The sequence below is a fragment of the Chitinophaga sp. GbtcB8 genome, from assembly GCF_019091455.1.
Taxonomy (GTDB): domain Bacteria; phylum Bacteroidota; class Bacteroidia; order Chitinophagales; family Chitinophagaceae; genus Chitinophaga.
Genome location: NZ_JAGXJN010000026.1, coordinates 1 through 56,734, shown reverse-complemented (window position 1 = coordinate 56,734; position 56,734 = coordinate 1). Strand labels below are relative to the sequence as shown.

The window sequence follows — 56,734 nt, the reverse complement described above, 5'->3', positions numbered from 1 at the left end:
GCCATCCAGCGCATGCCGCATATCCTCAGGGGTTACATCAATAAACCGGATAGTACGGCCCAGTACATTGGAAAGCTGTGCTGCTATCTCCGCATGTGTAATAGCTGCAGGGCCGGTAAGGTTGTATGTTTTGTTGTGATGGTCATTGCTGGTTAGCGCTGCAACAGCAACAGCGGCAATATCCCGTATATCCACCATGCTGATCCTGGCATTGCCAATAGCGGCAAAAAAGGCGTTTTTATGCACAATCGTATCGCGGAAGCCTAATAATCCCTGCATAAATAAATTAGGCCGCAGGAAAGTATACGCCATGCCCGGCCGCTGAATGGCTTCTTCCACCACCGCATGGTAACGCAGGAAACGTACCGGCGAATCTTTGGCAGCTGCAAACTGCGAGAGCTTTACTATATGCTGTACACCGGCTTCCTGTGCCGCCTTTACAAAATTAAGCTGCTGGGTTTCCGCCTGTTCAGAGGAACTGGTGAGCAGGAATGCTTTTTCTATTCCCTGTAAAGCCTGCTGCAGGCTGGCCGGATCGTTCAGATCGCCGGTTATAAGTGTCGCGCCACTTAAAGCGGCTAATGCCTCCGTACCTTTCAATGACCGTACCATGGCCCGGAAAGGCACGCCATGTGCGGATAATTGCTTTGCTAATTCAGATCCAATATTGCCGGTAGCGCCGGTGATCAAAATATTTGCTGACATAAAGTATGTTTTATTATGCCTCAAAATTACCGGTTATGCCCTGCGCAGAATTGTAAGAAAACGAAAACGCACCATGCCATTACAGCATAGTGCGCTCGTATATAACACCTGAAACTTATTTTACGGCCAGCAGCTCTACTGCCTCAATTACTGGTTTTTGCGCCAGCAGCTCCGGCGCTTTTTCCATTAACGCTTTGGCAATAGGGCCGGACAGGTGCGCCTGCCGCCCGTTGTCATCGTTAAACGTATCAAAAACGCCAAAGGTGGATGGGCCTATCTGCAAAGCAAACCATTGAATAGTGCCCGTTTCTTCCTGGGCTAAAGGCAATGCGCTTTTCAGAAAAGCCGCTACTTCCTGTTCCTTACCTGGTTTGGCTTCCAGTCTTACCAATAATGCAAATTTAGTCATGGTACGTTTTTTTATGTGGATGGATCTTTAGCTGTGTCCCTGGGACTTTACCTGGAAAGCCGGTTTCATTTTATCGCCCATGGCCTTTTGCAGCTTCTGCACTTTTGGTACAGATACCGCTTGTATATACGGGCTTTCAGGATGCAGCCGGTAATAACCCTGGTGATAGTTCTCCGCAGGATAAAATACCTTGAAAGGCACCACCTGCGTTACAATGGGATTGGCGTAATGGTGTGATGCATTTACTTTTGCCACCACCTCCATTAATGTTTTGTGCTCTTCCGGGCTGCGGAAAAAAGCTACGGAGCGGTAATCCATCCCTACATCCGGTCCCTGCCGGTTCAGCGTGGTAGGGTCATGCGCATAAAAGAAGGCTTCTGCCAGCGTTGCATAGTCAATTACCGTAGGATCATAATACACCTGCACAGATTCTGCATGGCCGGTTTTATCCGATCCTACCTCTTCATAGGTAGGCCATTTAGTGCTGCCACCGGAATAACCGGATACTACTTTATTCACACCCTTTAATTCAGACAACCCTTCTGATAAGCTCCAGAAACAGCCACCGGCAAAGGTTGCTACCATTTCGCCTTTACGGGGTGATGGCAGGTGCGCAAAATTATCATCCACCCCAGACTGGCCATAAGTACAACCGTATAAAAACAGCAGCACAGTTATATATTGCATCAATCGTTTCATCCGTTTATTTTTTTTCTGCTTTCACAAATTTTAACGCGTAAGAGTTCATGCAGTAACGCTTGCCGGTAGGCGGGGGGCCATCGTCAAATACATGCCCTAAATGCAGTCCGGTGCTGCGTTCCACTACTTCCTCACGTTCCATACCGAAGGAATTATCTTTAACAACCATAATGGCATCCGGATTAATAGGTTTATAAAAGCTGGGCCAGCCGGTGCCGGATTCAAACTTGGTATCGGAGCTGAATAAGGGTTTGCCGGTGGCGGCGCTCACGTAAACGCCTTTCTGGTGATTGTTCCAGTAAGGGTTATTGAACGGCCTTTCAGTACCCCTGTTCACCATAATCTCAAATGCTTCAGGTGTCAGGATCTTTTTCCAGTATTCGGCCGGATGGGCCTCCGGGAAAGTTTTTACATCCGGCGTTTGCTGTCCGCAGGCAGCAGTTACCAGCAACACCAGGAAGGAGCATACTAATTTGAACGTTTTTAATTTCATATGTTACTGTTTTTAAGATAAAGTTGGCAGGGCCTCATAACCCTGAGTAATAATCATATCCCTGTTCCGCCCAATAGTCGGGCGGCCTTTCATTACTAAAGCTGATAGTGCCAATGCGTTTCAGGTTCTTAATACCGTACTTCACGGGAATAATGAGCCGCAGCGGCGCGCCATGTTCCGGCCGCAGGGGCTGCTCATTCATTTCATACGCCAGCAGGGTTTGCGGATGCAGCGCACTGGCCATATCCAGCCCTACATAATATTCTTCGTTAGGGGTGGCCATGCCTACGTACTGCATGCGGGCCTGGTCCTGCAAACCATAATGTGTTATAAAATCCGAAAATTTTACACCTGCCCAATGCTGGATCTGGTCCCAGCCTACCACACATTTAAAGTCAAAGATCAGCTCAGATTTTGGCAGGGCCCGCAACTCATCCAGGCTAAGCTGCAGGGTTTCCTTCGGGCTTTTTATTACTGCCAGCTGCCAGCCCTGCGGGTTAAATCCTTTATCGTCAATGCCAATATCCCCATTCACGCGCACCCGTTTGGCCGCCATGCGTTTGGGATAGGTTTTAACGGGATGGTTATTGCTGAAAATGCGGCGAAAGAACAGTTCTGTTTTATTTAGCGCACGGCGTAAGGGTTTGCTGGCGCCGGCCGTAATACCGGGCGTTTCTTCCGGCGCATTGTACAACCATTTCCAGCTGCCGAACAGCGCCCCGCCCACAACAAAAAAGGTGGTAAAGGAAATAAAGTTGCGCCGGTTGATCTTTTGCTGAACCGTGAGCTCCGGCTTATTCTTTTTATGGTTTGCCTGTTGCATGATCGTCTGTTTTAAGATGATCGAATGATCTTTCCTCCACTTCAAAACCCGACACTACTGAACGGAAATTGTTCCACCCTGCCAGGATCACCTGCACCACATGTATCACAAAAAATAACACGTACCCAATGGTTAATGCAAAGTGCAGGATGCGTGCAAAGTGGTACCCGCCGCATAACCAGCAAAGCCAGTACAGCTGCGCCGGTTTGTAAATAGCCAGCCCGGTGGCTACGGAGCCTATGCCCATAATAATAATGGCCGTATAGGCAATGCGCTGGGCCGCGTTGTACTTGTTTTGCGGCGGAATGGTCTTGCGGATGTGCAGATCGTGCAGCAGCACCAGCCAGGCCTCTTTAAAGGAGTGCCGGTTGGGCAGCAGCTGCCGCCAGGCGCCGGAGAAAATGGTGTACAGCACATACAGGAAACCATTCAGCATAAAGAACCACATCAACAAAAAATGAAAAGCCATGCCCTCTGCCAGGCGATGCGGTACATGCAGCAGCTGGTAAAACCACTCCGGGAAAAAACGGATCAGTGTACGGCCGCCCAGCGTAATGGTATACACATCATTAGCCCAGTATATTAATAACCCGCTCCAGATCATCAGCGCCAGCACCGGGAAGTTGATCCAGTGGGTCCAGCGCATCAGCAAAGCGTGTTTTTCTTTCATGACTTTCATATGCAAATAGTTACGTTATTTTAACGCAGATAGTTCATGTTTTGTTCCTGCCGTCTTTAACATAATTCTAACAGTTTCATCCTTACCTGGTTAGCTTTATACTATTAGACGAACAACTATTGCTATCCTGACAAAATTTTCCTGAAATATTAACAGGTAATTCCAGCGCAGGATTACAGGCGGCTAAAAAAATATTTTTAAAAAGTTGTAAGGTTTGGCAAATGTCAGCGTCTATACAGTAAATGTTCACCAAAAAACAAACATCATGAAACATCCAATCCTGAATGCAACCATTGGTAAAGGCCTGCTGGCCGCTGTAATAGCCGCTTGTTTTACTATACAGGCACAGGCACAGCAACCGCAAAAAGACACCGCTAAAATGTCGCACAGCAAAATGGGCAAAATGCAGGACAGCAAAATGAGCCCTAAGAAAATGGATAAAATGTCTGACGACAAAAAAATGACCAAAATGTCTGATGATAAAAAGATGGATAAAATGTCCGGTGGAAAAATGAAAAAAAAGCCCGCAGGCAAAATGTAAGCCGTCAACCCTAAACTAACAGATCATGAAAAACTTAACCATGCTGTGTTTCATCCTTCTTTGCTGCGTACAGGTCTTTGCGCAAAGCGGGCTTAAAAGCGGAACCAAAGCGCCGGACTTTTCCGGTACCGACAATAACGGCAAAACAGTAGCGCTGGATCAGCTGTTACAAAAAAACAAAGCGGTTGTATTATTCTTTTACCGCGGGCAATGGTGCCCCTATTGCAACAAACACATCCAGGAGCTGCAGGATTCCCTGCACCTGCTTACCGCCAAAGGCGCCTATGTAGTAGGCGTAACACCGGAAACAGCGGGTAATATTGACAAAACCATTGAGAAAACGCATGCGTCTTTTTCCATTATCCAGGATAAAGGTTACCAGATCATGAAAGCATATGATGTAAATTATGTGCTGGACCAAAATACCGTTACCCAATACAAGAACTGGCATGTGGACCTGGAGGAGATCAATGGTAATAAGGACCATGTGCTGCCCGTACCCGCCACGTACATCATAGACAATACCGGTAAGATCACTTTTGTGCAGTTTGATAAAGATTACCGGAAACGGGCTTCTGTAGCGGACCTGCTGCATGCGCTGCCCTAGTTCCTGAAAACATTTACGGCTCAAATAACTGCCTGTTTTGCATACCCGCAAAGCAGGGTAGGGAAAGTATGCCTTACACTTTTACAAGCAACAATCACCTAAAAAACTACCTACGTATGAACACTTTTAAAAAACTACATTTCTGGCCGGCCATTGCGCTGCTGCCCCTTGCTTTTACAGCCTGCAATAAAGACGATGATCATAATCCGCCTGCTGATAAGAAAACAACCATCACGGTGGAGAATGTTTTGAAATCGCAACCCTTGGTGGAATCCGGCACCTTCCAGGGTACGGGCACCCCGCCGGTAATACTCCCCGGCCAGTCTGTATCCATCCAGTTCTCAGCCGCAAAAGGGGAAGCGCTCAGCTTTGCAACCATGTACGGCTGGTCTAACGACCTGTTTTTTGCGCCTGCTAACCCAGGCATTGCAGTATATGATATGAAAGGCATGCCTATTGAAGGCGATGTATCTTCCCAAATAAAGCTCTGGGATAACGGTACCCGCATCAATCAAAAACCCGGCGCCACAGTAAACCATCCCGGCACAGCCGACACTAAGAATATTACAGAAGTAAAAGGCATGGATGCACAGGGCAATACCTACCTGGATGCTTCCAAGCTGGTAAAGGCCACCTTAAAATATAATGGCAATTCCATGTTCACCTTAACACTGCAAAATACCTCCGGCGGCACCGCTAATGAAACACCATTAAGCCCCGGTGTTTGGGCAGTATCCTACATTGTGGGCGGTAACCTGCTGAATGGCGCTCCCCTATATACCAGCGGCCAGCCTACGGCTAATGGCTTAACCAACATTGCAGAAATGGGCGATAATGCAGCATTGTATAATTATATAAAAGGCATTACCGGAATTTTCACACCGCTTTCACCCATACTGGTAGTGGTGTACAACGGTATAGACAACCCCATTTACAAAACCGGTGAAAATGACCGTGGGCAAGGCTTACGGCTGTTAGCCCAGCAAGGTAATGCAGATACGCTGGCTGCTGCGCTAAAAGGCATGAAAGGCGTAAAGGCAGTATATGTATTACCCGCACCCAGCACCAAGGTATTGCTGCCCGTAATTAACGGACAGGCAGGCAGTAAAGTTTCACAGGAGCTTAGCGTGGGTAGTGGCGACCGCGTAGCAATAGCCACTATGTACGGTTTCTCTAACGACTGGTTCTTTGCATCTGCAGGTAATGGGGTAGATGCTATGCAGAAAGGTGATATCTCCACCAGCATACAATTATATGATGATGGCACTGCCGTGGATCAATTTCCCGGCGCCGGTATTACCCAGTTTAACCTGGCCGGAACACCGCTGCAGGAAAGCAAACCCATTGCAGCCATACCTAACCCCAATGCGTTTACCACGCTGCCGGCCATACAGGATATTATTCACGTAACACTTCAGTAGGTAGTAATATAGATACAGTTAACCAACCAGCCGGTGCCTGCCCCTAATGGGCGGGTACCGGTATTTTTATGCATGCTGCCAACCATTGCCTGGCTCTCTTGTTATTACCTGGAAAGAGGCGTAAAATGTCGGATACCCCCCTTTTTATGTCGTGTTCACAACCTGTATCAATAACTGCTTGCATCTATATTTGTACCTGTAAACATTAAACCTACAGCAAAATGAAAAAGATCAACATTATCTTCTGGATCTCCACTGGCTTGCTCGCCTTACTGATGGGAGTAGGCTCCATTTCCAATGTGCTGAAACAACCTGAAGCCGTTGCCCTGTTCCAGCATTTAGGGTACCCCGTGTATTTATTACCCTTTTTAGGTGTAGCTAAGATATTAGGCGTTATTACCATTCTTGTACCGGGTTTCCCGCGGTTAAAGGAATGGGCTTATGCCGGTTTAACTTTTGACCTGGCAGGTGCTATGTACTCCGGCATTTGCGTAGATGGCGCCGGACCGGGTGTGCTGGTGTTCCTGATAGGTTTTGGCCTCATTGCCCTTTCCTACATTTACCATCACAAAAAACAAAAAGCAGCCCTGCTGAAGGTAATGGCATAGTAACCACACAAAAAGTTTACCCGATGTATACTCCTGTATTCAATATGGTAGAAGTGTTTAAGACCAATGTACAGCAGGCCGCGCATGCAGAAAAGCTGGTATCCTTACTACACCGGCATTTCCCCGGCAGTAAAGTAAATTTTGACCTGGAAGATTGTGACCGCATACTGCGCGTGGAAGGAGGATCCTTTGCCGCTGAAAAAATACAAACACTGGTAGCTGCATATGGTTTTACCTGCCATGTGCTGGAATAACTCCGGCTTTCCAGGCACGGTATAATGCCGGCATACAATGCCCGCAGGGGCGGTAACCCGCAGCAATAGCCTCCTGTTCCGTAGCAAAAAAGGTCCGGTTGGCTGCTTTCATTTGTTTGCCGGAAACACAGGAAAGCAGTCTGTAAATACGCAGCTTTTTATTTCCGCCAAACCTGATATTTCCGCTGCGTATCAGCGACCGGACCTTTTTATCACTTAACTGTACATGCGCTATCATACCCATCAGGTTTGCGCATCATGAAATATAATTCCCAGCGTATAGCGCTGCCCGTTATGCAGGGGGCTTACGCCATGTTTCATATTTACCCGGTAATATCCCTTACTGCCTTTTACCGGCCTGAAGTTGGTGGTGAACAGCAGCATATCACCCCGCCGGGGCTGCAGCACATTGGCTTTGGACTGCGCCCTGGGTATTTGCTCCGTAAGCACAAACTCACCGCCCGTATAATCTTCTCCGGGTTCATTCAGAAATAATACGGCCTGCATAGGAAAATATACATCCCCATACAGGTCCTGGTGCAGGGTATTAAAACCGCCTTCGCCATATTTAAGGATAAGGATGGTGGGTTGTGTTTGGCCGTGCTCCTTACAAAGTGCCTGTAAGACGGTATGGGCAGCAGGAAAGGTTTGTGGAATGTTCAGTACTTCCATCCATTTATTGGCAATGGGTACCAGGTACGGATATACGGTTTGGCGGATGGTGGTGATCAGATCGGGCAGGGGATAGCGGAAATATTTATATTCTCCTTTACCAAAGCGGTAACGCTCCATGGTAATAGTTTTGCGGTAGGTGTTATCCGCTTCGTAAGCCTCTATTAAAGTGTCGCATTCTTTTTTGTTCAGCACACCCGGTACCAGGGCGTAACCCTGCTCATGTAAATGGGTGGCAGTCCGGGTCCAGTCTTTTGCCTGCAGGCGCTCAATGATCGTTTGCATATGGTAGTACTTTCCTGTAAAAGTACCCCTGCCTGTTATCTATGAAAACCCGGATCTTGCGGTTATTACCTTGCTACAGAAACCGCAATATAACGGCCGTTAATGTTCATGCCTTCCAGCTCCTGCATAGCCCTGCTGGCTTCCGCTTCCTGCAACATTTCTACAAACCCGTATCCGCAGGAATGGCCGGTAACATTGTTAAAGATCACCTTACAGGAAATAACCCTGCCATAAGTGGAGAAGATCTTTTGCAGCACAGCAGCAGTGGTATGTGACATTAAATTGGAAACACGCAGATTCATAAAAGTGGAAGTTTATAAATGATTTGAATTACTATGGGGTGTTTTGAACAGCTAAAGATCCGATACAAATGAAGAGTTTTATAAATAGGCGATGAAGATACTGAAAATTATGCTAATTACCTCATAATACAGATTAAATATACCATATATCTGCATTTTTCAGGGATATATACACTGTATCGCCGGATTTAGCGGTGGAATGCATGGTTTTAAGGGTAATGTTATCTTTAGGTAAAGCCACTTCCAGCTCATAATAACCGCCGTAAAAGGTAACGGTATCTACTTTCCCTTTAATGGTTTTATCATCATTCCGGGTATTGAGCACAAGGTCCTCCGGGCGTACAAAAAGCAGTTTTCCTTTGGGCGGCGGGCCGGCCAGCCAAGCCTTGGCGGTGGCGCTTTCCAGCAGGTTATACTTACCCAGCAAACCCGCCGCATAGGTATTCAGCGGCTGGTAATATACCTGTTGCGGGGCGCCCCGCTGTATTATTACCCCATCTTTCATGAGCATCACCTCATCTGCCCAGGAAAGTATATCCTGCGGATCATGGGAAATGAGCATGCAGGTAATGTTCATCTGCTCCCCAATATCCCGGATCACGGTTTTCAGCAGGTTCTTATGGATCATGTCCAGGTTGGAGTAGGGCTCATACAGCAGCAGCAGCGGCGGGGCCGTGCCCAGTAAGCGCGCCAGGGCAATACGCTGCTTTTCCCCGCCGGAGAGCTGGTCTGTACGGCGCTGCAGCAAATGCGTAATACGGCAAATATCGTAGATCTCTTTGGCTGCTTCGGGCTCCAGCAGGTTCACCCGTTCCAGCACTTCTGCCACGCTGTAGTTATTCCGCAGCTCAAAATGCTGGGAAAGGTAGGCAATATGCGGGTGCCCGGGCAGCAATACCTCATGCGGCCCCTTTACCCGCTGATCCTCAAACAGCACCAGGCCTTCATCTACCGGCACCAGGCCTGCTATCATTTTCAGCAGGGTGCTTTTACCGGAGCCGGTTTCCCCGGCAATAGCTATTTTATGAAAAGGTTGTAATGTAAAGCTGACATCGTTTACTACCAGCGCACCCTGTTGTTGTTTACGGAGATTTGATACCGTTAAAAAGCTCATAATTACCTTCTTTCATCATACACGCCCACTTCCGCAATACGGGGAGCTTTGTTAAACTGGTCTATTGTAATGCGCACCTTTCCGCCCCATACGCGGTCAAAACGGTGGATCTTCACCCGGCTTTTGTTGTCGCCGGTGAACAGCGGTTTCCAGACACCATTCTGGAAATATTCTGCATGGTATTTAGTAATGGAGGGCCCGGCTTCCGTAATGGTAATGGCATTAAAGGGCTTATCGCGGTCCAGCACCACTTCCCACCAGGGCTGTTTTACCGTGGTATTGGAGGTCCAGGATGTGGTGAAATCATCGTCATTGGCAAAGTCCATAATGTTCATATCATCGCTCCAGCTGGAATTGGCAGGTTGGTGTTTGGCTATATTAGAGGATATAACAGGCGCTTCGCCTTCCGGCAGCTTAGCCACCGGGCCTTCATTTTTCCATTGTTTGCCAATGGCCTGCAAGGCCTGTAAAGCGTTATCATCTATCAGCCCATCCCGGTTAGGCGCTACGTTTAAAATAAAGTTGCACCAGGCATTGTTAAAAGGCACAATGTCGTCATTCACCAGCATCTTCGGATCTTTTACCGGGTCTTTCGGGAAAGTGGTTTTCCAGAACCATGCTTTATTAATAGGCAGGCAGGAAAGGGCCGGCAGGCGGTTGTTTTCCTTGGATATATGCTGGCCTGCGCCCTGCTCATAAGATTTAATGTCGGTATACATCAGCGCTTCTGCCGGGTATTTGGCTGAGTTCAGGTCCATCACCAGGCAATTGGGCTGCAGGGTTTTAATAAGGGTATAGATCTCTTCAAACGGTACTGCATCATACGAGATCCTTGACCAGGGCGCATCCCAGCCGTCTATGATCAAAGCCGTAATTTCCCCGTAGTTGCTAAGCAGCTCTGTAAGCTGCGCCTTGATCATCTCAACCTGCTGGCGGGTAATAAAACCCGGGCGTATCTTATGATGTGTATCAAGGATGGAATAATACAGGAATGTTTTTAACCCCTTTGCACGGAAAGCATTCACATATTCCCGTACCACATCCTTTTTCAAAGGGCTGTGCATTACATTATAATCGGTGGTTTTGGTATCCCAGATGCAAAAGCCGCTATGATGCTTGGTGGTTAAGCAGCCATAGCTCATATTGGCCGATTTTGCGGCGGCGGCCCACTGGTTGCAATCCAGCTTTTTAGGATCAAACAGGGCAGGGGAGGCCTCCGGGTCGGCCCAGTCCTGGTCCATGAACGTAGGAATGTTAAAGTGAATGAACATGCCAAAGCGCAGGTCCACAAATTGTTGCTGTAAATCGTGTAAGGGTGCCCGTGAGGGTGTGGTTGACTGTGCCCTTGCCAGTAGAGATATACAACAGCAAACAAAAATCCCGAAAAGCCTGTTCATTGATAGCGGTTTGAAGTGATGGGGCTAAAATTATATATTTGCCAACAATTTGCAAATAAAACGTCCGCTTATATATGAAAGCCGTTAAACCATCCTATGTTGTATTGCTTGTTTTGCTGAGTTGTTTTTCCTTCTGCTCACCGCTTATTTCCCGTTACAATGAATATGCCTACCAGCAAACCACCGCGCTGAAAGTAGATGTGCTGAAGGCCATGGACCTGGGAACAGACAGCTTTTCCCTGCATAAGGAAACACTTTCCGAACTGCAGACCAAAATTGACAAGGTCTATGAATACGAGGTGCACCGGCCCAATAATAAGATCACCCTGGAAATGTGGAATGCCATGAAAGACCCCGGCAAACACCTGTTGGGCGGTTATTTCAAATACTGGCAGGATCATGCTGTGCTCAGTAAACCCTTTATTGAAGAAGCCAAGATACAGGTAGGCGCAGCCTTTGACAAGATCGCAGAGCTGGAGAGCGGAAAAATTAAGAATGAATAATCAAGGCCATCTGTCCTTGAATAACAGAACTTCCTTCACGCAGTCTTATTCATTCTTAATTAAAACTGCCTCCACGCACAACCTATTAATATTCATTCTTAATTGTTAATTACACAGAGATGAACTTTGACGAAATATTCGATAAACTTATAAAAGACATTACTACACTGGCTAAATCTACTGTTAAGAACTATTCTGAAGCGGCGGTTAAGGATGGGAAGCAGTTCATGCAGGAATCTGAAGAAAAGCTTAAACGCTGGACCCTGCTGCTGGCCAGCAAGCAGCTGACCACCGAAGATTTTGAATGGCTGGTAATGAGCCAGAAAGACCTGGCCCGGATGGAGGCGCTTAAACAAAGTGGCCTGGCCCTGGCCCGTATAGATGCATTCCGCATGAGTATGCTCAACCTCATTATTGATACGGTTTTCAGCATTATTAAAATATAGCAGGAGGGGCAGGAATTTTGGGCGTTTACAACGAGTTAACTTTTTATTTAATTTATTACTGTTAACTTCCTGCAAGTAAAGCCATATACTATGGAATTTATGATCACCCATTACCAGATATCCCCGCTGGTGCATGGCATCCGGAAATGCCGGTTTATTTACGCTCTTGATGATGGCACCATTACGGTGGTATGTGTGAATGGCAGAAGGAAAATGCAGGATTTTCTTGCCAATACCGGTGCTATTGAGCTGGAAGAATCAGTGAGCATCTACGAAAAAGCCAATGAAATAAGGCGTATGCTGGGCAAAAAGCCCGAAGCTGTTCCGCATGAAGCGGAAGATTAACAGCCTCCCTGGCTGTTCTGTTATTGTGAATAGGCTTCAAAAGCCTCCAGGTATTTATCAATATAGGCTTGTTTGGTTTTAACTTTGTACTGCATCACAAACCGCGGATGTTCCAGGGGAACTATTTTCTCAAAAAATTGCTCCTTTTCATTCAGCGCCTGCAGGAATGCGGCATTTTTTCCCGTGCCCATACAATAACACACTTTGGTGCTGATACCGAAACCAAGCTGCTTGCGCAGGCTGCTCACAATAAGATCATGCACCGCATTGGTTAATGCTTTGCTGTCGTAATAGTTATAGTTTACCACCTTATCCTTCCCATTGCCGGCAGTAAACCCCAACGGACATACGGAGCTGATGTAAAAGTCCTGGTAAAACGCCTGCACACCACCATAGGCATGTATCATATCATACACAAAAACAGAGGATGGCTCATGCGTTTTAAACCCTTTAACCGGGATACCACATTCCTCCGCCAAACGTTTAGTATCGCTGAAAGGCACGCCGGTAGCGCCGGAGCCCAGCCTGCCCGGGTTAATGCCCAGGATCAGGCGGCGCGTGTGCGTATCATCGTAGAACTTTTTATAGAACTGCTGCATTACATCCGCAATAGCAGCCTCCCGGAAGGGATTCATGATCTGTATGCCGGGCGGTAAGGCCCCTTTAAATTCCAGTGAGCGGTTAAACTTGATCACATGATCCGCAAAAGTTTGCATCCTATAAAACTAATTAATAATTAAGAATGAACAATTAATAATCATGAGCACCAATACTTCAAATACCGGTTATACCGAAAACTTCATGATCATTCAGAATATTCATTTGTAATCATATAGCACATGAAAAGCAGAACAGAAATACCTCTCTTCATCCTCCTCCACCATCATTAATTATTAATCATTAATTATTAATTTCCCTGTTCAACCAAATCTCCCCACCATGCGAACAGAAAAGCAGCTCCTTAACAGGAGGAATTTCCTCAGGAGCACCGCCACCATTGCCACCGGCCTCAGTATGCTGCCCCTGGGCGGCTGGGCTGCCGGTATCCCCGTATCCAATGTGGAAAATGATATAAACATTATTGGCCCCAAAGCCGGTTATTCCCCCCAGGTAGGTACCCTGGTATCTATGATGGACTGGATGCGTTTTGTAGTACTGATGTCCGTAAATAAAATGCAAACCACCGACCTGGATTATCTGCATGATGCAAAGGCCAATACCATTGGCGCCATGTTATTACACCTGGCCGCCACCGAACGTTTTTACCAGATCCATACCTTTGAAGGTAAAAAATGGGGCGATTGGAGCGAGGCCGATAAAAAACGCTGGGCAATTGCCTCGGAGCTGGGCGAGCCTGCCCGGGAAGCCATTAAAGGCCATGACCTGAACTATTACCTGGATACCCTGAAAGAAGTACGGCAGCATACCCTGGATGAATTTAAAAAACGCGATGATAAATGGCTGCTGACCGTAGATAAAGACTGGCCCTGGGGCCCCACCAATAACTATTGTAAATGGTTTCATGTGTGCGAGCATGAATCTAATCATAACGGGCAAATTAAGTGGATAGCCGGCCGCCTGCCCGGCGCAAAACCTCATGAAGGATGATGGAATCTAATTTAAAATTTTGCATTTCTTAGTAATGCATTAATACTTTTACATTTAAGATTTGAAATTTTACATTTTACATTTCTAAATTTTATCCCTGATGGATGTTGAATTAACGGCAGGCCCGGGCTCCAGAGTACAACACGCCCGTTACGGCCCCGGGGTAATTATCGGCGTAAAGTATGCCCAGTACGTGGTAACCTTCATGAACAGCGGTATAGAAGAAATAGACAAAACCGATCCGCTGTTTGAGGTGCTCTACGCCGAAAACCAGACCACAGAGCTGGAAACCACCTCCGATGTGGAAAAATCACTGTTAAAGATCCTGCGCCTCTGGGGTGGCTTTTCTGAAATAGTGCCCATTGGCGACCGCTGGTCTAAAGGTACCCTGATCCTGCAGCCTGCAGATGCTGCCTTAAAACCCAAGGAAATACCGCTGGAAGCGTTCTTTCACAAGATCGTAATGGTACGCGACCGCCTGCGGGTGCTGGAACAGCAGATCAACAGCCACAAGCTGCTCAGCGATGACGATAAGGTGAACATGCAGCAGTATATTACCCGCATTTACGGCTCCCTCACCACCTTTAACGTATTGTTCCGGGATAAGGAACACTGGTTTACAGGCGAAAAGGGTAGCGGCGAATAAAAGCTGTTAGTGGTTAGCGGCCTTATTCCTTATTAACAACTAGCTACTAACCACTAACAGCTTATTTTTAATTTACATTTCTCCTAAAAAATCACTACTCTTGCCCCTCAGAAGGGGCTATTCCCTTCCGATATTATACGCTAGCAGTGCAACCATATACCTCATTGAACCGCCGCAAAGGGCTGTTACTCGCCTTTGTGTGCTTACTGCCCATGGCCCTGTGGGCACAAACCGCACGCCCGCCAAGGGATTCTGCCGGTAACCAGAACAGGGAACGCCCCGGTTTTGCAGACAGCATTCTCCAGAAAATAGAAAAGGTACAGCAAACCCTCACCCGTATCAACAACGTTACGGAAGATGGTTTTAACACCACCGAAATTGAGCAGGACCTGCCGGACATTCAATCCAACATCCAGATCATTAAGGAAAACCTGTCAGTATACAGCAGTGTGCTCAATATCAAAAACCTGCTCACCTTCCAGGTGCTTATGGGCGATATGCAGCAGCGCCTGGATGGCTGGCGTACTTCCCTGTTTAAGTACAACCGCCAGTTAGTGACCATGCAAATGGAAATGCGTGGTTTTGCCAAAGATGAGGTAATGCAGCAGCTACGTAAGGATAGCCTGCTGCAAAAGCTTTACCTGGATGAAATGGCCGATATTAAAAAGAACTGGAAGCTGGCGCGCCGCTCTGCCAAAGCCAACCAAACGCGTATTGCGCAGCTGCAGGCCAATGTATCCAAAAGTTATTTTGTGCTGATAGAGCTGCAGGATGATGTGCGCGACCGTATCCGCCAGTCCGGCATGCAGTCATTCAGCAAGGAGTATAACTACCTGTGGGAGGTAGCGGATAGTAACAAAACCAGTGTGGAGGTAATGGCCCTGGCGCGTAAGTCATACGCCGGGCAGCGCAAAATGCTGGGGTATTATTTCCGGGCGCACAAGGATAACTGGCTCTGGTTAATATTGATAGCCCTGGTGTATTTCGGCTGGGTGTTTAACGCCTTCCGTAAAATACGCCATGCCGGGCAGCAGCAGGTAATAACAGAAGCGGCATTTAAATATATTAAGCCCATACCTGTGCTGGCCGCGCTGGTAGTAGCGCTAAGCATGGCGCCGTTCTTTGATCTGCGGCCGCCTTCCGCCTACGTGGAAATGATGCAGTTCTTCCTGCTGCTTACGCTCACCATCCTTTTCCTGCGCCGCTGGCCTAAACGCCTGTTCTATTGCTGGGTGGCCATTGTGATCTTTTACCTGCTGTATTCCTTTACCAATGCCATTATTACGCCCAGGCTGTCTACCCGTATTGCTTTGCTGGTACTGAACATAACCTCTGTATTATTCGGGTGGCTGTTCCTGCCCCGCATCCGGGAGGAGCTGCCTATGAAAAAGTTCATCCGCATTGTGTCTTTCATTTACATAGGACTGAACCTGCTGGCAGCTTTCTGTAACCTGTTTGGCCGCATCAGCATGGCCAAAGTGTTTGGAACCGCCTCCATCTACAGCCTTATACAGATCATTGGCCTTGCGGTGTTCATACAAATGATTACCGAAGCGTTTTATGTGCAAATGCTGAGCAGCCGCGTAACAGCCGATACCAAAAGCCTGCTGAACTATGAGCGCATACAGGGTAAGCTTAGCAAGCTGCTTTCTATAGGGGTGGTTATTTGCTGGCTCATTATCTTTACCACCAATCTTAATTTATATGATTTTCTGCTGCAGGGTATTTTGCACCTGCTGAATGAGCCGCATAGGATAGGCAGCACCCGTTTTACCTTTGCAAGTATGGTTATGCTGGTGTTTATCCTGTACGTAGCCAACGTATTGCAGAAATACATTGGTTATTTCTTTGGGGAAACGGAAGATGGTTTCAGCGGGGAAATTACCCGCAGAGGCCCCCGCCTGGTAATGATCCGTTTATGCGTAATAGTATGTGGCTTTTTACTGGCCATTGCCGCCACCGGGCTGCCCATAGATAAGATCACCATTGTGCTGGGCGCCCTGGGTGTAGGTATTGGCCTGGGTTTGCAGGACATTGTGAACAACCTCATCTCCGGTATCATTCTCATTTTTGAACGGCCGCTGCAGCTGGGTGATTACGTGGAAATATCCGACAAAAAAGGACGGGTAAAAGATATTGGCATCCGTGCCAGCCGCCTGCTTACCACCGATGGGGCAGAAGTGGTGGTACCCAACGGGCAGCTGCTGTCCGGCCAGCTCACTAACTGGACGCTTACCAATGATCACATCCGTATTGAGCTGCCGGTTACTATCAGCCCCACGGAAAAGCTGCCTGCCGCGCAGGAAGCCATTCAGCAAACCATCCAGGCACATGCCCAGGTAATGCATAAAATGCCCGTTGATATCCTGTTCACCCACGTAAATGATAAGGAATGCGGGCTGCGCGTATTATGCTGGATCAGCAATATTGCCAATGAACATAAAGTAAAAAGTGAGCTGCTGCTGCAGGTATACCAGGCGTTGAAAGCAGCGGGAGTGGAAGTGGGGTGAGGGAAGCAGAAAGCGCAAAGCTGAAAGCTGAAAGCTTAATGCGTATTGCAGGGCTAAAAATATAAAGCAGAAAGCTGAAAGCAAGGGAACTAATCCGCTCCAATGCTTTCAGCTTTCTGCTTTATCCTTTATGCTTGTACTAATACCGGCCTTTCGCCCAATGCTTTCATTAAACGGAAATGCGATCTTACAGCTTCCATCATAGTAGGAATGCTGTTATAAGGCAGGCCATATTCGTCACATTTAGCTTTTACTATTTTACTGATAGCAGGGTAGTGCACATGGCTGATGCGGGGAAATAAATGGTGTTCTATCTGGTAATTCAGTCCGCCGGCAAACCAGGAAACTACCTTGCTGCCGGGTGCAAAATTAGCCGTAGTTTTTATCTGGTGAATAGCCCACTCGTTCTCAATCACTTTATCTTCATCCGCTACGGTCTCAAATTCAGTTTCCTCTACCACATGCGCCAGCTGGAATACAATAGACAGGGTAAAGCCCATTACAGCATGCATCACTAAAAAGCCTACCAGCCAGGCCTGCGTGCCCACCAATAAAATGGGGATCAGTATATAAAATACCAGGTACAATACTTTGCTGGCCCAGAAAATAATGTGATCATTCAGCTTCATGGGCTGCAGCGGCGTTTTATATACTTTACGGCCCAGGTATTTGATAAAATCTGTGAGGAACACCCACAGGATGGAGGAAAGGCTGTAAATAAGCGGCAGGTAAATATGCTGCACACGGTGCATGGGTACCCAGCGCTGGGTGCTGCACTGGCGGATCACCGGGCTTTTGGCAATATCATCATCCACACCGTCTACATTCGTATAGGTATGGTGTATAATGTTATGTTTCTGTTTCCAGATAAAGGCATTGCTGCCCAATGCATTTAAGGTAAGGCCCAGTACCTCATTTACCCAGGGTTTACGGGAATAGCTGCCGTGGCAGGCATCGTGCATCACGTTAAAACCAATACAAGCCAGCACAAAACCTAATACACCGCTTATTAAGATACCCGCTAAGGCCGGCATCGTCACAAACAGCAGCAACAGGTACATTCCAATAGCGCCGGGGATCAATACAGCCGTTTTAATATACAGGCGCCTGTTACCTGTTTTTTTTATGTTGTTCTCTTTGAAATACACTTCAATGGCTGCTTTCAATGATTGAAAAAAGAAAGCATTCTTGTTATTAAAAGTGATTTTTGCCATGTTGAATTATGGATAATTTTTAGTTCGGACAATCAATAAGGTGTGGCAATTGAAGATTCACTGAGAAGGAAAATATTTAATGTAAACTCAAATCAGCTAAAGTTAAATGCCTATATCTGCAACTAAGATAGTCTTTTCTATGTTAAAAAAATCATAACTATGTTATGAGCATGTTATTTAAAGTGAAGAGGCTGTAATCCAGCAGAATATATTTGGTTTATTCAATGCTTAAGACTAACTTGCACCTTTATTAGTTTTTTAAAATTTACAAATGAACACAAAATTCCAAGGAACTGTAAAGTTCTTTAACGAGACAAAAGGCTTCGGCTTCATTAAACATGATGAATCCAATAAAGAAACTTTTGTACACGTAAATGGTCTCGTACACGAGATCCAAGCCGACGACCGCGTTGAATTTGAGCTGCAGGAAGGCAGAAAAGGTATGAATGCTGTTAATGTTAGACGCATAGACTAAGACTAATCTCTTTTTTTATACCTGTAAAAAAGGTCCTGGTGAACACCGGGACCTTTTTTTTTTGCCTTAAAACCGCAGCCGGTACAGGAAATCCGGGAAAAAACCGATCTGGTACGCCGTACCCACCGCATTTTTAGCCGTATTATACTGCTGCGTCAGCACATTTTCATTGTTCGTAAGGTTTTGCAGATCCAGGTAAAATGTATGGGATAAAAAGAGTAAGTATTGTTTTACCTGGTGGATTAAAAAAAATAAAGCATGCTGTTTAAAACAGTTGCCTTATTTTATGGAAGAATGGGAAACAAAAGGCTCCAGCTTTATCCTCACATACTGCTGCAGTAAAATAGGATACATATTGTACAGGATATTGGTAAGCAGTAAAATTCCCGCCCAGGCATATTGTTTTTGCACCAGCGCATAGATCATGATGCAAATAAAAAAACAAAGCAGCACGTAATGGAAACGTTCAAACATATACGTTTTCCGGTAATGCAGCTGAATGGCCTGTCGCGTATTGCCCACCACCTTATAGTGCGGATATTTTCTGCGGACCAGGTTATTGATAACAGTACCATTCTGCGTAACCTGGTTTATATAATGTACGCCCAGCTTATGGTACACGGCTGTGGTAGTGCCCAGCTGCAATTTATTTAAAACACTCCGGGGAAGGAACAGTGTAATGATGCTGATGGCGCCGGCCACATACAGCCACAGTGGCGCTACTGAACTGTAACAGTAAATATAAATGGGCAGCAGGTTCAATACGGACCAGAAGAGGTTGGCAACCCCGTTGTAAAAGACAACCCTTTGCTTGATCCCGGCAGGCTCCATATAACAGCTGTTGGCTACTATCCAAATATACACAATAGCCTTTGCAAATACCAGCTACTCCATAGCGCCGAAAATATGTTTATTTACCTGGCCAAGCTCATCCTGGTTAATGGTATGGCCCATATTATCATATACTTTAAGGATAACCTGCGCATGTTTATCCTGCAATATGTTTGCAGTAGCGTACACGCGCTCAACAGGCACATGCATATCTGGGTTGCTGCTGCCTATGAAGATGGGGGTGCCATTAAAGTCGCCCTTATAATTTTCAGGATAGATCTTATCGCCGATCAACCCACCGGTAAAAGCAGCTGCGCCGCCATATTTAGTGGCATTACGTGTAATAAATTCCAGCATCAGGCAGGCGCCCTGTGAAAAACCCAGGAAATAGGTTTGCTCCGCTGTAATACCCTGCTGTTGCAGGTCTTCTGTTATTGCTTTTAACACATTTAGCGCAGCTGTTAACCAGGGTTCATTGCGCTCCGGCGCTGCTAAGAATGAGTTGGGGTACCAGCTGTTACCGCTGGCCTGCGGCGCCAGCAGCGCAAAATTTTGCACCGCCAGGTGAGGCGCCAGGCTGAGAATGTCCTCAGCGCTGCCACCCCGTCCATGTATCATCACCAAAGCCTTTTGAGCTTCGTTCACAGGTAATCCTGCGGTTATAATATTTTTTGTGTGCATCTTATTTGTATTGGTCTAAGTGTAAGCTCACCTGCGGCAATTCCTTTGCTATCTGCTCCCGGCTGGGTTCAAACTGGGCAGGCAGCTTCAGGCCTTCGCCCAAATGTTCCATCGGTTCATCTACCGCAAAACCAGGGCCTGCCGTAGCTACTTCAAACAGCACACCGCCCGGCTCCCGGAAGTAAATAGAAGTAAAATAATTGCGGTCCAGCACCGGCGTGGTATTGATCATGCGTTGCACTATCTTCTGGCGTACTGCCAGCTGGGAGGCGCTATCAGGTGTACTGAAGGCAATATGGTGCACGGTACCGTTGCCTGCCAGGCCTTTCAGGCTTTCCGGTGAGCAAAGGATGTCAATATAATTACCCGGTTTATCTGTAGCCGCAAAGCGGAAACGGTTGCCTTTTTCTGCTATCAGCTTATGATCCAGCTGTTCGGTAAGCAAACCTGCGGTACGTTCATAACCGTCTTCCCATATTTCTACATTGTAAAAACCTTTGATGGCATATTCAATAGGTATGGGGCCATAGGTGAATCCCTTACGTTCATCACGGTCATTAAATACCAGCTCCAGGCCTAAACCATCCGGGTCTTCAAAGTAGATCACTACTTCACCGTCAAAACGCTCCTGCGGCTCTTTGTAGCTTACACCAAAACGTTTCAGCCTTTCCAGCCAGAAGCTAAGCGCAGCAGCAGGTACGGAAAAAGTAGTGGTATTCAGCATGCCTTTACCATGGCGGCCATGTACCAGGCTTGCACCATAAGGGAAAAAGGTCATAATGCTGCCGGGGTGGCCGGCTTCATCGCCATAATAAAAATGGTATACATCCGGCGCATCAAAATTCACGGTCTTCTTCACTAAACGAACGCCCAGGATACCGGCATAAAAATCTATATTCTTTTGAGCATCACCTGCTATTGCAGTAACGTGGTGAATGCCTGTAATTAACTGGCTCATATATTTAATTTAAGGGTGGATGTTCTTTTGTTTGGTTTATTTAGCTAATGCAGCTTGTATCTCATTATCCAGCAGGCCGCTGCCACCGCCATAGTGGCGTATTACCGGCACTCCGGGCTGTAGCTGTAACAGTTTGGTGGTTAATGCAGCGCCTTCCTGTTCAGAGATGCCTGCGCAAAGCAGCACCAGGTCAAAAGCTGTTTTTTGAAATGCTGCCAGGGCTTCCTCATCCGTAGTAACGGTGATGCCTGTACGGTTTCCGGGTGTGTTCAGCAACCGGTTTATTACAGCCATGATCTCCGGGTTGCGGCCTATTGCCAGTATGTTTAAAGCTTGCATAACGGTTTAGTTAATTTGCATGGGCACTTCCATGATCAGTAATTCAGCATCAGCGCTGTTGGCGGTAATGGCAATGTTATCCGTACCGGTAATTCCCAGTCCATCGCGTTCCGCTAAGGCTTGCCCGTCTACGGTAAAGCTGCCTTTGATCACAAAAACATACACACCATTGCCCTGTTTTTTCAGGTTGTAAGTGGTTGCAAAACCAGCATCAAAGTGGCCCAGGTGAAACCAGGCATCCTGGTACAGCCAGGTACCGGCATCGTCCGGGTTAGGGGAGATGATCTGCTGTAAGGTATTATGCCGGTCTGCCGGGTTCAGAGTGATCTGGTCGTACCGGGGCGTTACATTCAGCTTGTTGGGAAACAGCCAGATCTGCAGGAACTTAACCGGTTTGGCCGGGTGGCCGTTATACTCGCTGTGGAATACGCCGCTGCCCGTGCTCATGATCTGGATATCGCCCTGGTGAATGGCCTGGGTATGCCCCATGTTATCTTTATGTTCCAGCTGGCCTTCCAGCGGAATGCTGATAATTTCCATGTTATCATGCGGGTGGGAGCCAAAGCCCTTGCCGCCAGCTACCACATCATCATTTAAGACCCGTAAAGCGCCAAAATGAACCCGGTCGGGGTTATAATAACCTGCAAAACTAAAGGTCTGGTGGCTGCTTAACCAGCCGTGGTCCGCATGTCCGCGGGTAGCTGCCGTATGTAAGGTATGTGTTGCCATAATTGTAATTTGATAACACAAATTTCCGAAAGGCAAGGGTTATGACCATTAACCTAGATTAAGAAAGCGGAAAGGAGAAAGGATAAAGCAGAAAGCAGGGAGAGTTACCTAAACAAGAAGGTCAAAAGTAAAAAGCAAGCAAATCGCCTCAATCAGCTTTCAGCTTTCCGCTCTCTCAAATAAACGTTCTTGTTCCGCTCAAGCTTTCCCTGAACTGTTTAGGCGTACAACCTTTCTTCTTTTTAAACAGGCGGTTAAAGTTAGATATATTGTTAAACCCGCACTTATAGGATATTTCAGCCACCGCATGTGTAGTATTCACCAGCAGGCGGCAGGCATGCCCCAGCCGGATCTCATTCAGGCTGTCAATAAACGTATTGCCGGTGCACTTCTTAATGAAACGGCTGAACGAAACCTCCGTCATACTTACCAGCTTTGCCACATCTGTAAGGCTGATGGCTTTGTCGTAATTAATATTCATGTACTCGAAGGCCTTCTCAATGCGCCGGCTGTTATGGTTAAACAAACCCTTATGAAAAGTGGTGTCCGACAACGTGCGCATGTTGCGGGAAATAGACAGGTCGTGCAGGATGGACATCAGCTCCAGCACCGAATCAAATCCCGCTTTCTGGTTCAGCGTCAGCAGGCGGGGAGTGAGCTGTTTGATGGTGTCCGGGGAAAACAGGATGCCGTTAGCCGCCTTTTCAAACATCACCCGCATAAAGCTTAGCTGGTTCTTACGCAGCAGCTTATCATCAAACAGGTCGCGGTGAAACTGGATGGTGATCTCCGTGATTTCCTTGCTGCGGCATTCATGCGTAAACCAGCCATGGTTCAGGTTAGGGCCTACCAGCACCAGCTCCTCTGTTCCGATAGTATCTATATGATCGCCTACTATGCGCTGCGCACCCTTTGCATTTAAGATCAGGTTCAGCTCAAATTCTTCATGATAATGTAAGGGAAAATCAAATTTATGCTTGCTGCGGGCAAAGATCATGAAACAATCGCTCTGGGTAAGCGGGGTAATTTCCCGCAGAATGTTGCTGGTGATGGCTGCGTGATTCATAACAGTGGAGCTTATATACTCAAATATAATGGATAAAATAATACCACCCCATATTCCCCGGGGCAAATTTATCAAGCGCCCTGTTTACAGGCATTCACCATGTATTCACTTTTATCGCCTTTTCAATAACGATACAATCTGATAATAAGAAGATAAAAAAGTACAAATAAGGAGTGTGTATTAAGATTAGTTTTGGATCAAATTCTTTCGTTATGAAACTCTTACAAAAAGTTTCCACCTGCAGCATTGTACTGTTGCTGTATGGGCTATCCCTTGCTGCGCAAAGCAGAACCGTTACCGGCGCTATTACGGACGACAAAAACAACCCGCTTCCCGGTGCCACCATTCGCGTGAAAAACACGCAGGTAGCCACTGTGGCCGATAACAAGGGAAAATACACATTACAATTACCCGAAGGAGCCGGAACGCTGCTGGTAACTTTTACAGGCATGGAACCACAGGAGATCCCTGTTAAACAGCGTAGTACCATTAACGTTAGCCTGTTATATTCCAACACTAATTTAACGGATGTAGTAGTGGTAGGTTACGGCCAGGTAAAAAAGCGTGACCTTACCGGTACTGTAGCATCTATTAAAGGCACAGAGATCACCAAATCTGCCGTTAGCTCTCTGGAACAGGGCCTCCAGGGCCGCATAGCAGGGGTGGCCGTTTCCCAGAACGATGCAGCTCCCGGCGGCGGCATCAGCGTACAGGTGCGTGGCACCAGCACCTTATTAGGCAGCGCAGAGCCCCTGTATGTAATTGATGGTGTGCCTGTAGCCAATGCGCGCGCCTCCATTAACCAGATGGGCGCACAGGAGCCTAACCACAACATCCTTACCAATACCAATGTGCTGTCGTCCATTTCACCGGCCGACATTGAATCCATTGAAGTATTAAAAGATGCCTCTGCCACCGCTATTTACGGCTCCCGCGGCGCCAACGGTGTAGTGCTTATCACCACTAAAAAAGGGAAAGCAGGCAAGGGCCGCATTACTTTTAATACTTCTCAGGGCATTGCCACCGTTACCAAAAAGCTGGAAATGCTGAATGCCTACCAGTATGCTGAGTATGTGAATGAAGCCTATAAGAATGCCGGCTTCTCTGATAACGACCTGCCTTATAGCGGCACTAACGGCAAGCTGTCACCGGATCAGATCAAACAGAATTTTGGCGAAGGCATAAACTGGCAGGATGAAATATACCGCACAGCGCATATCCAGAACTATGAGCTGGGCGTATCCGGCGGTAATGACAAAAACACCTATGCCGTAATGGGCAACTACCTGGTGCAGCAGGGCGTGATCAAAGGCTCCCAGTATAAACGTGGGGGCGTGCGTGTTAACCTCGATAACCAGGTGCTGGACCGCGTTAAAATTTCTACCAACCTGTCGCTTACCCGCTCTACCAATGCACTGGTGCGCACATCCGCTACCACCGCAGGTTTGGAAGGCGGTATTGTAAGGGGTGCGTTAAACTATCAGCCCATTCCGTACTACACCGTTGACAGTAATAACCAGGTGCACGTAATAGATTATAAAAATGACCGCACCGTTTCACAGGACATCTTTAACCGTTTTGGCGCCAACCCGCTGCGGTATACGGATGAAGTGCTGGCCAAACAAACCGTTACCTCCGGTTTTGGCGGTTTTAATGCTTATGTGGATCTTGCCAAAGGCCTGATGTTCCAGACCCGCCTGGGCGCCAACTATTTTGAGCAGCTGAATGAAACCTACTACCCGCGCACTGTATCAGAAGGCCGCGCCACCAATGGTAAGGCCATTGTAAGTAACAGCAGTTATACCAGCATACTCACGGAAAATTTACTGACCTATAAACATGAGATAGACAAACACCGTTTCGACTTCCTGGGCGGTTTTTCCTATGAGCGTAGCATGAGCCGTTACCGCACCTCGGAATCCCGCAACTTCCCGGACGATAAGCTGGCCTATTACCGCCTGCAGGACGGCCTTTCCACTGCGCCTACCACTTCCGGCACGCAGCAATGGCAGCTGGCCTCTTTCATTGGCCGCGCCAACTATAACTTTGCAGATAAATACCTGTTTACCTACACCTTCCGTGCAGACGGCTCTTCCCGTTTGGCAGAAGGTAAAAAATGGGATTACTTCCACTCCGTAGCGCTGGCCTGGCGTATGAGCGAAGAAGCTTTTATTAAAGACATGAATGTGTTCTCTGACCTGAAGCTGCGCCTGAGCTATGGCGAATCCGGCAACCAGGCCATTTCCCCCTATGCCTCCAAGGGCGTGCTTTCCGGCGTAATTGCCAACATGGCCAACCAGGTTATATCCGGTGTAGATGAAACCACGTTGCCCAATAAAGACCTGGGCTGGGAGCATAGCGGGCAATACAACATAGGGTTAGATGCAGCCTTTGCAGACCGCTTTAATTTTACGGTGAACGTATACCAGCGTAATACCCGCGACCTGCTGCAGCAGATCACCTTACCACCCACCAGCGGTTATACCAACCTGGCCATTAACTCAGGCAGTGTACGTAATAAAGGAATTGAGCTGGAATTGGGCAGCGCCATTTTTAATGGCGATTTTAAATGGAATGTAGCCGCCAACTTTTCCATAAACCGCAATAAGATCACAGACCTGGGTAATGTGCAGGAACAGTTTGCAGACAGGCTGGGCGCAGGTTACGGGCTGGATGTAAAACCCTTTATACAAAAAGTGGGCTTGCCCATTGGCGCTGTATATGGTTATGAAACAGATGGTATTTTCCAGAACCAGAAAGAGGTGGATGATTATAAAAGCGTACAATCCGATGCCAAAATTGGGCAAACCCGTTTTAAAGACCGCAACAACGACGGCGCCATTAATGACCTGGACCGCACCGTGATAGGCGATATTAACCCGGACTATACCTGGGGTTTTACCAATAACCTGAGCTTCAAAAATTTTGACCTGAGCATCCTGCTCACCGGTGTGCAGGGCAATGATGTATTGAACAGCAACCTGCTGAACTTTTACACCCTCAGCGGCTCCGGCAACATACCCAAATATGTGTATGACCAGGTTTGGAGAGGGGAGGGCACCAGCAATACCGTGATACAGGCTAACCAGGCCAATACCACGGCCAGCCGCTTCTCCCGCCTGTTCCTGGAAGATGGCTCCTATGTAAGGATCAAGAATGTGCAGCTGGGCTACAACTTCCCGCGCATCAAAGGTATTTCCAGCCTGCGCGTATATCTGAATGCTGTGAACCTGGCCACCTTTACCAAATACAAAGGTTATGATCCGGAAGTAAGCGCCTTTGAAAATGCCAATATGCGTGGGGTAGACCTGGGCAGCTACCCGCAATCCAGAACTATTAGTGTAGGCGTAAACGTAGGCCTGTAAATTATTCCACAGAGAAAAACATGCACACATGAACAAGTTACTCACCATAGCTTTTGCCGCGCTGGCCATAGGGGCCACGGTATCCTGCAAAAAAGCCCTGGAAGAAAAAGTATATGATTTTAAAGACCCGGAAACCTTTTACCAGACAGACCAGGAGCTGCTGCTGGGCGTGAACGGCGTATACAAGAACCTGATGACCTGGAACCTCTGGATCTCGCCCGCCTGGCAATCCGTGCTGGGGGAAGATGATGACCTGCTGCTGGATAACTGGCTGGCAGGCGGTTACAGCGGCAACCAGGCCGGCCAGTGGTACATACAACGCCCCTGGACAGGTTATTACTACGCAGTGCAGCGCGCCAACCTGGTGCTGAAATATGCTAAACAGGTTACCGGCGATGCTGCGCTGATAAGCCGCATACGTGGTGAAGCCCTGTTCCTGCGCGGGTTCTGCTATTTTGAGCTGGTAAAACGGTATGGCGCAGTGCCCCTGCGTTTAGAAGCCTACACGCCCGAACAATCTATGGACCTGGCCCGCAGCCCGGTAGCAGATGTGTACAAACAGGTAGAGACAGATCTGAAAGAAGCAGCGGACCTTTTGCCGCTTACGTATGGCGGTGAAGGTTATAGCGACAACGACCGCGGACGCCCTACCAAACCCGCGGCGCTGGGGTTATTGGCAAAAGCCTATATGCACATGGCCGGCGATGAGCTGAAACAAACCCAGTACTTTGCACAAGCCGCAGCCATGGCCAAAGCGGTAAAAGATCTGGCAGATGCCAACGGCTACCCTGCACTGGAAACATCATACATGAAGCTCTTTGATGAAGCTACCCAATCCCGCAGCAACGAAATACTCTTTGCCATTCCCGCTACACACTCACCCAACCAGGGTGCAGAGCTGCCCGGTTATTTTTCACCTCCCGGTTTTTACAGCGGTGGCGGCAGCGGTGGCTGGGTAAGCCTGCGCACAGATTTTTACAACCAGTTTGAAGCCGGCGATAAACGTGTAGCTTTTGGCAGCGCCCTGTGGACCACCTGGAAAGACCAGGGTAATGCTACCTACTACCAGATCTCCCAGCTGCCGGCAGGCGCAGTGCTGCAAAGCAACGGCACCTGGGGCGGCGAGTATGATGGCGGCGGTGGTTACGGGCAAAATACCTACACGCTCAATGGTGCTACCATCTATGGCTCTCCGCGTTACTACAGCCTTAAGTATACTGATCCTAATGCACAGGCTAAAGATGAAAATGGCAACGACCCGATCATCTTACGGTATGCAGATGTACTGCTGATCTTAGCCGAAGCAGAGAACGAAGTAAGCGGCCCTACCGCCCTCGCCTATACGGCTATTAATGCAGTACGTGCCCGCGCCGGACTGGCCCCGGTATCCGGCCTTTCCAAAGATACCTTCCGGCAAAAAGTGCGCAATGAAAGAAGGTTTGAGCTCTACGGCGAATTTCAGCGCCGCTGGGACCTTACCCGCTGGGGCACCTGGCTGCAAACCATGAACGCCGCCGGCCGCCCGCGCCTGGAATACCAGAAGCTGTACCCCATTGCGCAGGAAGAAATAGCAGGGAACAAGCTGATACCGGTGAATAACCCGGGATATTAGTTAATTACGAATTGGCAATTACGAATGCAGTAGAACAGGGTTATAGTTTAAACGGCTACTATCTTTCGTTCGTAATTCGTAATTTCCAATTCACAATTATTTCCACGTTCACTGTATCTAATGCGTAATTATTCATTACATAATAATTTGCAATTAAAATATCCGCTGCATTCAATTCGTAATTATTCATACCATAATGTCTTTTCAATGGCATTCATGGCCCGCTTTGGGTGGGCCGTAATTGACAATTTGTAATTCATAATCCATGGCTTCCCGTTTCCTCGCACTCTTACTGTTCTCGCTTTTCTTCCATACGCAGTCTTACTCCCAGTCTGACCCTCAGGCTACGCCTGCAGCCAAACAGCTGCACCAGCGCCTGTATAAGCTTATGCAGCGTGGCATTATGTTCGGTCACCAGGATGATCTGGCCTATGGTGTTGGCTGGAAATATGAGTTTGGCCGTTCAGATGTAAGATCTGTCTGCGGGGATGGCCCGGCCGTTTACGGCTGGGACCTGGGCCATCTTGAGCTGGGCCGCAGCCATAACCTGGACAGCGTACCTTTTGATAGCCTGCGGTCTTATATCCGCATGGTATATGAAAGCGGTGGTATTAATACATTAAGCTGGCATGGGAATAATCCTGCTACCGGCGGTTCTGCCTGGGATACCTCGCTGGCCGTTACCGCTATACTGCCAGGCGGCAGCAGCAGCGCTACCTACACCGCCTGGCTGGATAAGCTGGCAGATTTTATGCTGTCGCTGAAAGCCGGCGATGGTACGCTTATACCCGTGATCTTCCGTCCTTTTCATGAGCACACCGGCAGCTGGTTCTGGTGGGGACAGCACCAGTGTACCTCCATGGAGTTCAGAACCTTATGGCAATACACCATAAATTACCTGCAAATTCAAAAGCATGTGCATAACCTGCTGTTTGCCTATTCTGCAGCGGATTTCAATAATGAAAAGGATTACCTGGAACGCTGGCCCGGCGATGATTTTGTGGACATAATAGGCTTTGATCTGTATCAAAGCAGCAGCGCAGCAGATTATCAGCATTTATTACGGGAGCGCTTACACGTTTTACAGGAGGTAGCGGCCGCACACGGCATGATCCCGGCCCTCACGGAAACCGGCCTGGAAAGGATCCCGGAAGCAAGCTGGTGGACGCAAACCCTGTTACCGGTACTGCAAGATTATAAATTATCCTATGTGCTGGTATGGCGCAACGGCCGCCCGGATCATTACTACGCGCCCTATCCCGGCCAGGCCAGCGCCGAAGACTTTAAAAAATTTCACGCAAACGAACATACGCTTTTCCTGGAGGAAGCAAAAAGCATAAAGGATAAAGCAGAAAGCCCGGAACTTAAAGCTGAAAGCATAAAGCCCAAAGCAAAAAGCTAGGGTTCGGCAAACGCCATTCCTTCGCGCCAATCCCTTTTTGCTTTATGCTTTCTGCTTTCCGCTCATAAAAAAACCAAATGAAACTCGCCACTATTGACCTGATCATCATCCTCGTATACCTGCTGGCCACTATAGCCATTGGCGTTATATTGAAAAAGCGCGCCAAAGCCAGCAAGGATGCCTACATGCTGGGCGGCAAATCACTGCCCTGGTACCTGCTGGGCCTCTCCAATGCCTCCGATATGTTCGACATTTCAGGCACCATGTGGATGGTGACCCTGGCCTTTGTATACGGTTTAAAAAGCATCTGGTTCCCCTGGTTATGGCCCTCCTTTAACCAGGTATTTATGATGGTGTACCTCTCTGCCTGGCTGCGCCGCTCTAATGTTACCACCGGCGCAGAGTGGATCAGCACCCGTTTTGGAAAGGGCAGGGGCACCTCGCTGTCACATACTATTGTGGTGATCTTTGCGCTCATCAGCTGCCTGGGATTCCTGGCCTATGGTTTTATTGGCCTGGGCAAATTTGTGGAGATCTTTGTGCCCTGGCAGGTAGTGCAGCCTTATGTACCCTTTACGGTCAGCGCGCAGTACGTACCGCATTTTTATGGAATTGTGTTCACGCTCTTTGCCGTGTTCTATGCCGTAATGGGCGGCATGACCAGCGTAGTATGGGCCGATGTGCTGAAGTACCTGATCATGAGCGTGGCAGCAGTAACCATTGCCATTATTGCTTACCGCAACCTGGCCGGCAGGCAGCTGCCCGTACCGGACGGCTGGCACACACCGTTCTTTAACTGGCGCCTGCAGCTGGACTGGAGCCAACAGATAAGAGAAGTGAATGAAAAAATTAAAAGCGATGGTTTCTCCCTCTTTGGTATCTTCTTTATGATGATGGTGTTCAAAGGTATCCTGGCCAGCCTGGCCGGTCCTGCGCCTAATTACGATATGCAGAAGATCCTTTCCACCCGCTCGCCCAAAGAAGCCTCCATGATGAGCGGCATTGTATCCGTGGTGCTGATACCGGTACGTTATGCCATGATCATTGGTTTTGCCGTGCTGGCCCTGTTGTATTACAACCAGCTGAATTTAAGCACACCCCAGGGCATTGACTTTGAAAAGATCCTGCCTTCCGCTATTTCCAATTTTGTGCCCGTAGGCCTCACCGGCTTGCTGCTGGCGGGTTTGCTGGCAGCCTTTATGGGTACCTTTGCCGGTACGCTGAATGCAGCGCAGGCCTATATCGTAAATGATATTTACCTGAAATACCTGCAGCCCAATGCAGCTAACCGCAGCATCACTGCTATGAACTACCTGTCCGGTATACTGGTAACGCTGGTAAGTATTGTGCTGGGATTGTTTGCACGGGATGTGAACAGCATTCTGCAATGGATCGTATCTGCACTTTATGGCGGTTATGTAGCAGCCAATGTATTAAAGTGGCATTGGTGGCGCTTTAACGGCAGCGGTTTTTTCTGGGGCATGCTGGCCGGTATTGTGCCTGCGCTCATTTTTCCGCAGCTGTTCCCCCATACCCTGGGGCTGTATTATTTTCCGCTTATCTTCCTCATTTCTGTAGCAGGCTGTATCCTGGGTACTTACGCAGCCCCTGCAACGGATATGGATACCCTGAAACATTTTTACCGCACCGTAAAACCCTGGGGGTTCTGGGGCCCGGTACAGGCGCAGGTAATGGCGGATGATCCCGGGTTCAGGCCCAACAAACGTTTTGGTACGGATATGTTCAATGTGCTGCTGGGTATTACCGCGCAGATCTGCCTTACACTATTACCCATTTATGCAGTACTCTCTATGCGGCTTCCATTAGCCGTAACCGTTATTATACTTGTTATTGTATGTATTACGCTTAGAAAAACCTGGTGGAAGCACCTGGATGAGCAAAACATTTAACCGTGAAGCACACCCTTCACTTAATTATTACGTTATGAACTTTTTTTCTGAAAGACTCTCTCAACTTAAAACACAGCATGAGGCCCTGCTGGCCCGGCCAAATGAACCGCTTACACCCGGTAACGGCATCTTCCAGCGTTACCGCTATCCCGTGCTCACCGGCGCCCACGCACCACTGTACTGGCGGTACGATCTGAACCCATCCACCAACCCATTCCTGATGGAACGTTTTGGCATCAACGGCACCTTTAACGCCGGCGCTATTAAATGGAAGGATAAATACCTGATGATGGCCCGTGTGGAAGGAGTGGACCGCAAATCATTTTTTGCTATAGCGGAAAGCGATAATGGCGTGGATAACTTCCGCTTCTGGGAATACCCCGCAGTGATCCCTGAAACAGACGATCCCGATATTAATATCTACGACATACGCCTCACCACCCATGAAGATGGTTATGTTTACGGCCTGTTCTGCACAGAGCGCCGCGATCCCGCAGCACCCGCCTACGACCAGTCTGCAGCATTGGCAAAATGCGGTATAACCCGCACCAAAGACCTGCAAACCTGGGAGCGCCTGCCAGACCTGGAAACACCCTCGCCCCAGCAGCGCAATGTAGTGCTGCACCCTGAATTTGTGCAGGGCCAGTACGCATTCTACACCCGCCCGCAGGATGGTTTTATAAACGCCGGTACCGGCGGTGGCATTGGATTTGGATTGTGTAAGGATATTACCCATGCCGTAATAACAGCAGAAAGCATCCTGGATGGAAAAGCCTACCACACCGTATATGAAGTAAAGAACGGCCTGGGGCCCGCGCCCATTAAAACCAAACAGGGCTGGCTGCACCTGGCGCATGGGGTGCGCAATACTGCGGCAGGACTGCGTTACGTGTTATACATGTTCCTCACAGACCTGCATGATCTGACGCGCATCACCCACAAGCCCACCGGTTATTTCCTGGCGCCGGAAGGGGAGGAGCGCGTAGGCGATGTATCTAACGTAGTATTCTCCAACGGGTGGATTGCTGATGATGACGGAAAAGTATTTATGTATTACGGATCATCCGATACGCGTATGCACGTCGCCGTTACCACCATTGAACAGCTGCTGGATTATGTAGTACATACGCCCGCTGATGGCGGCCGTTCGGCAAAAACCGTACACACCATTCACCAGATCATTAACACCAATAAACAATACCTGGCACATGCAAACGCCGCTTACTCGTTACCGTGAGGAAGTAAAACAGGAGCTGTACAACATTCTGCATTACTGGCAAAAGCATACTGTAGATGAGCAGCAGGGCGGCTTTTACGGCGCCCTCAATAATGCCAACGAAGTACAGCCTAATGCACCTAAAGGTGCAGTGCTGAATAGCCGCATCCTGTGGACCTTCTCAGCCGCCTATGGTTTTGATCAGAACAAAGAATGGTTATCATTGGCCAAACGCGCCTATGATTACCTGCAGCAGCATTTTCGCGATACAGCACATGGCGGCACCTACTGGTCCGTAGCTGCTGACGGTAAACCGCTGGATACCCGCAAACAGGTGTACGGACAGGCCTTCAGCATTTACGCACTCAGTGAATACTACCATCACACAAAAGAGCAGGCAGCATTAGATTGGGCCATTGATATTTACCGCCTGCTGGAACGTTACAGCTTTGACCCGCAGCGTAAAGGATATATAGATGCTTTCTCGCAGGAGTGGCAGCGCATTTCCGATACAAGGCTCAGTAACAAGGATGCCAATGCAGATAAAACCATGAACACCCATCTGCACGTGCTGGAAGCCTACACGAATTTATACCGCGTATGGCCGGATGCCGGCCTGCGCACGCAGCTGTACTATCTTATAAAAGTGTTCATTGATCATATCGTGAATGCACAAACGCATCATCAGATCCTGTTCTTTGATGCGAACTGGCAGCACCCATCCACCGTTTTTTCCTATGGACACGATATAGAAGCTGCCTGGCTGCTGCCGGAAGCAGCAGCTCTTTTAAATGACAGCGAGCTTACCCAGCAGGTAAAAGCCGTAAGCATGGCCCTGGCCAATGCAGCCGCAGAAGGGCTGGATGCCAATGGCGGTTTGAAGAATGAATATGAGCCGGCCACACAGCATACCGATGCGGATAAACACTGGTGGGTGCAGGCAGAGGCCATGGTTGGCTTTTTACAGGCCTATGAGCAAAGCGGGCAGCAGAGCTATCTGCAGCATTCCCTGAACAGCTGGGAGTTTATAAAAAAATACATCCTGGATAAAAAGGAAGGGGAGTGGTATTGGGGCGTAACGGCTAACCTGCAGGTGATGCCCCACCAGGATAAAGCCGGGTTCTGGAAATGCCCGTACCATAACAGCCGCGCATGTATGGAGGTAATGCGGAGAGTGGATGAGCTGAAGGAGTAGTAATGTGGCCTGTTAATTGTTGCAGAACGTAAAACACGTTTATGAGCCTGCTCACTGCAAAAACAGAACTGCTGGAAATCGCTTACCTGGATGAAGGACCTCCTGACGGTCCCGTTGTATTTTTATTACATGGCTGGCCGGACGACGTGCGCGGCTGGCAAAAGGTAGCCCCCATATTACACCAGGCAGGCCTGCGTACCATTACGCCTTACCTGCGCGGTTTTGGCCCCACCCATTTCCTGGCTGCCAGCAGCACCCGCGATGGACGTGGTTTTGCGCTGGCACAGGACGTAATTGACCTGGCAGATGTATTACAGATCAATGAGTTTTACGTAGCCGGCCACGACTGGGGCGGACGTGCCGCTTATTTGCTGGCCGCATTGTTTCCCCAACGGGTAAAAAGCCTGGCCGTAATGGCATTAACCTTTCAGCCGCACGGAGAATTTGCCGTACCACCGTTCCCGCAGGCACGCCAGTTCTGGTATCAATGGTTTATGTGTGTGGATGCCGGCGCCGCAGCAGTGAAAAAGGATCCTATTGGCTTTGCAAAGATCCAGTGGGATACCTGGAGCCCCGCCGGCTGGTATGAGGAGCAGGAGTTCCAGCAAACGGCAGAGAGCTTTAAAAACCCCGACTGGACAGCCATTACACTGAACGGTTACCGCAGCCGCTTTACTAATAAGGAAGCTACAGATCCCCGTTATGATTACCTGCAGCATAAAATGTTATCCATTGAAAAGCTGGATCAGCCTGCGCTGGTAATTATAGGCGCAGCAGATAACTGCGATGATCCTGCAGGTTTTGACAATGTAGAGGAATATTTCTCCAATAGCTTTCACCGTGTAGTGTTGGAAGGAGTAGGCCACTTTCAGCCCCGTGAAGCGCCGGAAGCAGTGGCTGCTGCATTAATAGAGCGGTTTAAGTAAGATCCGTAGGGGCTGTTTTACACTGTAGCCGCATTTATTTCTGCTTCGCTTTTTCCAGGTTCCTTTTTACCAGGAATTTTACCAGCCGGGTGATCAGGGCTAAGGGCATTGGTTTATCCAGCGGAAACTGCACAGATCCTTTTCCCTGTTTATACTTTGACAGCTCATCATCAAAAGCCGCATTCCCCTGTGGTACCGGGTAAAACCCGATATGCTTTTTGAACGCCGCAAAATGCAGCAGGTTACCATGCAGGGTAAATGTAGGCATCGCATACTTTATAGTTTCTTCCGCATCCGGCGCGGCCTTTTGCACCGTAACACGGATCTCTTCAAGCACCTTCTGAACATCAGCCGGGAACGCAGCAATATATGCATCAATGCTTTCCGCCGGCGCGTTTTTCATAGTGTTTGCCATTATCAGTGATTATATCACAAAACTAATCTCCTGCACCAACATAAACAGCACCCGATCACGACATTAAAGGGGGAGATCACGACAAACTACCCCTAAAACAAAATGGACCAATCTAAGATTGATCCATTTCTAATATTTTATGTCACTCTAATTACTTCTTTATCTCACATACACTCTCCAAATTCCACTACCCAATTCGTAATTAATTAAAACCAGCTTGCTCTTTCTTCCTCCGGTGGTTTCACCACTTTTTCCACTTCCGGGGTATCTGCTTCTGCATCTGCAGGTTTCAGCGGATCTGGTTCATGCCTGGCGGAAATGTTCTTGCGTATGGCCCCTTCAATTACGGCGCCTTCCTTTACTTCCAGCACCACGGCATTCACGTCGCCTTTTACATAAGCTTCGTTGCTGACCACCGCTTTGTTGCTGATATAAATATCACCGTAAATCTTACCATAAGTAACCAGGTCAGTGGCATACACATTACCTCTTACGCTGCCTTCCGGGCCAATGACCAGCATACCTTCCGTTTTCACATCGCCTTTTACGTTGCCATCAATACGGCCGGGGATAGTGGCTTCAATAGAGCCCTGTACCACCACCTGCCGTGGCAATAAAAATCGGCCTTTTGAGAAGGCGCTCCATAAACGATCTGTAATTGTAGACATTAGTTAATTGCACTTGCAGTTGCGCTGCCTGATAAATTTACTTTTTCCTCGTCAAAAATAGAAATGATTGATGAAGCATTTCCCAGGTCAACCCCTACGCTTCGCTGCGGTTTATTGTCAGAGATGCGGAGTGAATTATACAGGTAGCCAATGCTCATCAGGTTTTCCGGGGAAGGCGCAACTTCCACAGGTATAAAATCCCGGAATTCCTCTACAAAAGCATCCGTTAATTCACGGTAATGTGCACCACCACCCATCAGGTAAATTTTACTGCACTGCTCAAAATCAAGGTCAGTAAAATACTGACGCATCAAAGGGGATACTACTTCCCGGTAATATTGGGTCAGCACGCCTTTACGTGCCTCTTTCAGGTCAATTCTTTTACGGTTAGTGAAGATGGAGCCTTTCATGAACGCATCATCCAGCTGGTGCTCATTCTTCATATCCAGGTAGTACTTTTGATTCAGCTCGCGGGAAAGGTTGTTAATGGCATATTTAATACCATGGGAGCTGAAGCAGGTACGGTTTATCAAACCATCACCTGTAGCCATACCGCCTTCAATGGTACCAAAACCAAAGCTCACGGCAATGAAATTGTCCAGGTTAGGATCGCCAATGGTTTTCTTTAACCCAATAATGCCCCCCACAATTTCCGGGATGATCTCATACTTCTCCACATCCAGCATGGCTTTTTTTACCGCGCCTTTGGTGTTAAAGGTTTGTGTATCGTATTCTATCAGGAAATGGCGCTTGCTTAAGTACTGCTCTGCCACCTGTTTGTAAATGTTGTAAGTAGAGAAGGGGAAGCCCATTGTAATGGACATAGGCTGCTGCACCTTATCAGCAATGTTTACCATAGCTGCTTTGAACAAAATATCATAATCAACTTCCAGCGGCGCCGCGTTGGTGATACGGCCCGGGTTAATGCCGCCACGTTTAGCAAGATTACCTACCATGTACCAGGTATCATCCTTTTTTACCTTAATACCATTCAGTAGATCGCGTGACGAATTTTCAGTGTTGCCAAAAGCAGTTTCAAAAACACTTGGGAAGCTAATTGTTGACGCTTTCATATTAGATAGTCAGTTATTAAAATCAATAGGAATAGTGTGAGCTTGTACTCTAAGCTGCTACAAGATATAAAATATATTGATTCCTAATAACTTCTAATATAAAAAATATTTAAATTTTAACTCTCCCTTAACCAGCATACATATGCCCGCCTTTTTTACTCCATACTTATAACCCCTGATAGCTTGTTTAAGCAACCCTTTTCACAAACAAAACCTATTCGCCTCATCGCCCAAACCCTTTCTGGCAGCTAATTTCAACAAAAACCATATAACCATCAGGCAAAATCATTCATCCGCTGCATTCAATGCTTAATTATTATTTCTTACACCTCCGTATACCCTTCCTCCAATTCCCCAAGCCTGAACCTGTTCACGACATTGTGCGCATACCTCGTTGGTTCCGGCAGACGGTAACGCCCTGTACACTGGCTGATGATAGCCAGGCTGCTGCGCACATCCAGCTTATAACCAGGGGAGATGAACACGGGCTGCACACCGGTTTTGGTACGTAATACCACGCCTAATACTTCCTCTTTATCCAGCAGCGGCGTATAGGCGCCCTTTTCCAATGCGGGCTCCACATATTTGCCGAATAGCTTTTTCTTGGCGCATCCCAAAGTTGCCTGTCCGCTTACTGTGCCAAAGTGCGCTGCAATGCCCATACGCCGCGGGTGTGCAATCCCATGCCCGTCTGCCACCAGCACATCCGGTTTCAGGGGCAGCTGCTGCCAGGCTTCCAGCAAAGCAGGTACCTCCCGGAAGGCCAGGTAGCCGGGTACGTATGGGAATAACACTTCTTTTTTTACCAGGCTGTAACCTACCGGTTGTAAGGCCGGGAAGCTAAGCAACACAATACCCGCATACACGGTAGTGCTGTATTTATTAAAGGAGATGTCGGCGCCGCCTATGATGTTAATGGGAAAATCGCGTTCCTGTATCAGTAATTGTTCCCGTAACGTTTGCTGCAGGCGGGTGGCTTCCGGTATGGTGAGGGTATCATAATTCAATGGGTCGTGCATATCAGCATATTAAGATGCCTTTTTTGTGCTGGCCCGTTTACGGCTGGTGCTGCTCTTACGGCGGGTAGCCGCTGCTTTTTTACCGGCTGTTTTCCTGGACTTTGCCCGTCCGGATGCTGCTTTTTTGGTAGTAGCCCGTTTACGGGTAGCTGTTTTAGCGGTGCTGCTGCGGGTACCTTTCTTTGCTGCTGCCTTTTTGGTGGTAGCGCGTTTACGCGTAGCCGTTCCTTTTTTAGCTGCCGCCTTTTTACCCTTCGGGGCATCCGGCACTTTCGCGCCTTTTTCCCTGGCTTCAGATAAGCCGATAGCAATGGCCTGTTTGCGGCTGGTTACTTTTTTACCACTACGGCCGCTGCGCAGCGTTCCTTTCTTTTCCCGGTGAAGGGCATCACCAACGGTGTCCTGTGATTTTTTTGAATAACGTGCCATATATCAATGTTTTAGTGAACAGTCCAAAAAAAAGACCAAAACAAAGCTGTTCCTTATCCCTTTAAGATGCCTGACCGGAAAAACCGGGGCGCCATTCGGGTGTTATTGGTATGCTTCCCTCCTAAAAAGGCCCCGTAACCCGTATGCAACCCGTGCGCAACCCGTCCCCCCTACATAAAACCCTACATCATTTTACGGGCTTACAGGTTTGTGTAAACCTTACCTCATATCGCGTAAATCAATTCCCTGGAAATAAAGGGTTAGAAGAGTTTCAGCTGGGGATCGTCCTTATCTTTTTTAGCAGGTGGTTTGGCTTTGCCCATTACGGTACGGCCGCCATACATCCAGGAGGTATTTCTTTCCCGTTCAATTACCTGCTGAAAGTTTTCATTGGGTATAAAGTCCTTTTCCAGCTTTTCAGACAGTACGGATAACTTGCGGATGGCTTCCTGCTTATCCGTTTGCCCCAGCTTTGATTTGTCTACAGCGCTGCGCAGCACCTGGATGGTTTCATCATATACCTTAGTGGGTACCGGGAAGGGATGCCCGTCCTTACCCCCATGGGCAAACGAAAATCTTGCAGGATCCGTAAAGCGGGAGGGGGTACCATATATTACTTCGCTTACCAGCGTAAGGGATTGAATGGTGCGGGGCCCCACACCTTCCAGCAGCAGCAGGGATTCAAAATCATGCAGCCCCCGTTCGTGCGCTACTGCCAGCACGCTGCCCAGGCGTTTAAGGTCTACGTCCATGGCACGTACATCGTGGTGGGAGGGCATTACCAGCTTGCGTATTTCAGGCAGCATACGGTCAGGCCCTTCCTGCACCATTTGCAGCAGGCCTGATTTGGCCGGTGTAGCGCCTTTATCAGTAAGGTTAAGGATCTGCCCCTGGTTTTGCCCGTAAATAAAGGTATGCGGCGTTTCTGTAAAAGAGGGCAGGGTAGCGGAGTGCCAGTGGTAACGCCGGGCCATGCCGCTGGCATCGTTCATCCCTTGCTGTATCACAGCCCATTCTCCTGTATCAGATACTACAAAGGAGTGCAGGTATATCTGGAACCCATCCTGTACAGCAGTATTATCTACCTTGGCGGAGAGCCTGCTGCTGCGCACCAGCAGATCGCCAGGCAGGCCTGTGCGTTCTGCGATCACCTGCAGCTCCGCCGGTGTTTCCCGTGAGTGGCGGCCTTTACCCCCGCAAATGTAAATACCCAGCTCGCCGGACATGGGATTCACGGATTTCTTCAAAGCGCCCATTACGCTGGTAGTGATGCCGGAGGAATGCCAGTCCATACCCATTACACAACCCAGCGCCTGGAACCAGCAGGGATCGCTCAGGCGGCGTAATACTTCACCCTTACCGTATTGCAGCACAATCGCTTCTACAATGGCGCCCCCTAACAGGGCCATTCTGCGGGCCAGCCAGGGTGGCACTTGCCCATAATGTAGCGGAAGATCAGCATAAGACACAGGACAAAATTACGAATTACGAAGTATCAATTACGAATTGCGTTGAGCACATTTAAGATCTCTCCGTTCCAAACCGGTAATCCAACAACAGCCACCAGACCAGTAATTGTATCGCAATCTGTAATATTCCTTACATGCTCCATCCAATTCGTAATTCGTAATTGAGTAATTCGTAATTAGTTCTTTCCCCCCTTGGCACAATTATTTCCCTATTCTCCCGGAATGACGATAATGCTAACTCAAAAAAATTTCCTGTAATGAATATCAGAATTGAAAAACCATCGATCTATAAATTGTGCATAACACTTTGCCTGGCCATGATGATTAGCCTGTTCCTCTTTGCCTGCGGCAGTTCTAAGGAAAGCAGCAGCGGTACGGAAACAGATACTTCCAGTGTAATACAGGATACTTCAGGGGCTATGCGCGACACTTCGACCATGAATCGCGACACAGCTGCCACCATGCCACCGGATACAACGCAACATTAAATTGTGGCGTTTTGATCCCACTTTGTAGCTAATATTTCACGACACGCGGAAAACCATTTTTTATGAGAAAGTTGAATTTGCCCTGCCTTTTGGTAGCAGGTGCCTTTGCCGGGATGTTCTTTATGGCTTCCTGTGGCAACGGACAGAATACCAGCACGGATAGTACCGGCACCATATCTTCTGATAGTAATATGATGATGTCTGACACCAGTTCTGTAAGGGACACCGCTCCCGCAGCCGAACAGCCGCCAGGGGCCATTAACCCGGGCGAAGATTCCTCCCGGTATGGTACCGGAACACAGGATTCTTCCAAGAACCGCCGCAAAAATCAATAACGTCTCTTGTAATTGTGAGATTATATATGAGGTTACAACACCTGCAAAGGGTTGTAACCTTTTTTTTATCCCGGATTTAAAATATATTGCCCCACTGATCCGTCCCAAAGTTACGGTAGCTCAATTACCCGTATCAGCCACTATTGAATTAAAGACCAGATGCAATTATTAGATCTTAGAAAGAACCTTGTTAAAGGTGTTAGTTTAACCTCCTTAAAGAAGACATTACGCCTCTATAAATACGTAAAGCCTTACTGGCCGCAGTTTAGCCTGGGTATGTTATTCCTGTTCATTTCCAGCCTGGCCGGACTGGCTTTTCCCAAGCTGCTGGGCGACCTGGTAGATTCCAGCACCCACGGCCACCTGATGCGCGATATGAACCGCCTGGGATTTATGCTGGTAGGCGTACTGGCCGGGCAGGCCCTGTTCTCTTATTTTCGCATAATACTGTTTGTGAACGTAACGGAAAAAACCCTGGCCACCCTGCGGCAAACCATTTATAACCACCTCATTAAGCTGCCTATGAAGTTTTTTGTGAACCGGCGGGTAGGGGAGCTGGGCAGCCGCATTTCTTCCGATATTTCCATGCTGCAGGAAACCTTTACCACCACCATTGCGGAGTTTATACGGCAGATCATAGTCATTGTTGGCGGTATTGCCCTGCTGCTGCATACATCGGCCAAGCTAACCCTGTTCATGCTGGCTATATTTCCCTTTATTATGCTGGTAGCCTATGTGTTCGGGCGTTTTATACGCCGTTTTTCCAAACAGGTACAGAACCAGGTAGCAGAAGCCAACACCATTGTAGAAGAAACCCTGCAGGGCATCCTGAACGTAAAAGCATTTGCCAACGAGTTCTTTGAAATGAACCGTTACAAACAAAAAACGCTGGAAGCTGCTGCTACCGGCATAAAAAGCGGCAGGTACCGCGGCGCTTTCTCCTCCTTCCTGATCATGGGCATTTTTGGCGCCATGGTAGCGGTGATCTGGAGAGGCGCAATACTCATCTCCACCGGGGAAATGGGGTCAACCGGCGAGCTGTTCTCTTTTATTATATACTCCGGTTTTATAGGCGGTTCTGTAACCGGGCTGGCAGAGGTGTATACCAGCATACAACGCAGCATGGGCGCCACAGAGAACCTGCTGGAAATACTGGACGAGCCGGCAGAACCTATTACCGACAGCAGCCTGATAGCGCCGGAACACCACCTGAGCGGGCAGATCACCTTCAGGGATGTATCTTTCCACTACCCCTCACGCGCTGATATACCGGTGCTGCAGAATGTGTCGTTCTCTGTAGCCGCTGATCAGCAGGTGGCATTGGTAGGCCCCAGCGGAGCCGGTAAAAGCACCATTGTATCCCTATTACTTCGTTTATACGATCCGGTGAGCGGGCTTATAACCTATGATGGGCGCAATAGCCAGGACCTGCCGCTATCTGCCCTGCGCGGGCAAATGGCAGTGGTGCCGCAGGATGTGTTCCTGTTTGGCGGTACCATCCGGGAAAATATTGCCTATGGTAAACCCGGTGCTGATGATGAAGCCATTATTGAAGCGGCCCGTAAAGCCAATGCATGGGAGTTCATCCAGCGTTTTCCCGCCGGGCTGGATACGATAGTAGGAGAGCGTGGCATACAGCTGTCCGGCGGACAACGCCAGCGTATTGCCATTGCACGCGCCGTGCTCAAAGATCCCCGGATCTTAATACTGGATGAGGCTACATCGGCCCTGGATTCTGAATCGGAAAGGCTGGTACAGGACGCCCTGGAAAAGCTGATGGAAGGCCGGGCCTCTATTGTTATTGCACACCGCCTTTCTACCGTTCGCAAAGCAGATAAGATCATTGTGCTGGACAAGGGCCACATTGTAGAAGAAGGTACGCACAAAGAGCTGATAGATGTAGATGGCGGCTTGTATAAGAATTTGAGCGAGATGCAGTTTTCGCACTGACCGCTACAAATACGGCTTCATCTCTTCTTCAATATTTTTCCGCAGGTCCATCAGGCGCTGCGCATAATCATGCATGTGCAGCTCTTCTTCTGTTTTAGGCTCCCATTTGGGTACGGCTACTGTTTTACCATGATCATCCACGGCGGCAAACACCATAATACAGTGCGTAGTTTTAATACGCTCGCTTTTCCGCGGGTTAGAGGCAAATACGTTTATGGCAATGTGCATGCTGCTGTTGCCGGTATAGATCACGGTAGCGGTGATCTCCACCAGGTTGCCAATGCTGATGGGCTGGTAAAAACGGATGCCGCCCACATACACCGTTACACAATACTGCCCGCTCCACTGGGCCGCACAGGTATAGCCAGCCTGGTCAATCCATTTCATTACCGCGCCACCGTGCACTTTGCCGCCAAAGTTTACATCAGAAGGCTCAGCCAGGAACCGGAGGGTAATGGAGTTAGAGATACTGCTATTGGACATGAAGGATCTTAGATTTACGATTTTTAGATTTGATGAGAACGCTCACAAAGACAGGGTCAAAGCTATAATCAAAAATCGTAATTTAAAAATAATAGTCGCGGACTTCGTCCGCGGGTCCATGGTCAATGGTCCATGGGCTGCCTACAACTCCTCCCGCTGCGGCTGCTCACCACCATTCTCTCCGCCTTTCTCGCTTTTCTTCTTAAACAGGTTCATGTCCATTTTACCAAAGCGCCAGGCTACGTTAATGCGGAATTCGCGGGAAGCGCGTTTGCGGTATCTTTCCTGCTCAGAAAAAGCAGTAGTGGTATAATTGAGGTCTCTGTCCGTATTAAAAATATCATTCACAGCCATCGTCACAGAAAGGGCTTTGTTCTTCAGGAACTCCCTTTTCAGCGCCAGATCCACCTGGTATTCTGCAGCAGCTTCCCCCTGTGGTAATATCCGTTTGGATTCATAGTTACCCGTTACCTGCAGCAACAGGCCCAGGGGCAGCTTGGTATTGCTGTTCACCTTCCCGAACCAGGTAAAACCGCTGTTGTTCAGGTTTGTGCCAACATTGTCTGCATCAATTTTAGTTTGTGCCAGGTTCAGGTTGGTGGTAATATCCCAGCCAGGCAGCACCTGGTTACGTACGGTGAACTCTGCGCCGAAAGAGTTGCGGGTAGCGGCATTCACCGGGTAGGAGAGCACCACCTTTTGCATTTGCCCGTTCAGGTTCAGCGTGGTATCTGTATAAAAATCGGTAATAGCATTATTGGTATTCCGGTAGTACGTAGATACCATCACGTTATGTTTCTCTGAAAAAGTTTTCAGGTAAGACAGCTCAAATGAATTGGTAAACTCCGGCCGCAGCGCTGGGTTACCACGGCTGGCGCTTTGTGCGCTATACTCCAGGTTGGGCAGCAGGTCACGGAACCAGGGGCGGCGTATACGGCGGCTGTAGTTGATCTGCAGCTCATGATCGCCCGTGAATTTCTGCGACAGGAAAACGCTGGGGAACAGGCTTACCGGGTAATTGATCTTATAGGCGCTGGCTTTCACACTTTCCATATCGCCTTTATAATAAGACTGCTCTGCACGTAAACCGGCCTGGTACCCAAAATTCTTAATAGTGCCGCTGTAGTTCACATACCCTGCATTGATCTGCTCCGTATAATGATACTGGTTAGATAAGGCGCTGTCCACCACATACTGGCCGGTGGTAAAATCTTTACCCTGGGTAATGATGTTATTATTGAAAGTACGGGCCGTGGTGCGCAAACCGGCTTCCAGCTTGGAAGTAGCCGTAACAGGATCTACATAATCAATCTGCCCGGTAAGATAGGTGGTATTGCCACTGCCGCGGCCATAGCGCATTTCCGGCTCATTGGGCGAGTAAATGGGCGCATCGCTCATATCATAATACTGCAGCGAGTAGTCAGTTCCATCCGTACCATTGGCGCGGTTATAGTTAAAATCTGCTGTCAGCTCATGGCCTTCTTTGGCAAAGTTGTGTTTGTATCCCAGCTGGGTGGTATAGTTGGTAAAACCGTGGTTATTATTATCTATACCCGTACCATAGCGTATCCGCTGCTGTTTTAGATCCAGGTCATACAGCGTTTGATCATTATTATTCTCAAACTTACCATTTACTATAGATTGAGAAATGGTTAGTGTATTACGGTTATCCAGGAACAGATCTACCCCCATACGGCCAAACTGGAAGCGGCGGAACTGGTTCCCATCCTGGTATTGGTCCAGGTAAGTAGTGGTATCAGATGCAATATTTTTTCGGAAAAGATGGGTACGTGTCCAGGCTTTACGGCTGCGTACATTATACGTCGCAAAGAAGTTGAATTTCTCTTGCCGCAGGTTCAGGTCCACACCGCCGTTAGCGCCCCCAAGGGTAGATATGCCTGCAGTCACCTGCCCGTTAATACCGGCTTTGCGGTTCTTTTTCAACACAATGTTCAGTATACCGCTCATGCCTTCTGCATCGTATTTGGCGGAGGGGTTGGTAACCACCTCTATGCGGTCAATAGCATCGGCCGGTATCTGGTCAATGGTAAGGGTAGTAGGGCGGCCATCCACAAAAATGGTAGGGCTGCCGTTACGTACAGATACGTTGCCATCAATATCCACGCTCACAGAGGGTACCTGCTTCAGCACATCGGCGGCAGTGCCACCCACTGTTGAAAGACTTTTATCTACATTAAAAACTTTCTTGTCAATAGCCATGGTATAGGTAGGTTTGCTGCCTACCACTTCCACGCCGGCCAGTGATCTTACATTAGCGCTCAATTTTATATTGCCCGCATCTACCTGGCTGCCGGCCTTCAGGTTAATAACTTTATAAACGGTTGTATAACCAATGAAATTTATCTTCAGCAGGTACCTGCCTGCAGCTATGTTCTCGAAGTTAAAATCGCCATTACCTTTAGAAAGCATACCGGTTACAACGGTAGAATCGGAGGGCCGTAAAAGTGCTACAGAAGCGTATTCCACAGGTTTATTACCCTGCGCATCCACCAGCTTTCCTATAATAGCGCCCTGTGTTGCGCCAGCATGTTGCGCCTGTGTAGTAATATTAGATCCAAGTAGTATGATTACCAACCCCCAAAAGGCAAAAGTCCGCATATAAATTTTTTTCTTCCTCAAGATTTGCTTTAATCTCCGCCCATAAAAGTAATAGGAATCCAGTGCGTTAACCCCGTTTTATGATGAATGGTAACGGTAGGAATTTTCCACATCCAATCGCTTATATCCTGCATCATTTCTCAAACTTCGTACCTTTACCCACACGCCTAACTAATACCCATATGCACCGCGATTACCAACCTGACTGGGATATATATACCTGCGCTATTGAAGATAGCCCGGCCATTATTGGGCTGGACCTTGACCTGCGCCGTTTTGCCCCGCTGAAAGAAAAACCGCATGCTGTATTTATATCAGTATACCTGAACCATCCCCGTTCCGACGGTTTTCCGCAAGGGGATGAATTTGCTACCCTGGGCGAAATAGAAGACAGCCTGGTAGAGCAGCTGGAAGAAAAGCTGAACGCCTATTTTGTGGGCCGCACCATTTCCAATGGCGTGCGCGACTTTTACTTTTATACCGGTAATACCCTGCTGCACGACAAAGCCATTTCCGATGTGATGATTAATTTCCCCAATTACCGCTACGATTTTGGGGTGCAGGAAGACCGGACCTGGGAGCTGTATTTTGATTTTTTACTGCCGGATGTGCAGGAATTTCAACGTATCCAGAACCGTAAAGTGATGCGTATGCTTCAGAAACACGGGGATATTGGGGAGATGGAAAGACCCATTGACCACTGGATCTATTTTAGCCGGGAAGCAGAACGTGACCGGTACTGGTTACATGTAAAAAAAGACGGCTTCCGTATAGAGAAGAACAGCCGCAGCAGTGAAAAAGATTATCCTTTTGTACTACATATTTCCCGCGAAGATAAAACCACTGACCAGCGCATAGACCAGGTAGTAATGTACCTGTGGGAGCTGGCCCGCGAAATGAATGCCCGCTACGACGGCTGGGAAACCGTGATCGTAAAATAACGGCAGTTTACCCCCCTTATCTGCTAGCTGTTTTGGCACGCTTGGAATGATAATTGTATTCGTACCATTATTAACTAAAAACTGTTAGCTTATGTTACGCTGGGCACTTATCTTCTTTATTGTTGCCGTTATCGCAGCAATTTTCGGATTTGGCGGAATAGCAGCCGGTGCTGCATCCATAGCCAAAATACTCTTCTTCATTTTTGTGGTATTATTCCTTGTATCCCTGTTATCAGGATTACTGAGGAGATAAATAAGGGGACCGAAAAAATTAGACGGAACGGACTAAAGGAAAACAGATAGCAAAGGATAACCATCCTTTCATTATTTTCCTTTTTTCCGTTTCTTCTTTTTTTAATACATTACACATAAGTACTGTTACACGCGTTTTAAGCTGTCTGAAAAGATTGGGAAGATTTATTAAAATATATTGGTTAATCTGCTGTTGCTATTTGCTGCAGCCACATATAGTGCAGGGGGGAATGAAGCCGGCTTTTGGAGTTCCACAGGAAGCCGATACCACGCCCCGTCCCCGCCGGAATACGATATTTAAACGTATTGCCCAATACCGCGATTCCATCCGTAATAAAAATTACCGCGATTCACTGGTGCGCCGCATTACCCGGCAAAATGTGCCGGAACCGGCAGGCTCCGACAGTACCCTTATAAAAAGTGAAAAATATTTTAATCCTTACAGCGGTAAGGTAGTGCGCGATATTTATTACCGGCAGGTAAATGTATTTGGCCCCCGCAATATTAACGATACCGCTTTCCGTAGCGGTATGAAGCTGCTGAATTTTGCCAACCGCCTGCACCTTAATACGGCCGAGTGGGTAATCCGGCAATCCCTCTTTTTCCGGGAAAATGATACCATTGATCCGTATACCATGGCAGATAATGAACGTTACCTGCGTAACCGCCCGTTTATACAGGATGCACGGGTGTACATCATTAATACCGGCGCCTCGCCGGATTCTGTGGACCTGCTGGTGGTAACAAAAGACCTTTTTGAATATGGCGCCGACCTGCGGGAAATAACACAAACAGCTTTCCGGGGCGGCATTTCCAATAACAACCTGCTGGGCGCCGGGCAGGGAGTGGATATTACTACCATGTGGCGCAACGACCGCTCCCCGCCCTGGGGCGCAGCCCTCACGTATACCAAGTATAACGTAGCGGGTTCGTTTGTGGATGCTTCTGTAGGTTATACTACCCTCAATGACTATACGCCGGCAGCTATTGATACGGGGGTTTTTGAAGGTGCATATTTCGTTAATCTGAACCGTCCCCTGTACCGCACCAGCGCCAGCCTTATAGGTGGGTTATACCTGTCACGCAGTTATTCCATTAACTACCGTAACCTGCCGGATTCCCTGTACCGCGACTACCGTTACAGCGTAATAGATGCCTGGGTGGGGTACAACTTTATTAACCCGGGAAAGAACGGGCAGGACCCTGGTAAAAAGCCGAATGTGGCCCTGCTTGCACGGCATTACAACCTCTTTTTTCACCGGAATCCTGCACAGGAGATCTTTAAGTTTGACCCGGTGTATAACGACCGCCGTTATTACCTGGGGCAGCTGGCCGTATTCCGGCAGGATTTCTTTAAGGCGCACTATTTCTTTGGATTTGGCAGAACGGAGGATATTCCGCTGGGGTATAACGCATCCGTATCATCCGGGTGGGAAAGCTGGCAAAGCCGCAAGCGTTTTTACACCGCGCTGGAGTTGCATAAATTCTGGGTTACCAAACATGAGGGGCTGTTCAATACCACTTTTTCAGTAGGTTCCTTCTGGCAAAGAGGGTCCTCTGAAGATGCTATTATACACGCCAACATGGAGTATTACAGCAACCTGTTCAACTTCAAATGGGGCAGGCTGCGCCAGTTTGTAACGGTGGATTTCCTGGCCAATCCCAACAACTTTTTCTATAAACCGCTGAGTGTAAACCTGGATGTAGGTATCTGGGGCTATCGTAATTCCAGGATCAATGGTTACCAGCGCCTGAATGTGCGTTCTGAAACCGTGTATTACAGCCCGCTGAAATTGCTGGGCTTTAAGTTTAATTTCTCTACCTATCTGCAGCTGGCGCAGATCACCGAGAAAAATAATGCCATCTTTAAGAACCCGCTGCATAGCGCCGTGGGTGCGGGCGTACGTATCCGTAATGAAAACCTGTCCCTGAACACCTTCCGCCTGGCCGCCTATTATATGCCCGATGCACCGGCGCCGGTAAAATCTTTCTATTATGAGATCACTACCATTGTAGATTTCAGGTTTGATATTTCTGTGCTGCGAGCTCCCAGCTTCTTATCTTTCCGCTAGCTTTCCGCCTTCTGCAACTTAATAATAACCATCTTGGACACCGGCGTATTACTCTTTTCCGCTACACTGCTCAAAGGCACCAGCACATTGGTTTCCGGGAAATAAGTGGCAGTGTTCCTTTCCGGGATATTATAGGCTACTACAATAAAGCGGTGCGCTACCCGGCGCTGCCCGTCATCCTCATTAATAAGGTCCACTACATCACCGGCTTTTAAACCGGCGCGCTGAATATCTTTCTCATTCATGAGGATCACGCGGCGTTCATTGTACACGCCCCGGTAGCGGTCGTCCAGGCCCTAAATGGTGGTATTAAACTGGTCATGGCTGCGGATGGTCATCATCACGTATTCATCTGCCCCTAGCGACAGGGGGCTGATGTTAGCCACGCTAAAATGCGCCTTACCACTGCCCAGGATATTAAAGCGGCCTTCCCGGGCTGTATTGGGCAAATAGAATCCGCCGGGATGGCGTACGCGTTCATTGTAATTATCGAAGCCAGAGATCACCTTTTCAATGTCGTTACGGATATGATCGTAGTGCTGTTCATACACATCCCAGCTCACTTTAGAACGATTTTCCAGCAGGGCTTGGGCCAAACGGCAAATGATCACCGGTTCGCTCAGCAGCTCGTCAGATACCGGTTCCAGGTTCCCTTTGGACATTTGTATTACGCCCATGGAATTTTCACAGGTCACAAATTGCCGTTCCCCGCTGATCATATCTATATCTGTACGGCCCAGGCAGGGCAGTATCAGCGCTTCCTTGCCGTGCACTAAATGGCTGCGGTTCAGTTTCGTAGATACGTGCACGGTAAGCGCGCAATTACGTAGGGCCTGCGCCGTTAGGTTGGTATCCGGTGTGGCAGAAAGGAAGTTGCCCCCCATGGCCATAAATACTTTAGCGCGCCCTTCCAGCATGGCGTGTATGGAGTGTACGGTATCAAACCCATGATGCTGGGGCGGTATAAACCCATACACCTCCTGCAGGCGCTGCAGCAGGGCAGGGGAGGGTTGCTCAAAAATGCCCATGGTACGGTCGCCCTGCACATTGCTATGCCCGCGTACGGGACAGGTACCTGCGCCGGGTTTGCCAATACTGCCTTTCATCAGCAGCAGGTTCACCACCTCCTTAATAGTATCTACCGCATTTTTATGCTGGGTAAGGCCCATGGCCCAGCAGGCCACTATATTCTTTTTCTGCGCCAGCACTTTTGCGGCCGCCTGGATCTGCGCTACCGGTACGCCGCAATCTGCCGCCAGCTCCGCTACGGTATATTGTTGTAAGTTTTGTATGTAATGCTCATAGCCATGGGTATGTTTGGCAATAAAGTGATGGTCCAGCACTGTTTCAGGCTGCTCAGCCTCCGCTTCCAGCAGCAACAGGGCCAGGGCCTTTATTAAAGCCATATCCCCATTAATGCGTACCTGCAGGAAAAGATCGGCCAGGTGGGCTTTAATGCTCAGGAAACCTTTTACCGTTTGCGGGTTCAGGAAGTTCATTAAACCTGCTTCCGGTAAAGGGTTCACGGCTATAATGGTAGCCCCGTTGGCTTTTGCCTTTTGCAAAGCGCTCAGCATACGCGGGTGGTTGGTGCCGGAGTTTTGCCCCAGTATAATGATCACCTCCGCCTTGTAAATATCTTCCAGCGTAACAGAACCTTTGCCAATACCCAGCGATTCACCCAGGGCCACCCCGCTGGATTCATGGCACATATTTGAACTGTCGGGCATGTTGTTGGTGCCATATTCCCGCACCATCAGCTGGTACAGGAAAGCCGCTTCATTGCTGGTACGCCCGGAGGTATAAAAGATGGCTTCGTCCGGCGATGACAATACATTGAGGTGGTTGGCTATTTTCTGAAAGGCTGTTTCCCAGGAAATGGGTTTGTAATGCGTGCCGCCGGAAGGCAGGTACATAGGCTGCGCAATACGGCCTTTTTTCCCGATCTCATAGTCAGAGAGATCGGCCAGGTCGGCCACCGCATTGGCGGCAAAAAAATCAGGCGTTAGCTTTTTGAGCGTAGCTTCTTCTGCAACGGCCTTTGCGCCGTTCTCACAATACTCGGCAATAGAGGAGCGGTCATCGTCAGGATCGGGCCAGGCGCAGCTGGGACAATCAAAACCATCTTTCTGGTTCAGCTTCAGCAGGGCCTTCATGCCCCGCAGCGCACCTGCTTCTTTTAAGATATGCTGTGCGCTGATCATTACCGCCGGTATACCGGCAGCCACGGTTTTAATCTTGCCCAATTTTAACCCGGTAAAATGCGCCGGGGCTTCTGCAGCGGGTATTTTTTCAGAGCTCATGTACTTGTGTTTAGCGGAAAGCATGTTTGAAGCATAAAGCGCAAAGCAGAAAGCATAAAGCTGAATGCAGCGGTTCATTGGAGCGAATGGCTTTTGGTTGCTACCTGCTTTCCTATTTATTTAAGCCGCCGCTGTTGGTTGTTAAAATTAATTTGCAACCACTCAATCCATCCGCGTCAATCCCTTTCTGCTTTATCCTTTCAGCTTTCTGCTCATAAAACAATTCTCTCCGCTCTTGTATAAATATTGCAGCGTTGCTGTCTTAAAAAACCAATTAACGTAATATTCCATTCTTCCGCCATTTTAACAGCCATGCTGGATGGCGCGCCCACAGCGGCAATAATGGGAATGGCAGCCATAGCGGCTTTCTGGATCAATTCAAAACCAGCACGCCCGCTTAACAGCATCAGGCAGCGGGATAATTGAATATCACCGGCCAGCAAAGCAGCGCCTATCAGTTTATCCACGGCATTATGCCGGCCAATATCTTCCTTGATCAATAATAATTCACCCTTTGCATTGAACAAAGCAGCAGCATGTATGCCACCTGTATCTTCAAACAACTTTTGCTGCGCACGTATGCTGTCCGGCAGCTCTAATAAACGTGCAGCCGGAAACGTTAGTGCTGTTCCGTTATTATCGTTTTGTACGTTGGTGAATATGGAATCAATATCTGGTTTGCCGCATACCCCGCAGCCGGAGTTGGAAAAGAAATTGCGCTGCATGGGCTGCAGTACCGGTTGTACATGCGGTTGCAGTGTAACGGTGATAACGGATCCATGGGGCTGCAGGTTAGCAATGTCAGCGGCCGACTGAATAATGCCTTCTGTAAATAAAAAACCGGTGGCCAGATCCTGGTCCTGCCCCGGTGTACGCATGGTAACTGTAATATTCTGCTGCTGCCGTTCATGCTCCGGACCATGTACCAGCCTTATTTCCAGCGGTTCTTCGGCGGCCAGTACATCTTCCTCATCCGTAATGGTTGTGTTATGGATCTTTTTGATCCGGGTGTATGATAAGGCGTGTTGCTGCATGCATTAAAGGTACGGAAAAGCGGAAAGCCAAAAGCACAAAGCATAAAGCTGAATGCAGCGGATCATTGGTACGGATGATTTTGCCTTATTTGCGCTAATCCTTTTTGGCTTTTTACCTTTTTTCCTTATCCCCGCCAATCCCTTTTTGCTTTCTGCTTTCAGCTTTACGCTTTCACAATCATTTTACCCATATTTTGCCCGGAAAACAATCCCAGCCAGGCTTCCGGCAATCGGTCAAAACCTTCCACCATAGTTTCTGCAAACTTCAGCTTGTTTTCCTTTAGCCATTGGGTTAGGTGCAGCGCTGCCTCCGCATGGTATTCCTTCATATAACGCACCAGGAATCCCTGTATCAGGATGCTGCGTTTTACCACTTGTGGCAGTATGCGCGGACCGGGTGGGGTGGCGGTATCATTATAGCTGGAGATCTGCCCGCATACCGGTACCCGGGCCTGGAAGTTAAGCAGGGGAAATACTGCATCCGTAGTAGTGCCGCCTACATTATCAAAGTAAATATCTATGCCTTTAGGACAAGCCTTAGCCAGCGCCGCGCCCATATCAGGGGTGGTTTTATAATTAATGGCTTCATCAAAACCGAACTCCGTTTTCAGCCGCTGTATCTTTTCCTCCGATCCTGCAATGCCTATTACCCGGCAGCCCATTATTTTAGCGATCTGGCCCACCACCAACCCTACGGCCCCTGCTGCGCCGGATACAACCACTGTTTCCCCGGCTTTAGGCCGGCCAATGATCACCAGCCCGCAATAGGCGGTTACCCCAGCTGATCCCAGCACTCCCAGGTAATAACCAGGAGGTATGTTTTGTGTGTCAATTGGTTTGATGGCTTCTGCAGACACAATGGCTTCCGTGGCCCAGGGCAGCAGACCGCCTGTTATAAGATCACCGGGGTTGTAGCCCATTACCTGGCTTTCCAGCACCTCGGCTACCACAGCGCCTTCTATGGGGGCATTAAGCTGGAAGGGCGGAATATAGGAAGGTACATCATTCATACGACCACGCATATACGGATCTACTGAAAAGTACAATCCCCTGATATGTACCTGGCCGGCCTGCAAAGACGGTAATTCAACATTTTCTGTTCTGAAAACCGAAGCATCCGGCATACCGGATGGCCGCGCCGCTAGTACGATCTGTTTAACTAACATGTGATTGGGTTTTAGCTGAAAGCATAAAGCGAAAAGCATAAAGCTGAATGCAGCGGATATTGGTGCGGATGGTTTTGCTTTATTCGTGCTGATCCTTTTACCTTTTACTTTTTTTCCTTATCCGCGCCAATCCCTTTATGCTTTCTGCTTTCCGCTTTATGCTCATAATCTATGCCACGGCCGTCTTATAAGAACGGATAGCCCACCAGAAAACCAGCGCCATTACCGGCAGCAGCACCGCAAAGGCCTGGAACACCACCGAAGTGTTCACCTGCCCGCCCATCAGCGCCCGGGAAGCCTCTACCGCATAATATACCGGGTTAAAGTGCGCTGCTACCTGCAGCCAGTGCGGGGCCATTTCCATTGGTAACAGAAAACCCGCCAGCAACATAATGGGTAAGGAAATACCCTGTATAATTGGCGCTATGGCATCCTCACTTTTCAGGCGTAATGCCAGCGCATAGGAGAAAGCGGCAAATAAAGCGCTAATGATAGCCAGCAATATCATCACAATTATAAACCCGCCCCAGTACACCTTTAACCCGAAAGGTATAGCCAGTAAAGTGATCAGCAGCGTTTGCACCAGCACTCCGCTTACATCCCGCAGCACGCTGCCCAGCAGCAGCGCCAGCCGGCTGGTAGGCGTTACCCGGAAACGTTCAATAATTCCCTGTCTTATCTCATCCACCAAACCAAAGCCCACATACAGACCGCCATATACGGCAATTACCACTACCACGCCGGGCAGGAATACGTTCAGCACACTGGCGCTGGTAAAACCCGGCATGCCCGTAAAATGCTGTAACATAGGCGCAAACAATAACAGGTACATTAAAGGGGTACCTACTGCCATGAACAGGAATCCCGGGTTATGCAGGGACTCTTTTACCTTGCGTATATAATATAGCTGGAGATTGGAGAAGAATGACATGGTGTGTGTTTTTATAGTCCATGGTCCATAGTCAATGGTCCATGGCATATGCTTTTTATAATTGTATTTCGTAACCTATTTGTTCTTTTGTAAAATTCCATGGACCTTTCACGCTTCCTGCAGGGAGCGGCCTGTTTGCCGCAGGAATACATCGTCCAGGGTAGGCTGGGAGAGGGAGATGGTTTTCAAACCTATCTGCGCATGATCCAGTAAACGGAGTATTTCCGGCAGTGTAACCTCGCCTTCGTGTACATATAACCGTAAGTGTCCCTGCTCATAGCTGGCTTCGCGCACATAAGGCTGGTCAGTGAACAGCTGCAGCGCTTTTTCATTATGCGTACCATCGGCGGAAAGGCCCAGCAGCACTACATCACCGGCTATTTGTTTTTTCAGCTCCCTGGGCGATCCTTCCGCTTCTATTTTTCCCTGGTCCATAATTGCAATACGGTCTGCCAGCGCATCAGCTTCATCTAAATAATGGGTGGTTAGGAAAATGGTAACGCCGCTATCACGCAGGCGCCTTACTTCTCCCCACAGGCGGGCCCTGTTCTGCGGATCTAAGCCAGTGGTGGGTTCATCCAGGAACAGCAGCTGCGGGCGGTGCATCATACCCAGGGCTACGTCCAGGCGACGGCGCTGCCCGCCGGAGTAGGTGGCGGCCTTACGGTCGGCAATAGCTTCCAGGTCAAAGGCCAGGATCAGCGCTTTGGCTTGCGCGGCTGCATTATGACGGTTCATACCAAACAAACGGCCCTGCAGCACCAGGTTTTCCCAGGCGCTCATGCCACGGTCGCTGCCACCGGCCTGGCTTACATACCCAATGCGCTCACGCAGCCGCTGCGGGTGTTTCAGCAGGTCGCAGCCTGCCAGGGTAGCTTCCCCGGCATCCGGGGTAAGCAGGGTGGTAAGCATGCGCAGGGTAGTGGTTTTTCCGGCGCCATTGGGTCCCAGGAAACCAAAGACCTCGCCCGTGCGCACGGCCAGGTCCACGCCGCGTACCGCTTCTACTGTTTTTCCCTGCGCCTTAAAGCTCTTTTTCAATCCATTGGTTAGCACAATATGTTCCATATAACGGAGGTTTTATCTGCCTCAAAACTAGGCAGCAGGCAGGCGGAAGGAAATACACTTTCGGTTACCGGCAGTAGAAACACCGGTGAAAGGGGGGATTGGCAGGGTTAAGAGGTGCGGGGGTTTTATTTACCGAAACTTCATGAAAACAATACGGCGCGATTTTGGAAGTAACCGCTTTATAAATTTATTTAAATTCACTCCGCCGCCAAGGGAAAATAGTACCTTACAGGCAGCAGATCTGTTACTTAAAAAACATCATATGCGTTGGCAAAACAAACGTTTAAGCGATAATGTGGAAGACCGCCGTGGCAGTGGCGGTGGCGGTATGCGTACCGTAGGTATCGGTGGCGGTATTGGCGGCATTATTATTATAGTGCTGGCGCTCTTATTTAACAAAGATCCGCAGCAGGTGCTGCAACAGGTACAACAGCAGGGCGGTGGTGGCGCCAGCCAGCCTGCAGAACAGGTAACCAGGGGTAGCGATGAAACCTCCCGTTTTGCATCTACCGTGCTTGCCTATACGGAGGATGTATGGACCGAACAATTCAGCCAGATGAACAAATCCTACACCCCGCCTAAAATGGTGCTTTTCAGTGATGCCACAGAAAGCGGCTGCGGTTTCGCCCAATCTGCTATGGGGCCTTTTTACTGCCCGGCAGATGATAAGGTATACCTGGACCTTTCCTTCTTCAACGAAATGCAGGAGCGTTTTAACGTGGTAGGCGATTTTGCCATGGCCTATGTAATTGCACACGAAGTAGGCCACCATGTACAGAACCTGCTGGGCATCAGCGCCAAAGTGCAGGCTATGCGCCAGCGTATGAGCGAAAAGGAATACAATAAATTATCTGTAAGGCTGGAGCTGCAGGCCGGTTTCCTGGCCGGTGTATGGGCTAACCACGCACAGAAGATGGATACCATACTGGAAGCCGGGGATATTGAAGAAGCCCTTAACGCAGCCAGCGCAGTAGGGGATGATAAGCTGCAGCAGGCCTCGCAGGGCAGGGTAGTGCCCGATGCCTTTACCCAC

General features: G+C 48.6%; 59 protein-coding genes (1 of these 59 cut by a window edge). 26 read left to right on the top strand and 33 right to left on the bottom strand.

Features of this window, described 5'->3' with window-relative positions; translation table 11 throughout:
• The 6 genes from KVT36_RS21015 to KVT36_RS20990 all read right to left on the bottom strand — a co-directional run.
• Positions 1-705: the 5' portion of an SDR family oxidoreductase gene (locus tag KVT36_RS21015; protein WP_217605412.1), read on the bottom strand. The gene continues 162 nt to the left of window position 1, outside the view; only the first 705 of its 867 coding nucleotides appear in the window; it begins with the start codon at positions 703-705; the stop codon falls past the left edge of the window.
• A 115-nt stretch (positions 706-820) separates the two neighbouring features.
• Positions 821-1,114, bottom strand: coding sequence for a putative quinol monooxygenase (locus KVT36_RS21010; protein WP_217605411.1), 294 nt, complete (start codon positions 1,112-1,114; stop codon positions 821-823).
• A gap of 27 nt (positions 1,115-1,141) precedes the next feature.
• The gene (gene msrA / locus KVT36_RS21005; protein WP_217605410.1) at positions 1,142-1,813 is read right to left on the bottom strand and encodes a peptide-methionine (S)-S-oxide reductase MsrA; all 672 of its coding nucleotides are present in this window, start codon (positions 1,811-1,813) and stop codon (positions 1,142-1,144) included.
• A gap of 4 nt (positions 1,814-1,817) precedes the next feature.
• Positions 1,818-2,306, bottom strand: a complete 489-nt coding sequence (gene msrB / locus KVT36_RS21000; protein WP_217605409.1) for a peptide-methionine (R)-S-oxide reductase MsrB — start codon at positions 2,304-2,306, stop codon at positions 1,818-1,820.
• Positions 2,307-2,340: 34 nt separating this feature from the next.
• Positions 2,341-3,129 (bottom strand): molybdopterin-dependent oxidoreductase, encoded by a 789-nt coding sequence (locus KVT36_RS20995; protein ID WP_217605408.1) that lies wholly within the window; start codon positions 3,127-3,129, stop codon positions 2,341-2,343.
• Positions 3,110-3,808, bottom strand: coding sequence for a cytochrome b/b6 domain-containing protein (locus tag KVT36_RS20990; RefSeq protein ID WP_254640123.1), 699 nt, complete (start codon positions 3,806-3,808; stop codon positions 3,110-3,112). Before KVT36_RS20990 ends, KVT36_RS20995 begins: the two co-directional genes overlap by 20 nt.
• A 265-nt stretch (positions 3,809-4,073) precedes the next feature.
• Here KVT36_RS20990 and KVT36_RS20985 point away from each other — a divergent pair, with 265 nt between their 5' ends.
• The 5 genes from KVT36_RS20985 (at position 4,074) to KVT36_RS20965 (ending at position 7,239) form a co-directional block, all read left to right on the top strand.
• Entirely contained in the window at positions 4,074-4,349 is a 276-nt protein-coding gene (locus KVT36_RS20985) for a hypothetical protein (protein ID WP_217605407.1), read from the top strand.
• Between the two features lie 25 nt (positions 4,350-4,374).
• Positions 4,375-4,956 carry a peroxiredoxin-like family protein gene (locus KVT36_RS20980; RefSeq protein ID WP_217605406.1) on the top strand — a complete coding sequence of 194 codons (582 nt, stop codon included), beginning with the start codon at positions 4,375-4,377 and terminating at the stop codon, positions 4,954-4,956.
• Between the two features lie 116 nt (positions 4,957-5,072).
• Positions 5,073-6,377 carry a spondin domain-containing protein gene (locus KVT36_RS20975; RefSeq protein WP_217605405.1) on the top strand — a complete coding sequence of 435 codons (1,305 nt, stop codon included), beginning with the start codon at positions 5,073-5,075 and terminating at the stop codon, positions 6,375-6,377.
• Between the two features lie 221 nt (positions 6,378-6,598).
• Complete coding sequence (locus tag KVT36_RS20970) at positions 6,599-6,985, top strand: DoxX family protein (protein ID WP_217605404.1); 387 nt, start codon at positions 6,599-6,601, stop codon at positions 6,983-6,985.
• A 23-nt stretch (positions 6,986-7,008) separates the two neighbouring features.
• Entirely contained in the window at positions 7,009-7,239 is a 231-nt protein-coding gene (locus KVT36_RS20965) for a hypothetical protein (RefSeq protein ID WP_254640122.1), read from the top strand.
• Here the strand turns inward: KVT36_RS20965 and KVT36_RS20960 are convergent.
• The 5 genes from KVT36_RS20960 to KVT36_RS20940 form a co-directional block, all read right to left on the bottom strand.
• Positions 7,217-7,477, bottom strand: coding sequence for an Ada metal-binding domain-containing protein (locus KVT36_RS20960; RefSeq protein ID WP_217605403.1), 261 nt, complete (start codon positions 7,475-7,477; stop codon positions 7,217-7,219). The genes KVT36_RS20965 and KVT36_RS20960 overlap by 23 nt on opposite strands.
• Before the next feature lie 5 nt (positions 7,478-7,482).
• Positions 7,483-8,196 (bottom strand): 2OG-Fe(II) oxygenase, encoded by a 714-nt coding sequence (locus tag KVT36_RS20955; RefSeq protein ID WP_217605402.1) that lies wholly within the window; start codon positions 8,194-8,196, stop codon positions 7,483-7,485.
• Positions 8,197-8,261: 65 nt separating this feature from the next.
• Complete coding sequence (locus tag KVT36_RS20950) at positions 8,262-8,498, bottom strand: RNA-binding protein (protein ID WP_217605401.1); 237 nt, start codon at positions 8,496-8,498, stop codon at positions 8,262-8,264.
• Between the two features lie 133 nt (positions 8,499-8,631).
• A complete protein-coding gene (locus KVT36_RS20945; RefSeq protein WP_217605400.1) occupies positions 8,632-9,612 on the bottom strand; it encodes an ABC transporter ATP-binding protein in 981 nt (326 codons plus the stop codon).
• A gap of 2 nt (positions 9,613-9,614) precedes the next feature.
• Positions 9,615-11,009: an alpha-L-fucosidase gene (locus KVT36_RS20940; protein ID WP_217605399.1), complete on the bottom strand. Its 1,395-nt coding sequence runs from the start codon at positions 11,007-11,009 to the stop codon at positions 9,615-9,617.
• Between the two features lie 74 nt (positions 11,010-11,083).
• On the opposite strand from KVT36_RS20940, the gene KVT36_RS20935 reads away from it, so the two are divergent.
• The 3 genes from KVT36_RS20935 to KVT36_RS20925 all read left to right on the top strand — a co-directional run bounded on the left by KVT36_RS20935 (position 11,084) and on the right by KVT36_RS20925 (position 12,303).
• Complete coding sequence (locus KVT36_RS20935) at positions 11,084-11,512, top strand: hypothetical protein (protein WP_217605398.1); 429 nt, start codon at positions 11,084-11,086, stop codon at positions 11,510-11,512.
• A 119-nt stretch (positions 11,513-11,631) separates the two neighbouring features.
• The gene (locus KVT36_RS20930; protein WP_217605397.1) at positions 11,632-11,958 is read left to right on the top strand and encodes a hypothetical protein; all 327 of its coding nucleotides are present in this window, start codon (positions 11,632-11,634) and stop codon (positions 11,956-11,958) included.
• A gap of 90 nt (positions 11,959-12,048) precedes the next feature.
• Positions 12,049-12,303 (top strand): hypothetical protein, encoded by a 255-nt coding sequence (locus KVT36_RS20925; protein ID WP_217605396.1) that lies wholly within the window; start codon positions 12,049-12,051, stop codon positions 12,301-12,303.
• A 20-nt stretch (positions 12,304-12,323) separates the two neighbouring features.
• Here KVT36_RS20925 and KVT36_RS20920 read toward each other — a convergent pair whose 3' ends face one another.
• Entirely contained in the window at positions 12,324-13,019 is a 696-nt protein-coding gene (locus KVT36_RS20920) for a uracil-DNA glycosylase family protein (protein WP_217605395.1), read from the bottom strand.
• A 223-nt stretch (positions 13,020-13,242) separates the two neighbouring features.
• On the opposite strand from KVT36_RS20920, the gene KVT36_RS20915 reads away from it, so the two are divergent.
• From KVT36_RS20915 to KVT36_RS33240, 3 genes are all read left to right on the top strand, one after another.
• Entirely contained in the window at positions 13,243-13,911 is a 669-nt protein-coding gene (locus tag KVT36_RS20915; protein ID WP_217605394.1) for a DinB family protein, read from the top strand.
• 100 nt (positions 13,912-14,011) lie between these two features.
• A complete protein-coding gene (locus KVT36_RS20910) occupies positions 14,012-14,557 on the top strand; it encodes a hypothetical protein (RefSeq protein WP_217605393.1) in 546 nt (181 codons plus the stop codon).
• Positions 14,558-14,703: 146 nt separating this feature from the next.
• Positions 14,704-17,067 (top strand): mechanosensitive ion channel domain-containing protein, encoded by a 2,364-nt coding sequence (locus KVT36_RS33240; RefSeq protein ID WP_217605392.1) that lies wholly within the window; start codon positions 14,704-14,706, stop codon positions 17,065-17,067.
• A 128-nt stretch (positions 17,068-17,195) separates the two neighbouring features.
• Here KVT36_RS33240 and KVT36_RS20900 read toward each other — a convergent pair whose 3' ends face one another.
• Complete coding sequence (locus KVT36_RS20900) at positions 17,196-18,281, bottom strand: acyl-CoA desaturase (RefSeq protein WP_217605391.1); 1,086 nt, start codon at positions 18,279-18,281, stop codon at positions 17,196-17,198.
• Between the two features lie 271 nt (positions 18,282-18,552).
• Here KVT36_RS20900 and KVT36_RS20895 point away from each other — a divergent pair, with 271 nt between their 5' ends.
• Positions 18,553-18,756 (top strand): cold-shock protein, encoded by a 204-nt coding sequence (locus KVT36_RS20895; RefSeq protein ID WP_157308595.1) that lies wholly within the window; start codon positions 18,553-18,555, stop codon positions 18,754-18,756.
• A 279-nt stretch (positions 18,757-19,035) separates the two neighbouring features.
• Here KVT36_RS20895 and KVT36_RS20890 read toward each other — a convergent pair whose 3' ends face one another.
• The 6 genes from KVT36_RS20890 to KVT36_RS20865 all read right to left on the bottom strand — a co-directional run bounded on the left by KVT36_RS20890 (position 19,036) and on the right by KVT36_RS20865 (position 23,360).
• Positions 19,036-19,587, bottom strand: coding sequence for a hypothetical protein (locus tag KVT36_RS20890; protein WP_217605390.1), 552 nt, complete (start codon positions 19,585-19,587; stop codon positions 19,036-19,038).
• A gap of 54 nt (positions 19,588-19,641) precedes the next feature.
• On the bottom strand, positions 19,642-20,268 hold the full coding sequence (locus KVT36_RS20885) for an alpha/beta hydrolase (protein ID WP_217605389.1): 627 nt from the start codon (positions 20,266-20,268) through the stop codon (positions 19,642-19,644).
• 1 nt (position 20,269) lies between these two features.
• On the bottom strand, positions 20,270-21,226 hold the full coding sequence (locus KVT36_RS20880; protein WP_217605388.1) for a ring-cleaving dioxygenase: 957 nt from the start codon (positions 21,224-21,226) through the stop codon (positions 20,270-20,272).
• A gap of 36 nt (positions 21,227-21,262) precedes the next feature.
• Positions 21,263-21,565: a response regulator gene (locus KVT36_RS20875; RefSeq protein ID WP_217605387.1), complete on the bottom strand. Its 303-nt coding sequence runs from the start codon at positions 21,563-21,565 to the stop codon at positions 21,263-21,265.
• Positions 21,566-21,571: 6 nt separating this feature from the next.
• The gene (locus tag KVT36_RS20870) at positions 21,572-22,294 is read right to left on the bottom strand and encodes a pirin family protein (protein WP_217605386.1); all 723 of its coding nucleotides are present in this window, start codon (positions 22,292-22,294) and stop codon (positions 21,572-21,574) included.
• Between the two features lie 175 nt (positions 22,295-22,469).
• The gene (locus KVT36_RS20865; RefSeq protein ID WP_254640121.1) at positions 22,470-23,360 is read right to left on the bottom strand and encodes an AraC family transcriptional regulator; all 891 of its coding nucleotides are present in this window, start codon (positions 23,358-23,360) and stop codon (positions 22,470-22,472) included.
• A 212-nt stretch (positions 23,361-23,572) separates the two neighbouring features.
• On the opposite strand from KVT36_RS20865, the gene KVT36_RS20860 reads away from it, so the two are divergent.
• The 7 genes from KVT36_RS20860 to KVT36_RS20830 all read left to right on the top strand — a co-directional run bounded on the left by KVT36_RS20860 (position 23,573) and on the right by KVT36_RS20830 (position 34,986).
• Positions 23,573-26,725 carry a TonB-dependent receptor gene (locus KVT36_RS20860; RefSeq protein ID WP_217605385.1) on the top strand — a complete coding sequence of 1,051 codons (3,153 nt, stop codon included), beginning with the start codon at positions 23,573-23,575 and terminating at the stop codon, positions 26,723-26,725.
• A gap of 28 nt (positions 26,726-26,753) precedes the next feature.
• Entirely contained in the window at positions 26,754-28,337 is a 1,584-nt protein-coding gene (locus KVT36_RS20855; protein ID WP_217605384.1) for a RagB/SusD family nutrient uptake outer membrane protein, read from the top strand.
• Between the two features lie 265 nt (positions 28,338-28,602).
• On the top strand, positions 28,603-29,739 hold the full coding sequence (locus KVT36_RS20850; RefSeq protein WP_217605383.1) for a glycoside hydrolase family 26 protein: 1,137 nt from the start codon (positions 28,603-28,605) through the stop codon (positions 29,737-29,739).
• A 77-nt stretch (positions 29,740-29,816) separates the two neighbouring features.
• On the top strand, positions 29,817-31,649 hold the full coding sequence (locus KVT36_RS20845; protein ID WP_217605382.1) for a sodium:solute symporter family protein: 1,833 nt from the start codon (positions 29,817-29,819) through the stop codon (positions 31,647-31,649).
• Positions 31,650-31,683: 34 nt separating this feature from the next.
• Positions 31,684-32,886: a glycosidase gene (locus tag KVT36_RS20840; RefSeq protein WP_217605381.1), complete on the top strand. Its 1,203-nt coding sequence runs from the start codon at positions 31,684-31,686 to the stop codon at positions 32,884-32,886.
• On the top strand, positions 32,858-34,060 hold the full coding sequence (locus tag KVT36_RS20835) for an AGE family epimerase/isomerase (RefSeq protein WP_217605380.1): 1,203 nt from the start codon (positions 32,858-32,860) through the stop codon (positions 34,058-34,060). The genes KVT36_RS20840 and KVT36_RS20835 overlap by 29 nt, the downstream gene beginning before the upstream one ends.
• A 41-nt stretch (positions 34,061-34,101) precedes the next feature.
• Positions 34,102-34,986: an alpha/beta fold hydrolase gene (locus KVT36_RS20830; protein ID WP_217605379.1), complete on the top strand. Its 885-nt coding sequence runs from the start codon at positions 34,102-34,104 to the stop codon at positions 34,984-34,986.
• Positions 34,987-35,020: 34 nt separating this feature from the next.
• Here KVT36_RS20830 and KVT36_RS20825 read toward each other — a convergent pair whose 3' ends face one another.
• From KVT36_RS20825 to KVT36_RS20800, 6 genes are all read right to left on the bottom strand, one after another.
• The gene (locus KVT36_RS20825) at positions 35,021-35,401 is read right to left on the bottom strand and encodes an iron chaperone (protein WP_254640120.1); all 381 of its coding nucleotides are present in this window, start codon (positions 35,399-35,401) and stop codon (positions 35,021-35,023) included.
• A 206-nt stretch (positions 35,402-35,607) separates the two neighbouring features.
• Positions 35,608-36,069, bottom strand: coding sequence for a polymer-forming cytoskeletal protein (locus KVT36_RS20820; RefSeq protein WP_217605378.1), 462 nt, complete (start codon positions 36,067-36,069; stop codon positions 35,608-35,610).
• Positions 36,069-37,142, bottom strand: a complete 1,074-nt coding sequence (locus tag KVT36_RS20815; RefSeq protein WP_217605377.1) for a ParM/StbA family protein — start codon at positions 37,140-37,142, stop codon at positions 36,069-36,071. Before KVT36_RS20815 ends, KVT36_RS20820 begins: the two co-directional genes overlap by 1 nt.
• Positions 37,143-37,465: 323 nt before the next feature.
• Positions 37,466-38,161 (bottom strand): deoxyribonuclease V, encoded by a 696-nt coding sequence (nfi, locus tag KVT36_RS20810; RefSeq protein ID WP_217605376.1) that lies wholly within the window; start codon positions 38,159-38,161, stop codon positions 37,466-37,468.
• Between the two features lie 9 nt (positions 38,162-38,170).
• Entirely contained in the window at positions 38,171-38,590 is a 420-nt protein-coding gene (locus KVT36_RS20805) for a DUF6496 domain-containing protein (RefSeq protein ID WP_217605375.1), read from the bottom strand.
• Positions 38,591-38,850: 260 nt separating this feature from the next.
• Entirely contained in the window at positions 38,851-40,059 is a 1,209-nt protein-coding gene (locus KVT36_RS20800) for a DUF763 domain-containing protein (RefSeq protein ID WP_217605374.1), read from the bottom strand.
• A gap of 257 nt (positions 40,060-40,316) precedes the next feature.
• Here KVT36_RS20800 and KVT36_RS20795 point away from each other — a divergent pair, with 257 nt between their 5' ends.
• From KVT36_RS20795 to KVT36_RS20785, 3 genes are all read left to right on the top strand, one after another.
• Positions 40,317-40,547, top strand: a complete 231-nt coding sequence (locus KVT36_RS20795; RefSeq protein ID WP_217605373.1) for a hypothetical protein — start codon at positions 40,317-40,319, stop codon at positions 40,545-40,547.
• Between the two features lie 62 nt (positions 40,548-40,609).
• A complete protein-coding gene (locus tag KVT36_RS20790) occupies positions 40,610-40,882 on the top strand; it encodes a hypothetical protein (RefSeq protein ID WP_217605372.1) in 273 nt (90 codons plus the stop codon).
• Between the two features lie 159 nt (positions 40,883-41,041).
• Positions 41,042-42,832 (top strand): ABC transporter ATP-binding protein, encoded by a 1,791-nt coding sequence (locus tag KVT36_RS20785; protein WP_217605371.1) that lies wholly within the window; start codon positions 41,042-41,044, stop codon positions 42,830-42,832.
• Positions 42,833-42,835: 3 nt separating this feature from the next.
• On the opposite strand, the gene KVT36_RS20780 is transcribed toward KVT36_RS20785, so the two are convergent.
• Both KVT36_RS20780 and KVT36_RS20775 read right to left on the bottom strand, forming a co-directional pair.
• Positions 42,836-43,315: an acyl-CoA thioesterase gene (locus KVT36_RS20780; protein ID WP_217605370.1), complete on the bottom strand. Its 480-nt coding sequence runs from the start codon at positions 43,313-43,315 to the stop codon at positions 42,836-42,838.
• A 141-nt stretch (positions 43,316-43,456) separates the two neighbouring features.
• Positions 43,457-45,934: an outer membrane beta-barrel family protein gene (locus tag KVT36_RS20775; RefSeq protein ID WP_217605369.1), complete on the bottom strand. Its 2,478-nt coding sequence runs from the start codon at positions 45,932-45,934 to the stop codon at positions 43,457-43,459.
• Positions 45,935-46,116: 182 nt separating this feature from the next.
• On the opposite strand from KVT36_RS20775, the gene KVT36_RS20770 reads away from it, so the two are divergent.
• From KVT36_RS20770 to KVT36_RS20760, 3 genes are all read left to right on the top strand, one after another.
• On the top strand, positions 46,117-46,875 hold the full coding sequence (locus KVT36_RS20770; RefSeq protein ID WP_217605368.1) for a DUF695 domain-containing protein: 759 nt from the start codon (positions 46,117-46,119) through the stop codon (positions 46,873-46,875).
• A 91-nt stretch (positions 46,876-46,966) separates the two neighbouring features.
• Positions 46,967-47,128, top strand: a complete 162-nt coding sequence (locus tag KVT36_RS20765) for a DUF1328 domain-containing protein (RefSeq protein ID WP_217605367.1) — start codon at positions 46,967-46,969, stop codon at positions 47,126-47,128.
• A 199-nt stretch (positions 47,129-47,327) separates the two neighbouring features.
• Positions 47,328-49,199, top strand: a complete 1,872-nt coding sequence (locus KVT36_RS20760) for a hypothetical protein (protein ID WP_217605366.1) — start codon at positions 47,328-47,330, stop codon at positions 49,197-49,199.
• Here the strand turns inward: KVT36_RS20760 and KVT36_RS32805 are convergent.
• The 6 genes from KVT36_RS32805 to KVT36_RS20735 all read right to left on the bottom strand — a co-directional run bounded on the left by KVT36_RS32805 (position 49,196) and on the right by KVT36_RS20735 (position 55,701).
• A complete protein-coding gene (locus KVT36_RS32805) occupies positions 49,196-49,444 on the bottom strand; it encodes a hypothetical protein (protein WP_254640119.1) in 249 nt (82 codons plus the stop codon). The genes KVT36_RS20760 and KVT36_RS32805 overlap by 4 nt on opposite strands.
• Before the next feature lie 51 nt (positions 49,445-49,495).
• Positions 49,496-51,502, bottom strand: a complete 2,007-nt coding sequence (locus KVT36_RS20755) for an FdhF/YdeP family oxidoreductase (protein ID WP_254640118.1) — start codon at positions 51,500-51,502, stop codon at positions 49,496-49,498.
• A gap of 212 nt (positions 51,503-51,714) precedes the next feature.
• Positions 51,715-52,536, bottom strand: coding sequence for a formate dehydrogenase accessory sulfurtransferase FdhD (gene fdhD / locus KVT36_RS20750; RefSeq protein ID WP_217605365.1), 822 nt, complete (start codon positions 52,534-52,536; stop codon positions 51,715-51,717).
• A 164-nt stretch (positions 52,537-52,700) separates the two neighbouring features.
• The gene (locus KVT36_RS20745; protein ID WP_217605364.1) at positions 52,701-53,702 is read right to left on the bottom strand and encodes an NADP-dependent oxidoreductase; all 1,002 of its coding nucleotides are present in this window, start codon (positions 53,700-53,702) and stop codon (positions 52,701-52,703) included.
• Between the two features lie 169 nt (positions 53,703-53,871).
• Complete coding sequence (locus tag KVT36_RS20740; RefSeq protein WP_217605363.1) at positions 53,872-54,633, bottom strand: ABC transporter permease; 762 nt, start codon at positions 54,631-54,633, stop codon at positions 53,872-53,874.
• 108 nt (positions 54,634-54,741) lie between these two features.
• The gene (locus tag KVT36_RS20735) at positions 54,742-55,701 is read right to left on the bottom strand and encodes an ATP-binding cassette domain-containing protein (protein WP_217605362.1); all 960 of its coding nucleotides are present in this window, start codon (positions 55,699-55,701) and stop codon (positions 54,742-54,744) included.
• 262 nt (positions 55,702-55,963) lie between these two features.
• On the opposite strand from KVT36_RS20735, the gene KVT36_RS20730 reads away from it, so the two are divergent.
• Positions 55,964-56,734 (top strand): neutral zinc metallopeptidase (locus KVT36_RS20730; RefSeq protein ID WP_217605361.1); only part of this gene is annotated, 771 nt, incomplete at its 3' end.

What these genes read in the sequence shown, in the direction of transcription:
- KVT36_RS21010 (WP_217605411.1), bottom strand. Translation starts at nt 1,114, where the DNA reads ATGACTAAATTTGCATTATTGGTAAGACTGGAAGCCAAACCAGGTAAG.
- msrA (WP_217605410.1), bottom strand. Translation starts at nt 1,813, where the DNA reads ATGAAACGATTGATGCAATATATAACTGTGCTGCTGTTTTTATACGGT.
- msrB (WP_217605409.1), bottom strand. Translation starts at nt 2,306, where the DNA reads ATGAAATTAAAAACGTTCAAATTAGTATGCTCCTTCCTGGTGTTGCTG.
- KVT36_RS20995 (WP_217605408.1), bottom strand. Translation starts at nt 3,129, where the DNA reads ATGCAACAGGCAAACCATAAAAAGAATAAGCCGGAGCTCACGGTTCAG.
- KVT36_RS20990 (WP_254640123.1), bottom strand. Translation starts at nt 3,808, where the DNA reads ATGAAAGTCATGAAAGAAAAACACGCTTTGCTGATGCGCTGGACCCAC.
- KVT36_RS20985 (WP_217605407.1), top strand. Translation starts at nt 4,074, where the DNA reads ATGAAACATCCAATCCTGAATGCAACCATTGGTAAAGGCCTGCTGGCC.
- KVT36_RS20980 (WP_217605406.1), top strand. Translation starts at nt 4,375, where the DNA reads ATGAAAAACTTAACCATGCTGTGTTTCATCCTTCTTTGCTGCGTACAG.
- KVT36_RS20975 (WP_217605405.1), top strand. Translation starts at nt 5,073, where the DNA reads ATGAACACTTTTAAAAAACTACATTTCTGGCCGGCCATTGCGCTGCTG.
- KVT36_RS20970 (WP_217605404.1), top strand. Translation starts at nt 6,599, where the DNA reads ATGAAAAAGATCAACATTATCTTCTGGATCTCCACTGGCTTGCTCGCC.
- KVT36_RS20965 (WP_254640122.1), top strand. Translation starts at nt 7,009, where the DNA reads ATGTATACTCCTGTATTCAATATGGTAGAAGTGTTTAAGACCAATGTA.
- KVT36_RS20960 (WP_217605403.1), bottom strand. Translation starts at nt 7,477, where the DNA reads ATGATAGCGCATGTACAGTTAAGTGATAAAAAGGTCCGGTCGCTGATA.
- KVT36_RS20955 (WP_217605402.1), bottom strand. Translation starts at nt 8,196, where the DNA reads ATGCAAACGATCATTGAGCGCCTGCAGGCAAAAGACTGGACCCGGACT.
- KVT36_RS20950 (WP_217605401.1), bottom strand. Translation starts at nt 8,498, where the DNA reads ATGAATCTGCGTGTTTCCAATTTAATGTCACATACCACTGCTGCTGTG.
- KVT36_RS20945 (WP_217605400.1), bottom strand. Translation starts at nt 9,612, where the DNA reads ATGAGCTTTTTAACGGTATCAAATCTCCGTAAACAACAACAGGGTGCG.
- KVT36_RS20940 (WP_217605399.1), bottom strand. Translation starts at nt 11,009, where the DNA reads ATGAACAGGCTTTTCGGGATTTTTGTTTGCTGTTGTATATCTCTACTG.
- KVT36_RS20935 (WP_217605398.1), top strand. Translation starts at nt 11,084, where the DNA reads ATGAAAGCCGTTAAACCATCCTATGTTGTATTGCTTGTTTTGCTGAGT.
- KVT36_RS20930 (WP_217605397.1), top strand. Translation starts at nt 11,632, where the DNA reads ATGAACTTTGACGAAATATTCGATAAACTTATAAAAGACATTACTACA.
- KVT36_RS20925 (WP_217605396.1), top strand. Translation starts at nt 12,049, where the DNA reads ATGGAATTTATGATCACCCATTACCAGATATCCCCGCTGGTGCATGGC.
- KVT36_RS20920 (WP_217605395.1), bottom strand. Translation starts at nt 13,019, where the DNA reads ATGCAAACTTTTGCGGATCATGTGATCAAGTTTAACCGCTCACTGGAA.
- KVT36_RS20915 (WP_217605394.1), top strand. Translation starts at nt 13,243, where the DNA reads ATGCGAACAGAAAAGCAGCTCCTTAACAGGAGGAATTTCCTCAGGAGC.
- KVT36_RS20910 (WP_217605393.1), top strand. Translation starts at nt 14,012, where the DNA reads ATGGATGTTGAATTAACGGCAGGCCCGGGCTCCAGAGTACAACACGCC.
- KVT36_RS20900 (WP_217605391.1), bottom strand. Translation starts at nt 18,281, where the DNA reads ATGGCAAAAATCACTTTTAATAACAAGAATGCTTTCTTTTTTCAATCA.
- KVT36_RS20895 (WP_157308595.1), top strand. Translation starts at nt 18,553, where the DNA reads ATGAACACAAAATTCCAAGGAACTGTAAAGTTCTTTAACGAGACAAAA.
- KVT36_RS20890 (WP_217605390.1), bottom strand. Translation starts at nt 19,587, where the DNA reads ATGGAGCCTGCCGGGATCAAGCAAAGGGTTGTCTTTTACAACGGGGTT.
- KVT36_RS20885 (WP_217605389.1), bottom strand. Translation starts at nt 20,268, where the DNA reads ATGCACACAAAAAATATTATAACCGCAGGATTACCTGTGAACGAAGCT.
- KVT36_RS20880 (WP_217605388.1), bottom strand. Translation starts at nt 21,226, where the DNA reads ATGAGCCAGTTAATTACAGGCATTCACCACGTTACTGCAATAGCAGGT.
- KVT36_RS20875 (WP_217605387.1), bottom strand. Translation starts at nt 21,565, where the DNA reads ATGCAAGCTTTAAACATACTGGCAATAGGCCGCAACCCGGAGATCATG.
- KVT36_RS20870 (WP_217605386.1), bottom strand. Translation starts at nt 22,294, where the DNA reads ATGGCAACACATACCTTACATACGGCAGCTACCCGCGGACATGCGGAC.
- KVT36_RS20865 (WP_254640121.1), bottom strand. Translation starts at nt 23,360, where the DNA reads ATGAATCACGCAGCCATCACCAGCAACATTCTGCGGGAAATTACCCCG.
- KVT36_RS20860 (WP_217605385.1), top strand. Translation starts at nt 23,573, where the DNA reads ATGAAACTCTTACAAAAAGTTTCCACCTGCAGCATTGTACTGTTGCTG.
- KVT36_RS20855 (WP_217605384.1), top strand. Translation starts at nt 26,754, where the DNA reads ATGAACAAGTTACTCACCATAGCTTTTGCCGCGCTGGCCATAGGGGCC.
- KVT36_RS20850 (WP_217605383.1), top strand. Translation starts at nt 28,603, where the DNA reads ATGGCTTCCCGTTTCCTCGCACTCTTACTGTTCTCGCTTTTCTTCCAT.
- KVT36_RS20845 (WP_217605382.1), top strand. Translation starts at nt 29,817, where the DNA reads ATGAAACTCGCCACTATTGACCTGATCATCATCCTCGTATACCTGCTG.
- KVT36_RS20840 (WP_217605381.1), top strand. Translation starts at nt 31,684, where the DNA reads ATGAACTTTTTTTCTGAAAGACTCTCTCAACTTAAAACACAGCATGAG.
- KVT36_RS20835 (WP_217605380.1), top strand. Translation starts at nt 32,858, where the DNA reads ATGCAAACGCCGCTTACTCGTTACCGTGAGGAAGTAAAACAGGAGCTG.
- KVT36_RS20830 (WP_217605379.1), top strand. Translation starts at nt 34,102, where the DNA reads ATGAGCCTGCTCACTGCAAAAACAGAACTGCTGGAAATCGCTTACCTG.
- KVT36_RS20825 (WP_254640120.1), bottom strand. Translation starts at nt 35,401, where the DNA reads ATGGCAAACACTATGAAAAACGCGCCGGCGGAAAGCATTGATGCATAT.
- KVT36_RS20820 (WP_217605378.1), bottom strand. Translation starts at nt 36,069, where the DNA reads ATGTCTACAATTACAGATCGTTTATGGAGCGCCTTCTCAAAAGGCCGA.
- KVT36_RS20815 (WP_217605377.1), bottom strand. Translation starts at nt 37,142, where the DNA reads ATGAAAGCGTCAACAATTAGCTTCCCAAGTGTTTTTGAAACTGCTTTT.
- nfi (WP_217605376.1), bottom strand. Translation starts at nt 38,161, where the DNA reads ATGCACGACCCATTGAATTATGATACCCTCACCATACCGGAAGCCACC.
- KVT36_RS20805 (WP_217605375.1), bottom strand. Translation starts at nt 38,590, where the DNA reads ATGGCACGTTATTCAAAAAAATCACAGGACACCGTTGGTGATGCCCTT.
- KVT36_RS20795 (WP_217605373.1), top strand. Translation starts at nt 40,317, where the DNA reads ATGAATATCAGAATTGAAAAACCATCGATCTATAAATTGTGCATAACA.
- KVT36_RS20790 (WP_217605372.1), top strand. Translation starts at nt 40,610, where the DNA reads ATGAGAAAGTTGAATTTGCCCTGCCTTTTGGTAGCAGGTGCCTTTGCC.
- KVT36_RS20785 (WP_217605371.1), top strand. Translation starts at nt 41,042, where the DNA reads ATGCAATTATTAGATCTTAGAAAGAACCTTGTTAAAGGTGTTAGTTTA.
- KVT36_RS20780 (WP_217605370.1), bottom strand. Translation starts at nt 43,315, where the DNA reads ATGTCCAATAGCAGTATCTCTAACTCCATTACCCTCCGGTTCCTGGCT.
- KVT36_RS20775 (WP_217605369.1), bottom strand. Translation starts at nt 45,934, where the DNA reads ATGCGGACTTTTGCCTTTTGGGGGTTGGTAATCATACTACTTGGATCT.
- KVT36_RS20770 (WP_217605368.1), top strand. Translation starts at nt 46,117, where the DNA reads ATGCACCGCGATTACCAACCTGACTGGGATATATATACCTGCGCTATT.
- KVT36_RS20765 (WP_217605367.1), top strand. Translation starts at nt 46,967, where the DNA reads ATGTTACGCTGGGCACTTATCTTCTTTATTGTTGCCGTTATCGCAGCA.
- KVT36_RS32805 (WP_254640119.1), bottom strand. Translation starts at nt 49,444, where the DNA reads ATGAATGAGAAAGATATTCAGCGCGCCGGTTTAAAAGCCGGTGATGTA.
- KVT36_RS20755 (WP_254640118.1), bottom strand. Translation starts at nt 51,502, where the DNA reads ATGAGCTCTGAAAAAATACCCGCTGCAGAAGCCCCGGCGCATTTTACC.
- fdhD (WP_217605365.1), bottom strand. Translation starts at nt 52,536, where the DNA reads ATGCAGCAACACGCCTTATCATACACCCGGATCAAAAAGATCCATAAC.
- KVT36_RS20745 (WP_217605364.1), bottom strand. Translation starts at nt 53,702, where the DNA reads ATGTTAGTTAAACAGATCGTACTAGCGGCGCGGCCATCCGGTATGCCG.
- KVT36_RS20740 (WP_217605363.1), bottom strand. Translation starts at nt 54,633, where the DNA reads ATGTCATTCTTCTCCAATCTCCAGCTATATTATATACGCAAGGTAAAA.
- KVT36_RS20735 (WP_217605362.1), bottom strand. Translation starts at nt 55,701, where the DNA reads ATGGAACATATTGTGCTAACCAATGGATTGAAAAAGAGCTTTAAGGCG.